Raw genomic sequence first — 57,671 nt, 5'->3', positions numbered from 1 at the left:
CCTCGTACTGGCCGAAACCGGCCTGCGCCAGCAGCGCCTGGCAGTGTTCCTGCATGTCCCAGGCGTTGTCTTCATCGGGAATGCCCTGCGGCGGCCGCGCGAAGAACACCGTGTTCGGTTCCAGGGTCAGCTGGTAGTGCGAGATGTGTGCCGGCTGCAGCGCGAACGCGCGTTCCAGATCAGCCTCGGCACCGGCCAGGGTCTGTTCCGGCAGCGCGTACATCAGGTCGATGTTGAAGTTGTCGTAACCCGCGTCCTGCGCCATCTTCACCGCGCGCTCGGCTTCGCCACTGTCGTGGATGCGGCCCAGGCGCTTGAGCATCGCATCGTCGAAACTCTGGATACCGAAGCTGAGGCGATTGACGCCGGCCGCGCGATAGCGGTCGAAGCGGCCATGCTCGGCGGTGCCCGGGTTGGTTTCCAGGGTGATCTCGGCATTGGGCGCGAAACGCAGGCGTGCACTGGCCTGTTGCAGGAAACGGTCGATTGCTTCCGGCGGGAACAGGCTGGGCGTGCCGCCACCGAAGAACACGCTGTGCACCACCCGGCCCCAGACCAGCGGCAGGTCCTGGTCGAGGTCGCGCAGCAGCGCATCGATGTAGGCATCGAACGGCAGCTCGCCCTTGGCCTGGTGCGAATTGAAATCGCAGTACGGGCATTTGCGCACGCACCACGGCAGGTGCACGTACAGCGACAGCGGGGGTGGCACCAGTCGTACCGAAGTGTCGTGGTCCGCCGAACAGGCTTCGCCGGGCAGGTGGTTGCAGTGGTCGTGGGCGTGCGGCATGGGCTTCTTCGGTAGTGCCGGCCGCTGGCCGGCTTCCCTGGTTCGATCGGGTGGCGTCAGTACAGCGTCGCCAACTGCTGCTTGAGCTGTTGCAGGGCGAGGGCACGGTGGCTGATGGCGTTCTTCAGTGCCGGCTCCATCTCCGCGGCGGTCAGGCCGTGGGTGGTATCCAGGAACACCGGGTTGTAGCCGAAACCATTCGTGCCGCGCAGTTCGCGGATGATCTGGCCCTCCCAGCGACCTTCGCAGATCAGCGGCTGCGGATCGGTGGCGTGACGCAGCAGCACGATCACCGCATAGAAGCGGGCGCCGCGCTGGCCATCGGGAACGTCGGCCATCGCCTCCAGCAGCTTGGCGTTGTTGGCCGCGGCATTGGTCGGGTGGCCGGCATAGCGCGCGCTGTAAAGGCCCGGCGCACCGCCGAGGGCATCGACGATCAGGCCGGAATCATCGGCCAGCGCCGGCAGGCCGGTCGCTTCGCAGGCCGCGCGCGCCTTCAGCAGCGCGTTCTCTACGAAGGTCAGGCCGGTTTCTTCCACGTCGCCCAGGCCCAGCTCGGCGGCCGAGGTGATCTGCAGCGGCAGGTCGGCGAGGATCTCCTGCATCTCCACCAGCTTGCCGGCGTTGTGGCTGGCCAGTACCAGTTTCTTCATTGACGGGGCTCCAGCAGGTCCCAGGTGTTGCCATACAAATCGCGGAACACCGCGACCGTTGCATAGGGTTCTTCGCGCGGCGCTTCCAGGAACTCGACCCCGGCGGCCAGCATCGCCGCGTGGTCGCGGTGGAAGTCATCGGTGTTGAGGAAGAAGGCGACGCGGCCACCGGTCTGGTTGCCGATGCGGCTGCGCTGTTCCTCGTCGCTGGCACGGGCCAGCAGCAGGGCGGCAGCGCTGCCGTCGGTCGGCCCCACCACCACCCAGCGCTTGTGGCCCTGGTCGATGTCCTCCAGCAGTGCGAAGCCGAGCTTGCCGGTGTACCAGGCAATGGCTTCGTCGTAGTCGGCCACCACCAGGGTGGTCAGGGCGATGCGCCGGTTCATGCCGACAGCGCCGCCTGCTGTGCGTCCAGCAGCTCGCGCACGCCCTTTTCGGCCAGGCCCAGCAGCGCGTCCAGTTCATCGCGGCGGAAGGCATGGCCTTCGGCGGTGCCCTGCAGCTCGATGAAGCCACCGCCGTCGTTCATCACCACGTTCATGTCGGTGTCGCAGTCGCTGTCTTCGGCGTAGTCCAGGTCCAGCACCGGGGTGCCGCGGTAGACGCCGACCGACACCGCTGCCACCGCGCCCAGGATCGGGTTGCGCTTGATGTCGCCGCGCTTCATCAGCACATTCACCGCATCGACCAGGGCCACGTAGGCGCCGGTGATGGCGGCGGTGCGGGTGCCGCCGTCGGCCTGCAGCACGTCGCAGTCGAGGGTGATGGTGCGCTCGCCCAGCGCGTTGCGGTCCACGCAGGCACGCAGGCTGCGGCCGATCAGGCGCTGGATCTCCAGCGTGCGGCCGCCCTGCTTGCCACGGGCCGCTTCGCGGTCGCTGCGGGTGTGGGTGGCGCGCGGCAGCATGCCGTACTCGGCGGTCACCCAGCCTTCGCCCTTGCCGCGCAGGAAGCCCGGCACGCGGTTCTCGACGCTGGCGGTGCACAGCACACGGGTTTCACCGAAGCACACCAGCACCGAACCTTCGGCGTGGCGGGTGAAGCCGCGTTGGATGACGACCGGGCGGAGCTGGTCGGGCTGGCGGCCGCTGGGGCGGGAATCGGACATGGTGCGGGTTCCGTAATGGCGAGGGAGTACGCCGCCACGCCCGCAGCCTTCACGGGGCGGGCAAGGGGGCTCTGGTGAGGGCGCTAGGGTACCATTCCCCCTTTGCACGCACCGGACACAATCCATGATTCGAAGCATGACCGCCTATGCCGGCGGCGAGCGGGTCACCCCGTGGGGCACGCTGGGCTGCGAGCTGCGCTCGGTCAACCACCGCTTCCTGGAGGTCGGCACCCGCCTGCCCGAGGAACTGCGGGCGCTCGAGCCGCAGTTGCGCGAGCGTATCGCCGCGCGCCTGAGCCGCGGCAAGCTGGATCTGGTGATGCGCCTGCGCGCGCCGGAAGCGGCCGCCAACCTGCAGGTGGACGAGGCCCTGCTGGGCCAGCTGGGCCGCCTGGCACACCGCCTGACCTCCGATTTCCCCAATCTGCAGGTCAGCTTCACCGATCTGCTGCAGCTGCCGGGCGTCACCCGTGGCGAGGCCACCGATGCCGCCGCCCTGCAGGTCGAGGCACTGGCCCTGCTGGACCAGGTGCTGGATGGCTTCGTCGAGGCCCGTGAGCGCGAAGGCGGCAAGTTGTCGGCCGCCATCAGCGAACGCGTGGACGGTATCGAACGCATCGCTACCGAAGTGCGCACCTTGATTCCGGCCATTCGCGACGGCCAGCGCGCCAAGCTTGCCGCACGCCTGGCTGACCTGCCGCACCCGGTCGACCCCGGTCGCGCCGAGCAGGAACTGGTGCTGTGGCTGCAGAAGCTGGACGTGGATGAAGAGCTGGACCGCCTCGGCAGCCACATCGTCGAGATCCGCCGCGTGCTCAAGCAGCGCGAGCCGGTCGGCCGCCGCCTGGACTTCCTGCTGCAGGAGTTCAACCGCGAAGCCAACACGCTGGGGTCGAAGTCGGTGGACAGCCGTACGTCCAATGCCGCGGTGGAGCTGAAGGTGCTGATCGACCAGATCCGCGAACAGGTGCAGAACATCGAGTGATAGGGCGTGCCCGGGCGTGCCGTCAGGTCATCGAAGATGCGTGCCCTGGCGGTTGGGACGAGCGTGTGATGGGTGATCATTGATCCGCCTGGGTACGCATTTGGGGGATATTCAACGTCTCCCCTTCGATGCGCGGGCTGCGCCTACCTCCCTAGCGCTGCAGCAGTTCGGTGTATTGCTTGTAGCTGAACTGCTGGTTCCGTTTCTGATTCCCGGTACCGACAAGGACGTCAACGCTTTGCAGGACTTTGACAGCCGCGCTGGCGGTGGGAAATGTCACCCCCAGCCTTTCAGCTGCAAATGTAATGGTGAAGCGCGGCATCGTAGGCAGCATTTCGAACAAGCGGATCGCCTGCACCGTGCCGTCTTTCGCAGCCATGACCTTTCTCCGGTCGGCTGCGATGAGTGAGGCGATGTCGATGATGTTTCTTTGGGCGTTCTCGGCGGCTTCGGTCGTGCAGTCGAGGAAGAAGCGGATCCAACTCTCCCAGTCGCCATCGGCGCGGATGGCCGACAGAAGCCGGTAGTACTCGTCTTGATGTTTCTTGAGTTCGCCAGAGACATAGAGCAGTGGCTCCGGCAGCAGCTTCCAGTCTTCCAGCAATGCTGCAATCAGCAAGCGGCCTATGCGCCCATTGCCATCAAGGAACGGGTGGATCGTTTCGAACTGTGCATGGATCAAGGCAATGCGGACCAGAGGAGGAAGGTCTGTCGTAGGCTCGTGGATATAGCGCTCCATCTCACCCAGCAACCGTCCGACTTCCATGTGAGGAGGGGGGACGTAAAGAGCATTGCCTGGCCGGGTACCTGCGATCCAGTTCTGGGAGCGGCGCACTTCACCAGGTAACTTCTGCTCGCCGCGCGCACTGTTCAAAAGGATGCTATGTGCTTCGCACAACAGGCGCGTTGAGATCGGCAGGCCCCAATCGTGTTTCAGCTGGTCTCGCACATACGCGAACGCTTGCAGGTAATTCGTCACGTCGCTGACGTCTGTGGTACTGGCCACGTCGATTCCGGATTCTTGATCCAGCAGATCCGTCAGTGTCGCCTGAGTTCCCTCCATCTGGGAGGTCAACAAGGCCTCCTTGCGGATGGAGCTGTAGATCAGCCATTCAGCAGAAGCGACCAAACCTGACATGGCGGAGAGCCGTCCCAGCGCCGCCTCGGCTGCCGCATTGGCCATGTAGCAAGCAGGATCAAGGGGCGGCAATGGATGGGGCACGAAGGCCTTGACAAGCTCGCCGCCCGAATCGGTGGTGGTGTAAGTGCCGGTGGTCCTGGGCATTTGCGCTCCTGGCGAGGCGTTGTTAAAGGGATCTTTAAGAATCCCGGCCGCTATTAAAGCATGCTTTAATAGTGCTGAGGTTGCTCCCAGTGGCACGTTATCCGAGCAAACCGATGAAGTGGTGCCGCCGCCATGGCTGCGGATCTCAACGACGGGGGATGCGCGCCCGAGGCAAGAACATCTCAAACCACCCTGACGCCCGCCGCTCCCTCGCTCAAGCGCCCCAGCACGGCCGCCTGGCCGAACCCCGCATCGTTGAAGCAGGCCAGCACCGCATCCACCGCTTCCGGGGCGCACGACACCAGCAGGCCGCCGCTGGTCTGCGGGTCGGTCAGCAGTGGCTGCCAGTGGGCGGCCAAGCCCTCGGCGAAGCGCACCTCGGCGCCATACGAGGCCCAGTTGCGGTTGGAGGCGCCGGTTACGCAGCCGCGTTGCAGCAGGTCCAGGGTCTGCGGCAGCAGCGGCACCTGTGCACTGTCCACCTCGGCGGCCACGCCACTGGCGCGGCACACTTCCAGCAGGTGGCCGAGCAGGCCGAAACCGGTGACGTCGGTCATCGCGTGCACGCCATCCAGCGCGGCAAGGGACATGCCCACGCTGTTCAGGCGGGTGGTCGACTCGATCATCTGACGGTAGCCCTCGGCATCCAGCACTTCTTTCTTCAGTGCCGACGAATACACGCCCACCCCCAATGGTTTGCCCAGCACCAGTACGTCACCGGCGCGGGCATCGGCATTGCGCTTGAGCCGTTGCGGGTCGAGCACACCGATCGCGGCCAGGCCGTAGATGGGTTCCACCGAATCGATGCTGTGGCCACCAGCCACCACGATGCCGGCATCAGCACAGGCGCGTTCGCCACCCTGCAGGATGCCGCGGATGGTGTCCTGCGGCAGGCTGTTGATTGGCATGCCGACGATGGCCAGTGCGAACAGCGGGCGCGCGCCCATCGCATACAGGTCCGACAGCGCATTGGTGGCGGCGATGCGGCCGAAGTCGAACGGGTCGTCGACGATCGGCATGAAGAAGTCGGTGGTGGCGACGATCGCCTGATGGTCATCGAGGCGGTACACCGCCGCGTCGTCGCTGGTCTCGCGGCCGACCAGCAGCTCGGCCGGTGCCGGAAGCGCCGGAACGCCACGCAGCAGTTCGGTCAGCACGCCGGGCGCGATCTTGCAGCCGCAGCCACCGCCATGCGCGAGAGACGTCAGTCGTTGCGGGGCATCGGCCGTTGAAGGAGCGGGGGACTGCGCGTGCGTGGCCATGCCGACATCTCCTGCGGAAACACGAATGGCGGAAGGCAGCAGGAGTCGAACCTACCAGGGAACGATCGACGCCCCCTACTGGGTTTGAAGCCCAGCCGCATGCCCGGATGCGCATGCCTTCCGAAAGTACGGCGGTACCGGTGGGCTCAGTCGCGGGCCGCGTTCCACTGCAGGTCGCCGCGCGGCCGATGCTGGTCACCGACGCGTCGAGTGTAGCCAACGCGATTGAAGAACTCCAAGATCTGGATGCTGCGTTTGCGGCCCAGGCCGATGGCATCGCGGAACGCTGCCGCATCCACCGTGCCGCTGGCCTGTGACAGCTGCGCGACGATAGCAGCGAGTTCCGCAATGCGCGCGGGTGAATAAAACAAGTCCGGTACCACCTGGAACAGTTCACCACGTGCGGCGGCGCGGCGCAGGACGGCGCGGACCTCGTCTTCGGCCAGTCCGGCGTCGGCTGCCAGGGTGCGCACCCACGGTGGATCGAAGCCACCGGCATGCAGTTGCGGCAGCACGCGTTCCAGCAGAAGGCGTTCGCGTTCCGGAGGCGCATGGTCATGGCCGGGCAGGCGCCACCATGCGCCCACGCGCTGCATCGTGCCATCGGCCAGCAGGTCCTGCAGCAGTGCATTCCAGAGGCTCGCTGCAAGCGAGGGCAGGGTACTGCGCTGCAGGCGCCCGCTGTCGACGCCGGGTTCGTCGGGGCGTCGCTCATGCCATCCACGCAGTGAGGTGATTACCTGCTCGCGCAGCGCCTGCCAGTGCGGTGCGAGGATGATCACCGTGTCATCGCGGGTAGCGATGCGTCGCGCGTCCTCGGGCAGGTCGATGCGGTCGGCGGCGCGTCGGCAATAGCGTTGCAACGCGGTGAGGGGAATGCCGGCAGGTGCCTGCTGCAGCAGCGGGCCGATTCCCGTGCCTGCGGCCAGTTGCTCCAGTGCTCCCAGCCACGCCAGACGCGCAGGGCTGCGCCGACGCCGCTGCGGAGGATCCGGATCGAGCACGACGCCACCGCCCAGTGTGTGGGTGGCTGCTGAATCACGGGCGATGAAACGATCGCCACACATCGCGCAGACTGGTGCATCGAACACCAGCTGCACCAACTGACCATCGCCGTGGTCGTGGTCTTCCAGCAGCACCACATGGGCCTGCCGGTGCATCGTGCCCCAGTGGATGTGCAGCGGTGACCAGTCGCGCAGTGGCGGCGCCAGTGCGGAAAGTCGCAGGCGCACGTCGACGCGGGTAGTGGCCAGCAGCGCGCGTGGATCGGCAATCCAGTCGCCACGGCGGATGTCGTCGCGGGCGATGGCGGCCAGGTTCAGCGCGCAGCGTTGCCCAGCCATCGCGTGCTCGCTGGCCTGGTTCTGCGCATGGATGCTGCGCACGCGCACGTCGGTGGCGGCTGGCATCAGCTGCAGATGCTCACCCACCGCGGCGATGCCGCCATGTACCGCGCCGGTCACCAGCGTGCCGTGGCCGGCCAGCGAGAACACGCGGTCCACCGGCATGCGGAACAGTTCGCTGCGCAGTTCGGCCTGGCGTGTGCTGGCATCGTCCGCCGCCCACGCGTGCAGCTGGGTACGCAGTGCGCTGATGCCGGCATCGTCGGGTGCGGTGCTGTTGCAGGCGAACAGAGGGGAATCCTGCAGCGGTGTCGCGGCCAGCAGCGCGGCAATCTCGATCTCGACCCGGGCGAGGCGCGCCGCATCCACACGGTCGATCTTGGTCAGCGCCACCGCACCACGATCCACGCCCAGCAGCTGCAGGATCGCCAGATGCTCGCGGGTCTGTGGCATCACGCCGTCGTCGGCAGCGATCACCAGCAGGGCGACATCGATACCCGTGGCGCCGGCCACCATCGTGTGCACGAAGCGCTCATGGCCTGGCACGTCGACGAAACCCAGCGTCGCAGCCGGGCCTTCGGCGTCCCTGCTTTCCACCGGGACATAGGCGTAGCCCAGTTCGATCGATATACCGCGCGTTCGCTCTTCCTGCAGGCGATCGGTTTCGATGCCGGTCAGTGCGCGTACCAGGCTGGTTTTGCCATGGTCGATATGCCCGGCGGTGCCGACGATCATGCCTGCAGCGTGCTCCACTGGGCGAGGAAGTCGGCTTCGTCGGCCGGTTCCAGGCAGCGCAGGTCCAGCCACAGCGCGTCATCGGCAATGCGGCCCAGCACGGGTCGCGGCAGCTGACGCAAGCGCTTGGCCAGGCGATCCAGTCCGCCACGGCGCGCGCTGGTAATGCGCAGTCCGGCGCTGGCCAGCTGCGCCTGTGGCTGGGCGCCGCTGCCGATCTGGCTCTGCATTGGTGACCGTTCAAGATCGTAGTCGGCCGCGAGCACGGAACGCATCGGCTGCAGCAGGCGCTGAGCCTGCACGTCGAGGTCCTCCTGCGTGCGTGACAGGGTGCGCAGGGTCGGCAGTCGCTGTGCCAGCAGCTCCGGCTCGCGGTACAGGGCCAGCACCGCTTCCAGTGCGGCCAGGCCCATCTTGTCCATGCGCAGTGCCCGCTTCAGCGGGTTGCGGTTGATCCGCGCGATCAGGTCGGCGCGGCCGGCGATGATGCCGGCCTGCGGACCACCCAGCAGCTTGTCGCCGCTGAACGAAACCAGATCTGCGCCGGCCGCCAGCGTTTCCTGCACGGTGGGCTCGTGCGGCAGGCCGAAGACCGCCAGATCGCACAGACTGCCGCTACCCAGGTCCACCACCAGCGGCAGGCCGTGCTCGTGCGCGATCGCGGCCATCGCCGCGGTGTCGACCTTGGCGGTGAAGCCGGTGATCGCGTAGTTGCTGGCGTGCACCTCCATCAGCAGCGCGGTGCGCGTGCCGATGGCATTGGCGAAGTCAGCCGGATGGGTACGGTTGGTGGTGCCGACTTCCAGAAGCCGCGCACCGGCACTGCGCATCACGTCGGGAATGCGGAAGGCGCCACCGATCTCCACCAGCTCGCCGCGTGACACCACCACGTCGCGGCGGTTGGCCAGGCTGTTGAGCAGCAGCAGGACCGCCGCCGCATTGTTGTTGACCACAGTGGCGGCTTCAGCGCCGGTCAGTTCGCAGATCAATGCCTGCACCCGTGCATCGCGGTCGCCGCGACGGCCGCGGCTGATGTCGAATTCAAGATCCACCGGCGCGGTCATCGCGCGGGTGACCGCGTGCACGGCGGCATCCGGCAGCAAGGCGCGGCCGAGATTGGTGTGCAGCACGGTGCCGGTCAGATTGAACATCGGCTGCAGATCCTGCCGTGCGTCAGCGGCCAGTGCGGCCTCGACTGCTGCCACCAGCGCCGGGCCGTCAACCGCTTCCTGCAGCTGCGTGGCCGAGAGCTGGCCGGCGCTGATACGGTCGCGCAGCGCCTTCAGGTGCGAACGCAGCAGCTGGGTGATACGGCTGCGGCCGTGGCCCTCGATCAGTGCTGCCAAGGCAGGCAGACGCAGCAACCGGTCCAGCGAGGGCAGGGCAGCGGCCGATGCCGGGGTGGGGGGCGTGGCAGTCATCGCCTCACTCGCCGTCGGATTGCCACAGCAGCGGATTCTGGCTGGCGCGCGCATACCCTTCCTCGCCCAGCAGCAGGTCCAGCGCCAGCGTGCCGAGGTCGTCGGCCACCGGCTCCAGCGACGGGTCTTTCTCCAGATACAGGATCTTGCGGTAGCTGTGGCAGTGGTCGCAGGTCTCGGCACGGACCGCGCTCTCGCGCACCGCCTCGCCGCTGTCGCCGTCCACATCGGCCAGGGCGCGATAGGCGATGTCCTTGCCGGCGGCACCACACTGGCTGCACTGCACGCGTACGTAGTGCCACTGGCAGGCACACAGCGAGCACGACAGGTAGCGGTAGGAGGCATAGGGCGGCCGCGCCTGCACCATGCTGACCACCGGCAGGGTGCCGCACAGCGGGCACAGCCCCGGTGCATCGGCCAGCGGCTTCAGCTCGGTGGGGCGGAAGCTGTCCGCAAGCACCGCCCAGTAGACCTGCAGCGCGTTCATCACCAGCAGCGCAGCCACCGCATCCACCGACGGCGCGTCATCACGCTCCAGTACCGCATGCGCCTGCGCATCCAGCCACCCGTCATCGGCAGCAGCAACGCGCTGCAGTTCCTGGCGGGTTTCCGCCGGCAGGCCGGCTTCTTCAGCGCAGTGCTGGCATAGCGTGCGCAGCCAGCCGCGCCAACAGCCATCCAGCTGAAGTGTGTTGGCCGGCCGCAACGGCATCCCGGCGCCGGCCGCCGCACTCGACTGCTGTGCACGCGCCTGTGCCTGAAGCTCCTCGCGTTGCGGCGGTGTCAGATCCTCCAGCAGCGCCTGCTGCGCATCGGCCAACGCCGCCAGCAGCTGCAGGTAACCACCGATGGCACTGTGTGCAGCCAGACTGCGCAGGCGGTCCGCACGTCCGGCAAACAGCGACGCGGTATCGGGCAGGATGATGCGCGGCACATCGCGCGAGGCCAGCGTCTCGATCTCACCGGGTTCAAGGATGCGTTGCGCCATGCAGGGCCAGCCAGAAGAACCAGGCTCCATCCTCGCCGTTGTCGTCGCTGGCGTCCAGCGTGTCGAGGCAAAGCAGTCGAGCATCGCTCGACTCTACAAAAGCCGGTTTCGATCATTGCCATGTTCATCGTGTCGACCAAGGTCGACACCCACCAAAAGCACCGCGGACCTGTCGAGGGCGACCGGACCCGCCCCGCCATTCCTCAGGAAACCCGCTCTTGACGTTGATGTTGACGTTGATCCAGCGGGTGCAGGGCCGCAGGCCCTGCCGCTACCCCTCTTCCCGCCGTCCGCGCAGGATGTCCCGGAACCACTGCCGGTGATGCTTGTACGCCCACCCGTAGGTCACCTTGCCCTGGGTCATCGCCCGCACCGAACCCTTGATCCAGATCGCCGCATAGATGTGCACCATGATCGCGCACACCAGCACCCAGCCGAACAACGCATGGGCGAGCACCGAGAAGCGGATCAGCCCGATCGGGAAGAAGTGGCTGAAGTACTGCCGCCAGATCACGAAGCCGGTCAGCAGCAGTGCCGACAGGCAACCAATGATCGCCCAGAACAGCAGTTTCTGGCCGGCATTGAAGCGGCCCACCGGCGGCAGCTTCTCATCCTCGTTGCGCAGTACATCGCGCATGCCGCGCATCCACTTGCCATCGTCGGCGGTCGGCAGATTGTCGCGCCACATGCGGAACGCCAGCAGCGCAAAGCCCACCACCATGGCCAGGCCGATGAACGGGTGCAGGATGCGCGTCCATGGCCCACCGCCAAACAACTGGGTCAGCGGGAACAGGGCAGGGTGGAACAATGCCAGCCCGGACAGCGCGGTCAATACGAAGCAGATCGCCACAATCCAGTGATTGATGCGGGTCGGCGCGCGGTAGCGGATGATCTGCCGCGGGTGCGGGGCGTACTTCATGGCCGCTGCTCCTCTTCGATCTTCTTCGCCTCGTGCTCGGCTTCCTCTTCTTCCTCGTCATTGACCGTGTTGCGGCCGATGCCGATGTAGTGCAGGAAGCCGGCGAAGGCGGTGGCGGCAATCGCAAGCACGCCCAGCGGCTTGGCGACGCCCTTCCAGACCTCCACCATCGGGCTGATACGCGGGTCCTTGGGCAGATCGGCGTAGAGCTCCGGCTTGTCCACGTGCTGCAGCACGTACATCACGTGGGTGCCGCCCACACCCTGCGGGTCGTACAGGCCGGCGTTCTCGTAGCCACGCGATTTCAGGTCCTCCACGCGGCCGGCGGCATGCTCGGTCATCGCCTGCTTGCTGCCGAAGGTGATCGCGCCGGTTGGGCAGGTCTTCACGCACGCCGGTTCCTGGCCCACCGCCACCCGGTCCGAACACAGCGTGCACTTGTAGGCCTTGTGGTCCTTCTTGGAAATGCGTGGCACATCGAACGGGCAGCCGGTCACGCAGTAGCCGCAGCCGATGCAGTTCTCTTCCTGGAAGTCGACGATGCCGTTGGCGTACTGGATGATCGCGCCCGGCGACGGGCAGGCCTTCAGGCAGCCCGGGTCGCTGCAGTGCATGCAGCCTTCCTTGCGGATCAGCCACTCCAGCTTGCCCTTCTCGTCCTCGTACTCGCGGAACTTCATCACCGTCCACGACTGTTCGCTCAGGTCGGGCGGGTTGTCATAGCTGCCGACGCAGCTGCCGACCTCGTCGCGCAGGTCGTTCCACTCCATGCAGGCGACCTGGCAGGCCTTGCAGCCGATGCACTTGCTCACATCGATCAGCTTGGCGACCTGGCCGGTGTGTGCGCCACGCGCCTCCGGCGAGGGTGTGGTGGTGGCCGAGCGGCGGATGATGTCCAGGGATTGCAGTGACATGGCGTGTCTCCTACACCTTCTCGACCTTGACCAGGATGCACTTCGATTCGGGCGTCTGCGAATTGCCGTCACCGATGGCGTTGGTCAGCGTATTGGCGATGTATCCGGGCTTGGCCGCACCCAGGAAGCCCCAGTGGATCGGCACGCCCACCTGGTGCACAGTTCTGCCATCAATCTGCAGGGCCTTGATGCGCTTGGTCACCATTGCCACCGCTTCGATGTGCCCGCGCTTGGAACTGACCCGCACGCGGCTGCCGTTGTTGATGCCCAGCTCGTCGGCCAACGCCGCGCCGATCTCAACGAACTGCTCGGGCTGGATGATGGCGTTGAGCTTGCCGTGCTTGGTCCAGAAGTGGAAATGCTCGGTCAGGCGATAGGTGGTGGCCACATGCGGGAACTCGTCCGGCGAACCGATCTGTGCGCGATCGCTGGCGAACACGCGTGCCGCCGGGTTGTTCAGCGTCAGTGCCTGCCCCGGGCTGAGCGGATTGCTGCGCAGCGGGGTATCGAACGGTTCGTAGTGCTCCGGGAACGGGCCCTCGGCCATGCCGGCCTTGGCGAAGAAGCGCGCGATGCCTTCCGGGTTCATGATGAACGGGCCCATGCCGCCGGCGGGATCTTCGTCCGCCTTGAAGTCCGGCACGTCCACGCTGCCCCAGTTCTTGCCGTTCCATGCCAGCAGCGTGCGGCGCGGATCGAACGGTTTGCCGGCCACGTCGCACGAGGCGCGGTTGTACATCACGCGGCGGTTGGCCGGCCACGCCCAGGCCCAGCCCAGCGTGTTGCCGATGCCGGTGGGGTCGCTGTTGTCACGCCGCGCCATCATGTTGCCGGTCGGGCCCCAGGCGCCGATGTAGATCCAGCAGCCGGAGGACGTGCTGCCGTCGTCGCGCAGGTCGCCGAATGCGGCCAGCTGCTCGCCGGCCTTGCGCACCAGCTTGGTCGGGTCCTTTGGATCGAACACATCGGCCAATGCCTTGCCGTTGTATTCCATCGCCAGTTCTTCCGGCGTCGGCAGTTCCGGGTTGGAGTACTTCCAGGCCAGGTCGCGCACCGGCTCCCACCACGCGCCACCGTCCTTCTCGTACATCGCCTTGATGCGATGGAACAGCTCGGACATGATCTCGATGTCGCTGCGCGCTTCGCCCGGCGGATTGGCCCCCTTCCAGTGCCACTGCAGCCAGCGCGAGGAGTTCACCACCGCGCCGTTCTCCTCGGCGAAGGAGGTGGTCGGCAGGCGGAATACTTCGGTCTGGATCGTGCTCGGGTCGACGTCGTTCAGTGCGCCATGGTTCTGCCAGAAGGCGATGGTCTCGGTTTCCAGCGGATCCATGCTGACCATGAATTTCAGCTTGGAGAACGCACTGATCAGCTTGCCCTTGTTCGGCGCCGAGGCCAGCGGGTTGAAGCCCTGGCAGATGTAGCCGTGGATCTTGCCCTCGTTCATCAGCTCGTACGCCTGCAGCATGTCGTACGGCTTGTCGAGCTTGGGCAGGTGGTCGAAGCACCAGTTGTTGTCGGCGGTGGCGGCGTCGCCCCACCACGACTTCATCAGGCTGACGTGGAACTTCGGGTAGTTCTGCCAGAACGACATCTGGTTGGCGCGCAGCGGCTTCTGCGTGCGCTTGGCGATGTAGGCGTCGTAGTCCTGCTCGTCCTGTTTCGGCAGCGTCAGGTAGCCGGGCAGCAGGTCGGACATCAGGCCGATGTCGGTCAGGCCCTGGATGTTGGAATGCCCGCGCAAGGCGTTCATGCCACCACCGGCCACGCCGATGTTGCCCAGCAGCAGCTGCACCATGGTGCCGGCGCGCACGTTCTGCGCACCCACCGAGTGCTGCGTCCAGCCCAGCGCGTACAGGATGGTCATCGCCTTGTCCTTGCCGGCGGTGGACGCGATCATCTCCCACACTTGGCGGATGCTGTCGGCGGGCGTGCCGCAGATGCGTTCGACCATCTCCACGGTGTAGCGCGCGTAGTGCTGCTTGAGCAGGGTGTAGACGCAGCGCGGGTCCTTCAGCGTCGGGTCGCTGCGCACGAAGCCATCGTCACCGTACGCGTAGTCCCAGCTGGAGCGGTCGTAGCCGCGCTTCTCTTCGTTGTAGCCCGAATACAGGCCGTCCTTGAAGGCGAATTCGTCCTTCACCAGGAACGACATGTCGGTGTAGTTCAGCACGTACTCGTGCTGGATGCGGTCCTCGGTCAACAGGTAGTTGATCAGGCCGCCCAGGAACACGATGTCGGTGCCGGTACGGATCGGCGCGTACACGTCGGCCACTGCGGCCGAGCGGTTGAAGCGCGGATCGACCACGATCAGCCGGGCCTTGTTGTGTGCCTTGGCCTCGGTCACCCATTTGAACCCGCACGGGTGTGCCTCGGCGGCATTGCCACCCATGATCAGGATCAGGTCGGCATTCTTGATGTCGACCCAGTGATTCGTCATCGCACCACGGCCTAGCGTCGGGGCAAGACCTGCCACCGTCGGGCCGTGTCAGACACGTGCCTGGTTGTCGAATGCCAACATGCCAAGGGAGCGCACGACCTTGTGGGTCAGCACCGCGGTTTCATTGCTGGTGGCCGAGGCGGCGAGCATGCCGGTGGTCAGCCAGCGGTTGACCGTCTGCCCGGCCTCGTTCTTCTGCACGAAGTTGGCATCGCGGTCTTCCTTCATCAGCCGCGCGATGCGGTCCAGCGCATCGTCCCAGCTCAGCCGCTTCCACTCGTTCGAGCCCGGCGCCCGGTACTCGGGGTAGAGCAGGCGCGACTTGCTGTGGATGATGTCGGCCAGGCCGGCACCCTTCGGGCACAGCGTGCCGCGGTTGACCGGGTGGTCCGGGTCGCCCTCGATATGGAAGATGCTCGGCTCGGCATTCTTGGCACCGTCGCCGAGGCTGTACATCAGGATGCCGCAGGCCACCGAACAGTACGTACAGGTGTTGCGGGTCTCGGTCGCGCGGGTCAGCTTGTACTGCCTGACCTCCGCGAGCGCGATGCCGGGCGCGAAGCCCATCAGTGCCAGACTGGAGCCGACCAGGGTTGTCCCGGTCACTTTCAGGAACTGGCGGCGGCTCATCGATGGCATGCCGTTCTCCTGGGATGGCGGGGAGGCGCAGGCCTCCGGGCTGTCGTTGGGTACGGCCCGGTTATAGCACAGGCCCCCGGATGCCCATGTGGCACAAGGCCCGGCGCCTGCCGGACGGGCGCGCAACCGGGCCGCTCTGGTAAAGTTGCGTGCCCGCCCCCCGGGGAAGCGTCTGCCGGGCCTGGTTCCAGGATGTTCCGCGCAGCCCCCGCCGTCCTGGCGCGATCCTCCGCGCCGGATCTGGAACATCGAGGAAAAATTTTGCGAAATCAACCCGTTGGATCCCGCGCATGAGCGCCCCGTCGAAGCCGTCGGACGCCGTTGCGCGCGGCACGCTGTACATCGTTGCCGCCCCGTCCGGTGCCGGCAAGAGCAGCATCGTCAATGCCACCCTGGCGCGTGACCCGCAGATCGCCCTGTCGATCTCCTTCACGTCGCGCGCGATGCGCCCCGGTGAAGTGAACGGCCAGCACTACCATTTCGTCTCTGCGGAAAAGTTCGAGGAAATGATCGCCGCCGGCGACTTCTTCGAGCATGCCTGGGTGCACGGCGACTGGAAGGGCACCGCCCGCCAGTCGGTGGAGCCGCAGCTCGCCGCCGGCCAGGACGTGCTGCTGGAAATCGACTGGCAGGGCGCGCAGCAGGTACGCCAGCTGGTGCCGGGCACGGTCACCGTGTTCATCCTGCCGCCGTCCAAGCAGGCCCTGCAGGACCGCATGCGCAAGCGCGGCCAGGACAGCGAGGCGGTCATCGCCCAGCGCCTGGGCGCAGCCCGTGACGAGATGCTGCACTTCAACGAGTTCGACTACGTCATCGTCAACGAGGTGTTCGACACCGCCGTGGACGAGCTGTGCGCCATCTTCACCGCCAGCCGCCTGCGCCGGGAGGCCCAGAAGGTCCGCCACGCAGGCCTGATCCAAGCCTTGTTGACCCCCGATCCGGGCGCAACTGACTGATTCCAAAAGAATCGGGTAGGGGTTGGCTTGATTTTGTCCAGCCCCTGCCAGTACACTCCGTCCCCTTTCCCTCATTCGACTGAGCGGCCGACCGGTCGCCGGGAGCCCGTATGGCCCGCATCACCGTAGAAGATTGCCTGGAAGTCGTTAACAACCGTTTCGAACTGGTCATGATGGCTTCCAAGCGTGCCCGCCAGCTCGCCAACGGCGTGCAGGCCACGCTGGACAACAGCGAGACCGAGGACAAGCCGACCGTGCTGGCGCTGCGCGAAATCGCCGCCCGCAAGATCGACAACGCGCTGATCGACGAAGTCGAGAAGGCCGAGCGTGAGCGCGCCGAGCGCGAAGCGCTGGAGTGGGCTGCCGCGGAAGTGGTCGCCGACGAAGACATGTCCAAGAACGACGATTGATCGCATCGATCAACGCAATCGTTGGATGTGCCGAACAGCCCGCCCCGTGCGGGCTGTTTCGCATTCAGGATTTGCCGTAAACGTCGCGCTGGAATAGGCTTCGGGCATGAACCCAGGCCCCACTGCCAAGGTCGCCGCAGCCCCCGCTGCCGCCGTACCCGACTACGTCCTCCAGCTTGAACGCGCCGCCCATTACCTGCCGCCGGAACAGCTGCCGCTGTTGCGCCGTGCCTGGGAAGTCGGAGCCGCCGCACACGCCGGGCAGACGCGCAAGTCGGGCGAGCCCTATATCACCCATCCGGTGGCCGTGGCCCAGGTGCTGGCCGAGCTGGGCCTGGACGTGGAAGCGCTGATCGCCGCGATCCTGCACGACACCATCGAAGACACCCCGCTGACCCGTGAGGCGCTGGCTGCCGAGTTCGGCGAAGCCGTGGCCGAACTGGTCGACGGCGTGACCAAGCTGGACAAGCTGAAGTTCCGCGACCGCCAGGAAGCGGCCGCCGAGAGCTTCCGCAAGATGCTGCTGGCGATGTCGCGCGACCTGCGCGTGATCATGATCAAGCTGGCCGACCGCCTGCACAACATGCGCACGCTGGGCGCGCAGAGCCGCGAAGCGCGCGGCCGCATCGCCCGCGAGACGCTGGAGATCTATGCGCCCATCGCCCAGCGCCTGGGCATGAGCCTGGTCAAGAGCGAGCTGCAGAACCTCGGCTTCAAGGCGCTGTATCCGTGGCGCCACGCGATCCTGGAAAAGCACATCCGCAGCCAGCCGGTGGTCCGCCGCGAAGCGCTGGCGCAGGTAGAAGTGCAGCTGTCGCAGCGGTTGGCGAAGGAAGGCATCGAGCACCGCCTGGTCAGCCGCATCAAGACCCCGTGGAGCATCTACAACAAGATGCGCGACGAGAACAAAACCTTCGACCAGGTGATGGACGTGTTCGGCTTCCGCCTGGTGGTGCGCAGCGTGCCCAGCTGCTACCACGCGCTGGGTTCGGTGCATGCCACGTTCAAGCCGCTGGATGGGCGTTTCCGCGATTTCATCGCCATTCCCAAGGCCAACGGTTACCAGTCGCTGCATACGGTGCTGTTCGGGCCGTATGGTTCGCCCATCGAAGTGCAGATCCGCACCGAAGAGATGGACCTGATCGCCGAACGTGGCGTGGCCGCGCACTGGACCTACAAGTTCGGCGGCGATTCACCGAACAGCGCGCAGAGCCGCGCACACGCCTGGATCGTTGAACTGATCGACTCGCAGCGTGCCGCCGGTTCCTCGCTGGAGTTCCTCGACAACGTCAAGGTCGACCTGTTCCCGGACGAGGTCTACCTGTTCACCCCGAAGGGCAAGATCCTGGCCCTGCCGCGCAATTCCACCGCGCTGGACTTCGCCTACGCCGTGCATACCGACGTCGGCAACATGGCCGTGGCCTCGCGCGTGGACAAGAAGCTGGTGCCGTTGCGCACCAAGCTGGTGTCGGGCCAGTCGGTGGAGATCATCACCGCGCGCTCGGCCACGCCGAAACCGCAGTGGCTGGAATTCGTGGTTACCAGCAAGGCGCGCACCGCCATCCGCCACCAGCTCAAGCAGCTGGAGCACGAAGACGCCGTACAGCTGGGGCATCGCATGCTCGACCGTGCGCTGGAGGCGATGGATTCCTCGTTGGAGCGGCTGCCGAAGGGGCGCCTGGATGCGTTCCTCGCCGAGCACCGCTTCCCGCGCCTGGAGGCGCTGCTGGCTGAGGTCGCACTGGGCAACTGGATGCCGACGCAGGCTGCACAGGCGCTGATGGCCTACGCCGAACTGCGTGGCGGCCCGCATTCGCGCCACCATTCGCAGGAAAAGATCCTGATCAACGGCAGCGAGCGCGGCGTGGTCACCTTCGCGGGCTGCTGCCAGCCGATTCCCGGCGACGAGATCATGGGCTACCACACCGCTGGCAAGGGCATCGTGGTGCACCGCATGGACTGCCCGAACCTGGCCGAGCTGCGCAAGTCGCCCGAGCGCTGGGTGCCGATCGGCTGGGACACCACTGTTTCCGGCGACTACGACACCTCGCTGGTGGTGGAAGTGGAGAACGGCACCGGCGTGCTGGCGCAGCTGGCCGCCGCTATCGCGCAAAGCCATTCCAACATCGAGCGTGTGGACTACCTGGACCGTGATTTCAACGCCGCCGTGCTGGCGTTCAGCATCCAGGTGCGCGACCGAAACCATCTGGCCGAAGTGATGCGCCGCCTGCGCCGCCTGTCGGTCGTGCAGTCGGTACGCCGCCAGTAACGAGAACCCGGTGGTGCCGGCCGCTGGCCGGCAACTTCGCGGTGCTTCCGACGTTCATGGGTTTGCCGGCCAGCGGCCGGCACTACCGAAGCGGCGCGGTAGATCCACGCCATGCGTGGATGCGCCCCCACCCGGTACAATCACCGCTCTGTTTTCCCCCAAGCACCGGAGCGACCCATGTCCCGCCAGATCATCAACACCGAAAAGGCTCCCGCCGCCATCGGCCCGTACTCGCAGGCCGTGCGCGCCGGCAACACCGTGTACTTCTCCGGCCAGATCCCGCTCGACCCGGCTACCGGCGACGTCGTCGGCGCCGGTGACGTCGAAGCGCAGGCCCGCCGCGCCTTCGACAACCTCAAGGCCGTGGCCGAAGCCGCTGGCGGCTCGCTGGACAAGGTCGTGCGCCTGGGCCTGTACCTGACCGACCTGGGCGAGTTCGCCAAGGTCAATGCGGTCATGCAGGACTACTTCCAGGCCCCGTACCCGGCCCGTTCCACCATCGAAGTTTCCGGCCTGCCGAAGGGCGCCAACTTCGAGGTCGACGCGGTGATGGTCATCGACTGACCGCCACGTGGCACGCAAGGCGGCGGTCACCCCGGTCCTGTCACCGTCCGGCGAAGCATCCCTGGCGATGCTCGCCGGCGTCGGTCCGGCCGTGGCCGCCAAACTGCAGGCGCGTGGCCTGGCCACCCTGCAGGATCTCTGGCTTCATCTGCCGCTGCGCTATGAAGACCGGACCCGGCTGACCCGCATCGAAGACCTGCGCAACGGCGTACCGGCGCAGGTGGAAGGGCGGGTGGTCGCGGTCGAGCGCGGCATGCGCTACCGGCCGATGCTGAAAGTGGCGGTGGAAGACGAAGGGCAGGGCACCCTGGTGCTGCGCTTCTTCCACTTCCGCCAGCAGCAGGTCGGCCAGTTCGCGGTCGGCAACCGGCTGCGCTGCTTCGGCACGCCCAAACCCGGCCACCTCGGCCTGGAAATCGTCCACCCCAGCTACCAGGTGCTGGGCCGCAATGACGATCCCGAACTCGGCGACCGCCTCGACCCGGTGTATCCCACCGTGGAAGGCGTTGGCCCGATGACCATGCGCAAGCTGATCGGCCAGGCGCTGGACCGCCTGCCCGAGGAAAGCACGCTGGAACTGCTGCCCAGCGGCTGGCTGGATGGCCTCGGCCTGCCGTCACTGCGCAGCGCGCTGCTGACCGTGCACCGGCCGCCGCCGGATGCCGATCTGGCCGCGCTGGCCGCAGGCACCCATCCGGCGCAGCGTCGTCTGGCAATGGAAGAGCTGCTGGCCCATCACCTCAGCCTGCGCCGCCAGCGTATTGCCTTGCAGGCGCACCATGCGCCGCCGCTGGCCGGTCCCGGCAAGCTGGCCAAGGCGCTGCTGAAGCAGCTGCCGTTCGCGCTGACCGGCGCCCAGGCGCGCGTGTTCAAGCAGATCCGCGAAGACCTCGCGCGGCCCAGCCCGATGCTGCGGCTTGTGCAGGGCGACGTCGGCTCCGGCAAGACCGTGGTCGCCGCGCTGGCGGCGATGCTGGCGGTGGAGCAGGGCAAGCAGGTTGCGTTGGCTGCGCCCACCGAGCTGCTGGCCGAACAACATCTCAACAACCTGCGCGGCTGGCTGGAACCGCTCGGTGTGCGCATCGCGTGGCTGGCCGGCAAGGTCACCGGCAAGGCGCGCGCCAAGGTGATGGAGCAGGTCGCCAGCGGCGAAGCGCAGGTGGTGGTTGGTACCCACGCGCTGATGCAGGAGGCGGTGGTGTTCCAGGATCTGGCGCTCGCCATCGTCGACGAGCAGCACCGCTTCGGCGTGCACCAGCGCTTGGCGCTGCGCGACAAGGGCGCGGGCGGCAACAGCGTGCCGCACCAGCTGGTGATGACCGCCACGCCGATTCCGCGCACGCTGGCGATGTCCGAATACGCGGACCTGGATGTGTCGGCCATCGACGAACTGCCGCCGGGCCGTACCGCGGTGCAGACCGTCGCGCTCAACAACGATCGTCGTCCCGAGCTGATCGAGCGCATCGCACTGGCCTGCCAGGAAGGGCGGCAGGTGTACTGGGTGTGCACCCTCATCGAGGAAAGCGAAGAACTGGATGCCACCCCGGCGCAGGCCACCTACGAATCGCTGCAGGCGCTGTTGCCGGGCGTGCGCGTGGGGCTGGTGCATGGCCGTCTGAAAGCCGCCGAAAAGCTGGCGACGATGGTGGCGTTCAAGGCCGGCGACATCGACCTGCTGGTGGCCACCACGGTGATTGAAGTGGGCGTGGATGTGCCGAACGCCTCGCTGATGGTGATCGAGAATGCCGAGCGCCTCGGCCTGGCCCAGCTGCATCAGCTGCGCGGCCGCGTCGGCCGTGGTTCTGCGGTATCGCGCTGCGTGCTGTTGTACCAGGCTCCGCTTTCGCAGATGGCGCGCGAGCGCCTGCAGACCATGCGCGAAACCAACGATGGTTTCGTCATTGCCGAAAAGGATCTGGAACTGCGCGGCCCCGGCGAACTGCTGGGTACGCGCCAGACCGGCCTGGCCGGATTCCGCATTGCCGATCTGGCCCGCGACGCCGGCCTGCTGCCCGGCGTGCATGACCTGGCCGAACGCCTGCTGGCCCAGCAACCCGCGCTGGCCGATCGCGTGGTGCAACGCTGGATCGGCACCGCCGTGCGTTACGCCTCGGCGTAAGTGGCGGGGTCAGACCCCTTTGCGCAGCAAAGGGCTCTGACCCAATCCCCGGGACGCTCATCCCCGCATGGCGTAGATCTACAGCGCCAAACGTTCCGACAGGCCGGGAAGCACGAGATACTCGGAGGCCTTCCCGACGCGCTCTTTGCTGACAAGCCCGGAAGCCACCAATCCGTTCAGATCCTTCAATGCGGTCGGATAGGTAATGGTGTGTGCCGCCTGGTGGCTGGCGACGGTGTAGGTCCGGTCAGGATCCTTCAGCGCGTTGGCCAGCAACGCGCGCTGACGATGATTGAGAGGCACACCGCCAAGCCGGGCGGTTCGCAGCACGCGTCGCGCTGCCTGATCCTCCGCATGCTTCCTGGCGATATAGGCATGCAAACCCTGGATCGATTGCTCAATCGCCTCCAGTTGTTGCGCCACGAAGTAGCCAAGATCCCGGTTGTCGCTTTCGGTGTAGAGGTAGGCCCGCATGTACTTGCCTGGGGACTTCTTCAAGACGCTGGAAATGGAGAAGTACTCGGTCATCCAATATCCGGCATTCATCATCGCCCAGTAGAACAGTGCGCGTGCCGTACGGCCATTGCCATCCACGAAAGGATGGTCATAGCCAATCTGGAAATGCAGTGCGATGGCTTTGGCGACAGGATGGATGAACGGTGTGCTTTCCTCATTGATGAACGTGCACAGCCGCTCCATCCGTGCGGGCACTTCCTCGGCCGGAGGAGGGATGTGCAGCAGCGTAGGTGGTGAGCCGCGATCGAAGATCGCAACGTTGTCTTCGGCGGTTCTGAAACGCCCGCTGTCGGTTGGAAGCTCCAGCGTGCCGTCGGTGAGGATGCTGTGCAGCTCCAGAATCTCGCCGGGAGTGATCGGGCGTATGCCGCGCTCGCGGATCACGTTCATTGCCACGTAGTTGTTGTAGATCATGCGCTCGGACTGGTCGCGCGGCGCACGGCCTGTGCTCAGCATTTCCTTTGCCACCGCCCGCGTGGTCGAGGCGCCCTCCAGCTGCGATGAGGTCATCGCTTCCTCGATCAGCGAGCGGATCAGGAACCGTCCTTGGCCGCTGGCAGCATCCACACCCTTCACCGAGCCTGCGGCCTCCCGATCAATGTAGTGCAGGTGCCGCTGCATTGAATCGGTAAGTGCCAGCTTGAAGGGTTGCTGCGTCTTGTCCAGCAACAGCGGTAGCGGCTTCAGCAATGCTGCGCGCGTCCACGTGATGCCCAGCCACCACTGCTCCGCGTTCAGGCCCGCCGGTGGCGCTCTGTGGCGGACTTTGTCCCAGTGCTCATAGGCGCCGTTCACCTCGGGCCCGATCCGGGCGTCCAGGATGGTACCGAGGGTCTCCATGTACTTCCGGGTGAGGGTTGCCAGATCGGGAGCTGGCGCGGGCAGCTTCATGGTTGTTTTCTATAAAATGTTCAACAGTTTTTATAGCAAATGATGTTGGGCGCTCCAAGCGAACCGAACTAAATCTGTTCATGTTCGTGAGTGCGTTGGGCGGGGGCGTTGGTGGGGGCAACGGATCCAACCCTCTCCACTACATCTTTGCCGCCGGGGCAGACCGGTATTGCAACGGTCATCATCCCGGTCCACACTTCGTTGCCGATCTGAAGACGGCAACGATGACCCACAAGATCCCCCTGTTGATCGACACCGACCCCGGTGTGGACGACGCCCTGGCCCTGCTGATGGCCTTTGCCGATGAACGGCATGACGTGGTCGCCCTGACCATCGCCGCCGGCAATGTCGGCCTGCAGTACACCGTCCGCAACGCCCTCAAGCTCTGCGACATCGTCGGCCGCACCGACGTACCGGTGTTTGCCGGCAGCCCGGATCCCCTGCTGCATCCCTCCGTTGACGCCGCCCACGTGCATGGCCGTGACGGCTACGGCGACGTGGACCTGCCGCCGCCGAGCCGCCAGGCTGAAGCCGAGCACGCCGCACTGGCCATCCTGCGCCTGTCGCACGAGCACGCCGGTGAACTGATGCTGGTGATGCTTGGCCCGCTGACCAACCTGGCCCTGGCACTGAAGCTGGACCCGACCCTGCCCGAGCGCATCAAGCGCATCGTGGTGATGGGCGGTGCGGTCACCTGCCACGGCAACATCACCCCGGCGGCCGAATTCAACATCGCGTTCGATCCGGAAGCGGCGCACGTGGTGTTCACTTCGTTCAAGCACCTGCTGGTGTCGGACTGGGAGGCCACCGTCGCCCATGGCCTGCCGCTGCAGGATGCTGAAAAGTGGCTGCAGGCTGATTCCGATCGCGCCCGTTTCTACGAGCTGATCTCGCGCAAGACCCGTGGCCTGTCCGAGGACAGCAAGGGTGGCCGCTGGTATACCGCCGATGCGGTCGCCATGGCCTGGGCGCTGAACCCGGAAGGGCAGCTGCAGGTCGAGTCGCGCCCGCTGAACGTGGAGCTGAACGGCACGTTCAGCCGCGGCGCCACCATCGTCGATTGGAACCGCCAGACCGGCCAGCCGGACAACTGCGATCTGCTGATGGCCTACGACCAGCAGCGTTTCGAGGCCCTGGTGCGCCAGGCCCTGGGTGCGGACTGACGTCGATTGACCGGCACCGGTTGCCCCGGGCGGCAACCGGTGCTTATAATGCCGCTCTTGACCACCAGCCCATTTACGGTGTGAGCCCATGAAGGCCGATATCCATCCGAACTACCGCGACGTCGTCTTCCATGACGTCACCTCCGATTTCAAGATCCTGACCCGCTCGACCATGGCGACGAAGGAAACCATCCAGTGGGAAGACGGCAACGAATACCCGCTGGTCAAGGTTGAAATTTCCTCGGCTTCGCACCCGTTCTACACGGGCAAGCACAAGGTCATCGACACCTCGGGCCGTATCGACAAGTTCCAGAAGCGCTACGCGCGCTGATCTGTCGATCCAGCTTCGAACCAACGGCCGCGCTCTGCGCGGCCGTTTGTTTTTCCCCAACGCCAACCCAACGGGCGTTTGGATGGGCGGAACACTGCGTTCGTGTAACAACGCTTTTGCCGATCCGGGCCGCTCAACGGCCGGTGTCTGGCTGCCTGTCGTATACGACTTCTGTCTAGCGCCGGGCAAATGCTGCTGTGCGATAATGACCTGATCCCCGGCACAGGCCGAGGACGTCATTCACGTGCCTGACCAATGCGCTTGGGCAGGCGCCTTCCCATGAAGGAGCGCACACAGTGTCCGATCTTGATCAGGTCACGCTCAACGCCGGCGACAAGTCGGTCGTTCTGCCCGTCATCAAACCCACCCTTGGCAACGACTGCGTCGACATCGCGAAGCTGACCAAGGAAACGGGGTTCTTCACCTACGATTCCGGCTTCACCGCGACGGCCAGCTGCAAGTCCGCCATCACCTACATCGACGGCGACAAGGGCGTGCTGCTGTACCGCGGCTACCCGATCGAACAGCTGTCGGAAAAGTCGAGCTACGTCGAAGTGGCCTACCTGCTGATCAACGGCGAGCGCCCGAGCGCCGAGCAGCTGAAGGCCTTCACCGATGAGCTGACCGCCGAAGCCAACGTCGATGAGTCGATCAACACCCTGATCGGCAGCTTCGCCAAGGATGCCCATCCGATGGCCATCCTGGCCGCTGCAATCGCGCAGCTGTCGGCCATCTACCACGACTCGCTGGACCTGTCCGACGCCGAACAGCGCCGCCAGGCTGCCGTGCGCCTGATCGCCAAGGTGCCGACCCTGTCGGCGCTGATCTACCGCCATGGCAAGGGCCTGCCGGCCAACAAGCCGGACACCTCGCTGGACTACGTCAGCCGCTTCCTGAAGCAGACCTTCGAGTCGGCTGACGGCCAGTACGACCTGAACCCGGACGTGGTGAAGGCGCTGGACCTGCTGTTCATCCTGCACGCCGACCACGAGCAGAACGCCTCGACCTCGACGGTGCGCTTGGTCGGTTCGACCGGTGCCAACCCGTACGCGTCGGTCGCTGCGGGTGTCACCGCGCTGTGGGGTCCGGCCCACGGTGGTGCCAACGAAGCCGTGCTGAAGATGCTGGAAGAAATCGGCAGCGCCGACAACGTCGAGTCCGCCGTGGTCAAGGCCAAGGACAAGACCTCCGGCTTCCGCCTGATGGGCTTCGGCCACCGCGTCTACAAGAACTTCGACCCGCGCGCCAAGGTCATCGGCGAGATGACCAGCAAGGTGCTCAAGCAGCTGGGCGTGCAGGATCCGCTGCTGGACGTGGCCGTGAAGCTGGAACAGGCCGCCCTGCAGGACGAGTACTTCGTCGCCCGCAAGCTGTACCCGAACGTCGATTTCTACAGCGGCATCATCTACAAGGCGCTGCAGATCCCGACCGAAATGTTCACCGTCATGTTCGCCCTGGGCCGTACCTCCGGCTGGGTGTCGCATTGGCTGGAACAGCAGGTTGACCCGGAAATGAAGATCGGCCGTCCGCGCCAGGTCTACACCGGCAGCGACGTGCGCGACTACCAGGGCTGATCGCTCGCGTAGGTTGTGCCGAGAACGCCCCGCATCCGCGGGGCGTTTTTTTTTGCTTCGGCTCTGGTAGCTGCCAACCTTGGTTGGCACGCTTTCGACACTCGTGAAAAATCATCCACGCATGGCGTGGATCTACTTTGTCCTCGCCCTTGGTTGGCACGCTTCCCCATCCACGCATGGCATGGATCTACCGCGTTCCCGCTTTTTGGTAGGTGCCAACCTTGGTTGGCACGCTCTTCACCGCGCCAAGACCGCGTGATTCAAGGGTCTCGCCAGCTTCACAAGCGCTCGCGCAGCCTCAGGACGCCAGCTGCACCCGCAGCATCTGATCCGGAGCGTCCGTCCCATGAGTACCCGATTCGACCCACCCGAGCGCGGCCCGCTCGGCCCTGACGTCGGCACTGTCGTCGCCGCCCCCATCGTCGCCCCGCCAAGCGAAAGCGCCGTGTCCTGGGGTGCAATCTTCGCCGGTGCCGCCGCCGCCGCCGCGTTGTCCCTCATCCTGCTGATTCTCGGCGTGGGCCTGGGGCTGTCCTCGGTGTCGCCGTGGTCGTTCGAAGGCGTCAGCAAGGAAACCTTCGGTTGGTCCAGCATCATCTGGCTCACCTTCACCGCGCTGGCGGCTTCCGGTCTGGGTGGCTATCTGGCAGGACGCCTGCGTACCAAGTGGACGCAGATCCACGGCGACGAAACCTACTTCCGCGATACCGCACATGGCTTCGTGTCGTGGGCGGTGGCCACGCTGCTCACCGCCGGTCTGCTCACCTCGGCCATCGGCGGCGTACTCGGCACGGGCGCGAAAGTGGCCGGTGCCACTGCAGGCGCCGCTGCCTCCACGGCAGGCGTTGCCGCCGCGAGTGCCGGTAGCGCCGCCGCGGCTGCGCCGGAAGGCGACCTCAACTACTGGGTGGACTCGCTGTTCCGCAGCGCCACCAGCGCAGGGCCGTCTGATCCTGCAACGCCGCCTCCGCCGGGTGCGCCGATGGATCCGAATGCGGCCCCGCCGCCGCCGGTCGCAAGCGTCGGCCCGCGCGACGCGCGCTTGGCCGCACCGCCGCGTCCGATGCCGGGCAATGGCCCGGTGGCTGACCGCCGTGAAGTGCGTGCCGAGGTGAATCGCATCATCGTCAACAGTCTGCAGGGAGATGGCCTGGATCCGGCCGACACCCAGTACCTGTCCCAGCTGATCGCGCGCGAGACCGGCATGAGTCAGGCCGAAGCGCAGGCGCGCGTGACCGATGTGCAGACGCGCATGCGTGCTGCGCTGGAGAAGGCCAAGAACACTGCCAAGCAGGCGGCCGACGATGCCCGCAAGGCAGCAGCGTATGCCGCGCTGTGGCTGTTCATCACGCTGCTGATCGGCGCGTTCTTCGCCAGCCTCAGCGCCACCTGGGGCGGCCGCCGTCGCGACCTGTAACCCCCGTTCCATGCAAGGAGACCTGCCATGAAAATGATTCTGCTCTGGTTGTTGGGCGTACCGATTCCGCTGCTGATCCTGTACGCGATCTTCTTCTGATCACGCGCCAACGCGAAGTCCACGCATGCGTGGATGGGTATTTGTAGAGTCGAGCCGTGCTCGACTCTACAAAACCTTGCTTCAGGATCTGAACGAATTCTGACACTGAATGTCGCTTTCACATCTTTTCGGATCTATTGCATAGGCATCACATCCGGGGCGATAGAACCTGAGGGCACTTACTCAGCCATGGAGAACGCCATGAATCGACTGCTTGCCATTGCCCTCATCGCCACGCCGCTGGCCCTGTTGAGCCCGCACGCATCCGCGCAGTACACCGGCCCGGGTGCGGGCACCGCTGCCAGCTCCGTGGCCGATGCGCGCGCCCAGCGCGACGACCACCCGGTGGTGCTGCGTGGCACCCTGGTCGCCAAGCTTGGCCACGAGCGTTACCAGTTCCGCGATGCCAGTGGCCAGATCGAAGTGGAGATCGATGACGAAGACCTGCCACCGCAGACCATTGGTGCGGACACCGTGGTGGAACTGCATGGCAAGGTCGACACGCATCGGTTCAAGCCGACCGACATCGATGTTGATCGCGTCACCGTGGTGCCCGCAGGCTGAGGCTCACGCGCACAGCGCGAACAGCAGTCGAGCATGGCTCGACTCTACAAAAGCAAGGCAATGAGATTTGTTGCATTCAACGCATGAGGGAAATTGCATAGCCAGGGCCGGTAGATCCACGCCATGCGTGGATGGCCCACTGTAGAGTCGAGGCAATGGGGTTTGTTGTATTCAACGCGTGAGGGAAGTTGCATAACCTTGTCTGTAGATCCACGCCATGCGTGGATGAACCACTGTAGAGTCGAGCCATGCTCGACTCGCACGCACAGCGCGAACAGCAGTCGAGCATGGCTCGACTCTACAAGGGCGAAGCAATGAGATTTTTTGCATTTACCGAATGAGGGAAATTGCATAAGCCTGGAACGTTGAACTAATTCAAAGATTCTTCTTAACGCTCAACGTTTTAGGAATGCTTGAATGGCTTGCAGGACAATGGGTTTCTAACATTCTATCCGTCGCCCGCAACCACCTCTGCGGGCGGCGCCTCCCTCCCTTTCTCCTTAGGGGAGGGGGGCTTTCTCATTCCCCCTTGTCCGAGAGAGACAACCCATGCACGCCATTATCAAGAAGGCCACGCTCGCTGCAGCGTTGGCCACGGCTTCGCTGTCCGCGCACGCCGTGGAAACCAAGATCTCCGTCTACGCCGACGTCGACCCGACCCTGGCCCTGCTGCGCGACGATGGCAGCGCGCTGCCGGATCTGGTCACCCTGACCCACGACCCGGTGCGCGGCCTGCTGCCGAACACCCAGCGCGTTCGTATCCACTCCAACGATCAGACTGCCGATATCGAGGCAAAGATCGGCGGCGCGTTCGTGTTGGTCAGCGGCGATGGCAAGGTCACTGAGGCGATGACGGTCAGCCTCAACAGCCGCACGCTGGCGGTGACCCCGATTGAGTTCAAGGCCGCCGATCTGTTCACCGGCGCAGGTGCCACCCCGGGTGCTTCGATCTCGATGCCGCTGACCATCGCCCAGGCCACCCCGAAGCCGATCGCCACCAAGGGCACGTACACCGGCGTCGTCAACATCGTGCTGAACCAGAAAGCCGCCGCGCCGTAATCCCCGCGCCGGCCCGCACGCCGGGCCGGCTGCCTTTCCAGCGGTACCCCCATGACCCCACACGCCCCCGCTATCACCCGGCTGGCGGTCGCGCTCGCCCTGGCGCTGGCAACGCCGCTGGCGGCGGCGCGCGGCGTCCCGCCCGGCTTCGAGGATCTGGTTGAAGGCCAGACCGAACAACTCGACATCCAGCTGTTCGGCCGCTCGGCCGGGCTGTCGCCGGTGAGTGTGACCCTGGAGCACGTACAGCTGGAAGATCCAGCAAGCGTGCTGCAGGCGCTCGACCTGCCCGCCGAGGCGCAGGCCGCGCTGCTGCCCGCGCTCTCGCAACCCATGCCGCGCAACAGCCATCTGGCCTGCCGCTTCGGTGGCGCCACTGCCGGCTGCGGCTATCTCGACCCACCGGAAGACCCCGCCGCCGTGCGCGCGCTGTACGACGAAGGCGAGGGCGCGGTGCGCCTGTTCGTTGCCCGCCAATGGATTCCCGGCAAGCCGGCTGCCGAGCGCTTCCACACCGTCAGCGCCAACGCCGAGAACGCTTTCCTGCACCAGCAGGTGATCAATGTGAGTGGCAGCCGCGACTACCAGACGCTGTCCGCGCGTGGCACCGGCGTGCTGGGCCTGTTCGATCGCGGGCATGTCTCCGCCGAATGGAACTTCAACCAGCAGCGCTACCGCAGCCGCGGCAGTGACAGCGCGTTCCAGTTCGACAACGTCTACTACCGCCATGACCTGGGGCAGGCGCATTACCTGCAGGCCGGGCGCATGGACCGCCGCAACCTGTCCAGCCCGCAGGGCGGCACTTTCAGCTTCAGCATGCTGCCGCTGGACCGCCTGCAGGGCCTGCGCGTGGGCACCACCCAGGCCTATGTGGATGCCGATGCCGCCGTGCAGGCCACGCCCCTGACCGTGCTGCTGGCGCGCGACGCACGCGTGGATGCTTACGACGGCACGCGCCTGCTGCAGACCTATTACCTGCAGGCCGGCATCAACCAGATCGACACCCGCAACTTCCCGTTCGGCAACTACAACGTCACCCTGCGCATCTACGAAGACGGCGTGCTGGTGCGCAGCGAAGACGCGCCGTTCGACAAGGGTGGCGACTGGACCAACAGCCAATGGCAGTGGTTCGTGCAAGGTGGCAAGCGCAACGAGCGCCGCAGTGACCGCTTCGATGGCGAACGCGTGGCGGTGGCCGGCATGCGCGTGCCGCTGGGCCGCGACGTGGCGGTGGTGGCCGGCGCCGCCGACCTGGGCGGCTTCCGCTACGGCGAGCTGCGCGTGGACCTTCGCCGCCTGTATGCCACCCAGGAACTGCGCGCCAGCTTCGGTGGCATGCGCGGCAACGATGGCAGCACCGGCCAGCAGCACCAGCTCTCGTACCGCCGCACCGCGTCCTGGAACATCTATCAGCAGCGCATGCGTGGCAAGGCCTGCCAGTTCGAGGCCGACGCCCGCGACCAGTTGGGCTGCACCAATTCGCTCAGCGCCTCGATGGCGCTGCCGCTGGCCGGTGGCAGTGCCTATGTGGGCTACACGCGGCGCCAGACCTGGCGCGCCGGGCGCGAGCTCCCCGGTGCGGAGGGCGACCCGCTGGCCGGGCTGGACCCGCTGCTGCCACCGCCGCCGCCGTGGCAACCACGCCGCGAGCCGCAACTCAGCCGCACCTGGCAGGCCAGCTTCAGCCGCAGCCATCGCTGGCAGGATTTCAGCGTCTCCACGCGCGTGGGCGTGTGGCAACAGCGCGCCAGCGACAGCCTGCGCGGCAGTGAGCAACGCGACCGCGGCATCTACTTCAACCTGAGCCTGACCCGCCTGCTGCGCGGTACCGCCGGCAGCGGCCAGCGCCGCTACAGCGTGGACGTGCGCCAGCCGCAGCATCAGCGCCCGGACATCAACTACAGCGTCGGCCACAGCCTGCGCCAGGAAGTCGATGCGCAGTACCGCGAGCTGTCAGCCGAACTGCGCGCCAACAACAGCGACCGCTACAGCGCCACGCTCAGCGGCCAGCTGCAGAACAGCCTGGGCCAGAGCGGCGCCACGCTGGCGCACTACCAGCAGCGCGGCCGCAGCGAGACCGCCTACAGCGGCATGCACAGCTCCGGTTTCGCGCTGGGCAAGCGCGGCTTCTACTGGAGCGGCAGCAACGGTGCCGACGCCGGCCTGGCCGTGCAGGTGGCCGACACCGACGACATCGACCTGCGTGGTGTGGCGGCCGAACTGCAGGTGGGCGGCCTGCGCAGGCAACGCCTGCAGATTGGTGAGCGCCGGTTGCTGCCTTTGTCGTCGTACCAGTCGCACCGCGCCGAAGTGCAGGACGCCAGCACGCTGGACAGCATCGCCGCCATCCGCGTGACCGGCGTGGGTGGCGCACGGCCGATGTTCCTCAGCCCCGGGCGGCTGATGCGCATGCCGGTGCCGATCGAGGTGACCTACACCTTCATCGGCAACGCCAAGGATCTTGCCGGAGCGCCGCTGGGCGGCGCCCGCATCCTCAACGCGCCGGTGCCCGGCACCAGCGCCAATGGCGGCTTCGTCGCCGATTTCCCGCGTCGCGAAACAACGCTGTACCTGCTGCAGGACGACCGCCTGCTGCACTGCCCGCTGCAGGTGCGCGAGCGCCGCCAGGTGGTGCTGCTGGTCGGCGCCGTGCACTGCGAGCCGCTGGCCGTGGCCCAGCTGCCGGCAGAGATCCGCCAGCAGGCCCGGGTGACCCGGCTGCTGCAGGAACGCGCGTTGATTGCCGCCACGCCCCAGACCGCTGCTGCAGGAGGAACGCCATGAACCGGCGTGTGTTGTTGGTGTTGATGCTGGTGTGCGCGCTGGTGGTGCTGGCGCCGAGGGCGTGGGCGCAGTGGCCGCCGGAAACGCATCCGACGGACCAGAGCCGGGACATCGTGATGACCTGGGATCGCTCAGCGGTGCCGGGCGATGTGGAGCTTTGGGCGCCGCGGACGGTGTTGGGGTTCAGTCACGACCTGGCGATGAAGTATGGGCAGATCCATGTTGTTTGTGAGTCTGCTTCTGATAGTGAGTTTGGGAAGTGCGCCATAGATGGTGAGCCAGAAGCGTCGGTTGGCATAAGTGACATTGATCTGCTGTTCGTAGAGCAGAGAACCGGCTTGCGTAGTGAGCTTCGAGTACAGGGATATCTGCGGAGGGTCATGTCGGATTGGTCCTGCTTCACTGATTACTGGGACCTATCCAGGAGGCGTTTGAATGCGTCGTACTGGTTCAAGTGCGATTCGAGTCAACCAGCTGGTACCGGTGCCAATCTTGAGCTCCCCTCTACCGAACTCTCCAGACTAGTCGCAGGCCACTGGAAGGCCACGATGCGCCTGAGCATCAAAGCCGACCCCGCCGCCGCACCGGTAGCCACCGCCGTCTTCAACTTTGACTTCACCGTCACCGACTACGACGCCATCTCGATCTACTTCCCCGGCTTCGACGGTGTCGCTCCCCTGGTCAACATGGACCTGCGCTACGACCCGATTCGCAAGGTCGTCGCCGGGCGCAAGGAAGTAGACATGTGCCTGTACGACGGCGTGGGCTCGCAGAGCGAATTCCTCGGCGTCACCGTGCGCGACAGCGGGCCTCGGCCACCGCCGGGGCGGGACTTCGCGGTCTGGCATCAGGACGGCGGCAGCGACGACACCCAGCGTCTCGACTACCAGGTCGGCCTGAACTACGGCGGCAACCTGCTGGCCATGAAGCACGGCGAGGAACAGCTGCTGCGCGGCATCGACAGCGCGCAACTACGCATGGTGCTGCTGCCGGGCATCAGCCAACCCGTGTACTGCGTGCCCACGCCGCTGACGCTGGAAACACCGCCCACGCCCATCGCCAGCAAACGCCCCGGTCTCTACGACGGCGAGCTGACGGTAGAGCTGCGCGTGCCGACCGGCAAACCCTGATCCCCACGGAGGCTCATCATGAAGAAGCTGCTGTTCTGCCTGTTGCCGTTGAGCGCACTGCTGGCCCCGCCGGCACAGGCCAACCTTTCCATTCATCCGATGCGCGCAGCGGTGGATGCCAAGCACGGCACGAAGATCCGCGTGTACTCGCAATCTACCCAGCCGCAGTACGTGCAGGCACGCCTGCTGCGCATCGCCAACCCGGCACAGGTGGGTGAGGAAGAGATCGAAGTGGAAGCCGCCGATGCGGCGATTGCCATCACGCCCGGCAAGTTCGCGCTCAGTGGCGGTGGCAATCGCCTGATCCGGGTGATTCCGCTGCAGACGGTGGAGAAGGAGGCGGCCTACCGCATCTACTTCGAGGGCGTGAAGGGCCCTGACGGCACCATTCTGGAAGGCGACGAGCAGGCGGCGCAGGCCAACGTCGGTGTCAGCCTGGTCTGGGGCGCGCTGGTGAACGTAGTGCCTGCCAAAGGCACTGTGGATCTGCAACTGCAGGGCAACACCCTGCGCAACACCGGCACGCTGCGCGTCGGCATCACCGGTGCTGCCGAGTGCAACACCGGTGGCGTGTGCACGCCGCTTGAGCTGTCCAGAAGTCTCTACCCCGATGCCGCGCTGACCTTGCCGTTCCAGCTCCAGCCGGGCAGCACCCTGCAGTTGCAGTATCGACTGTCGAACGACAGCTATCGCGATCACGTAACGACCCTGGCGCCGAGCGCCTGACCTTCATTGCCCCGCCCAAGTGCGGGGCTTCATTTCCCTTGTCCTGTTAAGGAGAGAGCATGAACCATATCTATCGTCGTATCTGGAGCACAGCGAAGCAGTGCTGGGTGGTTGGCAGTGAACTGGCACGCACGACGGGGAAGGGCACTTCGGGACGGCGTGCCACTGTACTGATGGGGTGCCTGATTTCACTGCCATTCGCGGCTGGTTCCGCTGAGTTGGATTCAGACGGGGAGCAGTTGGATCTGGTTGAAACCACACAGACTCTCGCTTTCGCAGAACCTGCCCAAGAGGTGCCAACTGTGGGCATGGCTCCAATGTCGGCGCGTGCGGGCCAAAACGCAATTGAGCTTGGCTATCTGGCAGGCGCAAGTGGTAATGGCGGTATTGCTATTGGACTTAGAGCGAAGAGCAATGAAGCCTGGAGTGTAGCCGTGGGCGCGGACAGTAACGCGGCGGCCACGAACTCTGTGGCGGTGGGGGACTCGGCCAAGGCGACTGCGCGTGCTGCGATTGCTTCGGGCAAGAGCGCCCGGTCACTCGGTGAGGGCGATATTGCCATTGGTGGATCAGCGCAGACAGTGGGTGTTGATGCTGGTATTTCACGAATTGCGATCGGTGCAGGGGCTAAGGCTGGAACTCAAGGCCGCACTGGGGCAGTCGCTTTGGGAGGCGCGTCCACGGCCGAGTTCGATGGTGTTTCCATTGGCTACAACTCCAAAGCGTCAAAGGCAGGGGCAGTGGCGTTAGGAGTGCATTCCATAGCCGATGAGCTGAACACAGTATCGGTGGGCAACAAGACCATGAAGCGCCGTATCGTCAACCTTGATGACGCCCGCCTGACCAGTTCCAGTACCGATGCAGTGACCGGCAAGCAGCTCTACGCCACCGAGCAGAAGATCGGATCATTGAATGGTATGTTGAAGGCGGGTTCGCACACAGATGCTTTCGTAATTGGGACAGGCTCTGTGTCCGCCTCAGCCAACACGGTGTCTGTTGGCAGCGCAAGCAAGAAGCGCCGCATCCAGTATCTTGCCGACGGCGTGATTGGTGCTGGCAGCACGGATGCCATGACGGGTAACCAGCTGCATGCCACCAACACGAAGGTTGCAGCGGTCGAGAAAACTGCCAATACCGCGAAGACGGATCTTGTAGCGGTGCGCGAGATCGCGCAGAAGGCCACCCAGCGTATTGACGCGGCCGCACCCGCGCTGGGCAGAGGCGCGCTTGCGGAAACGGGAACCTACGGCGCCAGCACTGCGCTTGGCGATGCCGCCAAGGCCTACAACAGTGGCAGCGTGGCCTTGGGGGCCAACGCGTTGGCGGGTGTGGACGTGGACGGAAAGAAGATTGTCGGATCGAACTCAGGTGTCTCCCTGGGTGTCAACAGTCGAAGTGGCAATGGAGGCGTCGCTGCGGGCTTCAGGGCTGACTCCACCGGAACCTGGAGCGTGGCGATGGGGACCGATGCCAAGGCGCAGGCCGATCAGAGTACCGCTGTCGGCTATCTGAGCAAGGCGACTGCCAGCCAGAGCACCGCTTTGGGCCGTGGCAGCGAGGCAACTGCGCAGTACGCGAGTGCACTCGGAAATCTGTCGAAAGCAACCACGGTCAGTGCGGTCGCGCTGGGTGATCGTGCCCAGGCCAAGCATGAGAACGCCGTGGCACTGGGAGCCGGGTCCGTCACCTATTCCGCCAACTCGGTCTCGGTGGGCAACGCCTCGGTCAAGCGAAAGATCCAGTACGTTGCAGATGGCAGTATCAGCAAGAGCAGCACGGATGCTGTTACTGGGAGCCAGCTGTTCGATGCCCAGCAGTCGGTAGCCAAGGCTCAGACGGCAGCTGACAGTGCACTGGCGAAGGCTGCCGCTCTCTCTGGGCTTCTGAACGAGAGCGGCGCCTCGGGCAATGTTCGGCTGGGTGGAACTAACAGCGGCACCCTGCTGGACGTGCGGAACAGCGCCAATGCGAGCCGCAAGATCACCGGTGTTGCCGATGCAGCATTGTCCACCACCAGCACAGAGGCGGTGACCGGCCGGCAGCTCGCTGCCACCAATACCCATGTCAGCACTGCGCAGAGTGACGCCAACAAGGCCAAGACCGCCGCGAACACCGCCCTGACACAGGTGGGAACGCTCAACGGGCTGCTGAGCCAGGCCAGTGCGAGCGGCGACGTCCGTGTGGGCGGGAAGAACAGCGGCACCGTGCTGGATGTGCGCAACAGCGCGAACGCGAACCGGAAGTTGGCCGGTGTGACTGATGGTGAGGTCGGCGCCAGCAGCTATGAGGCCGTCAACGGCAGGCAGCTCAACGCGACCAATGACAAGGTGGCGACGGTGGAGGGCATTGCCAGGTCTGCGGGCACTGAAGCTGCCGCGGCAAAGACAGATGCAGCCAGGGCGCTGACCGAGACCGCAGCGCTGGGTGGACTGGTGGCGCAGGTATCTGCTTCTGGCAATGTGCGATTGGGCGAGAAGAACAGCGGAACGACCTTGGACGTGCGCAATAGCGCCAATGCCAATCGGAAGATCAGTGGTGTGGCGGATGGCTTGTTGAGCGTCAGCAGTGCTGAGGCTGTGTCCGGGAAACAACTGTATTCATCCAATTCACGGATCTCAGTTCTGGAAGACGCAAGTCAGTTTCTGAGCATCGGCGTGGCGCCCACTATCGAACGCGCCGAGGCTGGGCTGGCCGGGGTCGCTTTAGGTAACTCAGCCAAGACCGGCAGCGATGGAGGGACGGCAGTGGGGACCCTGGCAAAGGCACTCGGTAGAAACTCCGTCGCCATTGGCCGCGCCTCAGTCGTGCACGAGGATTCCGATAGTGGATTTGCACTAGGTGCTGGAGCGGAGGTTGGCATTGCGGGAGGTGGCGCACGGGGAGGCGTTGCTATCGGTGCCGGGGCAAAGGTGGGCAAAGGAGCGAATGGTTCGCTGGCGATTGGCGAAGGCTCTCAAGCGAATGAGGCCGGAGTGGCTTCATTTGGAAGTGCAACTGCTTTTCGTCGCCTGGTGAACGTCGCGCGCGGTACGGCCGACCACAACGCCACCACTGTCTCCCAGCTCAATGATTCCCTCGCCACCCTCGGGGGCGGCGCAGGCATGGACGGCAGCGGCAACATCATCGCCCCGACCTACACGGTGCAGGGCGGTACGCAGAACACCGTCGAGGATGCGTTGATGGCACTCGATGGTGCCGTCACTACCGCCGGCCGTCGCGCGGACAAGGTGGAAGGTCAGCTCAGTTCGATTTTCCAGGATTCACCTTCGGCCCGTGCCGACGGCACAAGCCAGATCGCGCTGAGTGGCGTGAATGGCATGGTGTTGACCAATCTTGCCGACGGCCGAGTGGCGCAAGGAAGCCGTGATGCCGTAACAGGCAGCCAGCTGTACGCCGCAGAGCAGAAGATCTCGCAGAATCGGGATGATCTGGACGCGATGCGCAAGGAGCGGGAGATGGGTCAGCAGGCAATGCGTGGGTTGGATGCGAGCGTCATCGACTACGGTGGTGCGCGTTTGACTGGCGTGGCCGAGGCGAAGCTTTCGGCTGATAGCTCGGACGTTGTGCGCGGCAGTCAGCTCTATGAGACCAATAGCCGTGTGTCGGCCTTGGAAGGCATCAGTCAATACGTCAGCGTGGGCACGGCTCCAGAATATGGTCAGGCTCAGGCTGGTCCGGCTGGTCTCGCCATTGGAAACTTGGCAAAGACGGGCATTGAGGGTGGCACGGCGATTGGAACATTCGCCGAAGCAATGGGTAGAAATTCAATTGCCCTCGGACGAGCATCTACTGTCTACGAAGGCTCAGATTCCAGCTTTGCCATCGGGACCGGAGCTGAGGTTGGTAGGGCTGGTGAGCCGGGTGCAATCGGAGCCATTGCGTTCGGCGTTGGATCAAGGGTCGAACCCGGAGCCCGCGATTCTATCGCGTTCGGAACCAGCTCTCATGCGACCGAGGCAGGAGTTGTATCGTTTGGTAATGTTGGAACGAAGCGCCGCCTCGTAAACATCGCCAACGGCACCGCCAACCACAACGCCGCCACCGTCGGCCAGCTGCGCGGTGCGCTTTCCGCTCTCGGCGGCGAAGTCGATGCCAACGGCAACATCGTCGGCCCGCGCTTCAACGTCCAGGGCCAGACACAGTCCACCTTGAATGGCGCACTTGAAGCGCTGGATGGTGCGGTCGTCACCAACGCCTCGCGCGTGGACAAGGTCGAAACCCAGCTCCGCTCTGTCTTCCAGGATGCCCCCTCGGTTCGCGCCGACGGCGTCAACCAGCTCACCCTCGCCGGTGCCAACGGCATGGTCATCTCCAACGTGGCCAACGGCCTGATCGCGGCCGGCAGTCGCGATGCGGTCAACGGTGGCCAGCTGCATTCGATGCAGCAGCAGCTCAACGGCCGCATGGATGGGCTGGAGCAGCGCATCGACGATGCCCCGGCACCGCGTGCACTGGCGTCGTCCTCGGTGCCGAAGCCGCAGGCCGAGGAAACTCCTGTGGTGCCGGAAGGCAAGGACTCCCAACAGGTCGCCTCGGTAGGCGAGGGCGACAAGCCCACACCACAGCCGAAGGCCAACAAGGACGACTCGCCGAAGCCGCAGGTCGACACCGCCGAGCTGGAGAAGATGCTGGCCCGTGCCAACGAGTACACCGATGGTGCGATCAGCAACGTCGAGCGACGCCTGGACAAGATGGACAAGCGCTTCAACCGCATGGCGGCGATGAGCAGCGCGCAGACGGCGATGGCGATGAACACCGCCGGCCTGGCCACCTACAACCGCCTCGGTGCGGGTGTGGGCTACAGCGAGGGTGAGTCGGCGATGGCGGTGGGCTACCAGCGCGTGCTCAACGAGAAGGGCTCGGCCACCTTCAGCCTCAATGGTGCGTTCACCAACAGTGGTGAGCGCAGCATGGGCGTGGGTGTGGGCATCGGCTGGTAAGCCATGGAGCCCCGGCGTGACGCGCGTAATCCACCCCGTCGCGCCGGGGTCCTTGCCCAGGAGATGGCAATGTACAGATGGGTAAAGGGAATCATCAGCTATCGCACGTTCTACATCTGGCGGGCGCGCTATCGCTACTACACACGGAACCTGGATCTGTGGACGCTGATGAGCGGGCTGTGCATCGCCGGTCTGTTGCTGGTGCTGTGGTACATGTGGCGGATGCTGAGCGTGCCGACGCCGCGCGTGCACCCGGAGACAGCGGCGCTGCGCATCGAGGGTGTCACCAGGGAGGCGATCCATCGCATCGTGCTGGTGCGCCACTCGGGCAGCACGCCGGGTGCTCCGTTCACTACGCCGGAGGAGGTGCGGGCGAGCACGCTGCGCACGATGCGGGTACGGCAGGTGATGGACAGCGAAGTGGTGTGGCGGCTGAAAGCCGACATGCTGGCGGACATCGCTGACTACATCATGGCCACAGGTGGGTGCTTTCCCTACGATTGCCGGCGGGTGCTGGATCGGTTGGACTACGTGCGCCAGGCCGGTGTGGAGAATGCGCAGATCAACGCGGCGCTGGCGACGATCCTGGAGGTGCCGCTGGACCAGATGCCGCCGTTGGAGGCAGACGAGCATGAGCGGGTGAAGAGTGGTTGGTCGGATGGGTTCAACGACATCTACTACCAGTCCTGGGTGTTGCGGGACCTGCAGGCCATGCACGCACAGATGATGCGGGAGTATCCGCAGCGTGCCCCCGCACCGTGGTTGCCGCGGCTGCTCAGCGACCCGCTGCGCGATACCCGTTTTGTCTGGTAGCGGGAGCAAGATGGGCATCATCTGCCAGAGCAGGTAACACCGCTTTTGTAGAGTCGAGCTTGCTCGACTGCTCTCCGCTCAGCCATCGAAATGCACGAAGCACAGTGCGGACCAGCGGTCCGCACCTACCAAACACGGGTGCAGCGCCCCTGTAGAGTCGAGCCATGCTCGACTGCTCTCCGGTCAGCCATCGAAATGCCCGAAGCACAGTGCGGACCAACGGTCCGCACCCACCCAAGGCAGGCACCGCTGCGCTCGCCGGCCATGGACCGGCGCTACCGTCACCCGCCGATATACGCGGTGATCTCCGCCTCGGCCAGCACCTGCCGCAACTGCGCCACCGACGCGCGCCGCATCGGCTTCTCATCCACCGGTGATAGCGGCGCCTGGCGCAGGGCGTCGTACGGCAACACCGCCAGGTCGAAGGTCAGCTCCTCGGCACTGAACACCCACACCGGCACATCCAGGCAGCGTTCGCGGTCCATGCGCAGGCGGCGCGTCCGCGATTCGGCGGGAATGCCGTGTTCGTCCAGGAAGCGATGCACGGCTTCCGGGTCGTCACTGTGCAGGTGCAGCTGCACGGGGCTGTTGGCGTCGGCGGTGCCGTCCAGTACGGGGCCGGCCAGGCGCGGGGCGAAGTCGTGCAGGAACTCCAGCGCACGCATCGCGGCTTCACGGCGGCGCTGCAGTTCGTTGCCGTGCTGGGGCCCGGAGAACAGCCGCTGGTACTCGCGCAGGGCGTCTTCGATCTCGGTATTGCGGGGCAGGGAGGCATCGTCGTGGATGCCGAGCCGGCTGGCGGCCTTCAACTTGGCCTGGTGGTAGTCGCGGATGCCGCCTTCGGCCATCAGGCGGGCGGCTTCGTGGGCGAGGCGGTGGCGCCGCTCGCGGGTCTGGCTGGCAGCATGCTGACGGGCGCGATGCATGCGATGACTCCCTGTTGCGACCTGGCTACAGACTAGCGCACGGATGTGACATCTGCGTGGGTATGGCGGATGCAACTGCTTTGGTGGGTGCCGACCTTGGTCGGCACGGGGCGCCAACCAAGGTTGGCAACTACCGGGGCGGCATCGGCGCCAACCAAGGTTGGCGGCTGCCAGAGGCGCATCGGTGCCGACCAAGGTTGGCCCCACCCACGCTTTGGTAGATGCCGACCTTGGTCGGCACAGGGCGCCAACCAAGGTTGGCAACTACCGGGCCGGCATCGGCGCCAACCAAGGTTGGCATCTACCAGAGCAGCATCGGTGCCAACCAAGGTTGGCAGCTACCAGAGCCGCATCGGTGCCAACCAAGGTTGGCATCTACCAGAGCGGCATCGGCGCCAACCAAGGTTGGCATCTACCAGAGCGGCACCTACCGAACCCTTCCTCAGAAGATATCGAACGCGGCGGCGTCGGCCTGCGGCGTATTGAGGTTCAGGTCGTAGTCGGTCAGGCGGTCCATGTCTTCCACCTTCACCCACTCGGTCGCGCCGTTGAGGGTGGCCTGGACCATGCCGCTGGGCGGGTCGTTCTGCGCGATCGGGGTGTCCTTCAGCGCGGTGCGCATGTAGTCGATCCAGATCGGCAGGGCGGCCTTGCCACCGTATTCGCGGTAACCCAGCGAGCGGAAGTCGTCGCGGCCCACCCACACGGTGGTCACGTACGGCCCGCCGAAGCCGGAGAACCAGGCGTCGCGGTGGTCGTTGGTGGAGCCGGTCTTGCCGCCCACGTCCTCGCGGCCGAGCACCTTGGCCTGCACGCCGGTACCGCGCTGGACCACGTCGCGCATCATCGACACCAGCTGGTAGGCGGTGCGGGCATCGATCGCGCGCGGGGCGGTGCGGGCATCCGGGTTGGCCGGTGCCGCCGGGGTTTCGACCTTGGCTTCGGCCTTGGCCGCCGCAGCCGGGTCCACCTTCGGGGCCGGGGCGCCAAAGTTGAAACCGTCGACCACCTGGTTGACCGGCTGGTCACTGCTGCCGGCGCAGTCGCGGCAGGCCAGTGCCGGGTTTTCCTTGAACACCAGGTTGCCGTCGCGGTCGTTGACCTGGTCGATCAGCCAGGTGTCCACGCGCGAGCCGCCGTTGGCGAACACGGCGTAGCCGCGCGCCACCGACAGCGGCGTCAGCGAGGCGGTACCCAGCGACATCGACAGGTTCGGCGGCAGCTCCGATTCGGCGAAGCCAAACTCGCTGATGTACTTGCGCGCGTAGTCCACGCCCATGCCATCGAGCAGGCGCACCGAGACCAGGTTGCGCGACTGCACCAGCGCTTCACGCAGGCGCATCGGGCCGCGGAAGCCGCCACCGTCGTTCTGCGGGGCCCAGGTCTTGCCGCGGCGGTCGCGGAACACGACCGGGGCGTCGAGCACGATCGAGGCCGGGTTGTAACCCTTGTCGAAGGCGGCGGCGTAGACGAACGGCTTGAAGCTCGAACCCGGCTGGCGACGGGCCTGGGTAGCGCGGTTGAACTTGTTGCCGGAGAAGCTGAAGCCACCCACCAGCGCCTTCAACGCGCCGTTGTGGGCATCCAGCGAGACCAGTGCGGACTGGCCGCGCGGGATCTGGTCCAGCAGCCACTCACCTTCCTTGGCACCGGCGCGCACGCGCACGATGTCGCCGCGCTGCACCAGCTTGCCCGGGGTCTTGTTGGTCCACTTGGCGGCGCCGGCCGGCAGCACGATCTCGCTGCGGTTTGCCAGCACCACTGTTGCGCTGCCATCGGCGCCGGTGCTGGCGACGATGGCCGGCAGCAGGCCGGCCTGGCCGTACATGCCACGCAGGTGCTCGGCCAGGGCAGCGGCGTCTTCGCCGGCACCCACCTGCACCTGCTTCTCCACGCCGTGCCAGCCGTGGCGGTGGTCGTACAGCAGCAGGCCGTCGCGCACCGACTGGTTGGCGGCGGTCTGCAGGGTGGCATCGATGGTGGTGGTGACGTGGTAACCCTTGTTGACCACATCGCCGCCGAAGCGGGCGATCATTTCCTGGCGCACCAGCTCGGCCACGTAGGGGGCATCGACCTGCACCGGCGGTTCATGCGCGGTGGCGTGCATCGGCACGGCCTTGGCCGCATCGGCCTCGGCCTGGCTGACGAACTTCAGGTCGGCCATGCGCTGCAGCACGTAGTTGTCGCGGCGCTGGCGGGCACGTTCCGGGTTGGAGATCGGGTTGCCCGAAGACGGGAACTTGGGGATGCCGGCCAGCGAGGCCATTTCATCCAGATCCAGCTCGTTCAGCTTCTTGCCGTAGTAGAACTCGGCGGCGGCGGCCACGCCGTAGGCGCGGTTGCCGAAGAAACTCTTGTTCAGGTACAGCTCGAAGATCTCGTCCTTGCTCAGCTCGGACTCGATCTTCCGCGCCAGCAGGATCTCTGCCAGCTTGCGGGTGTAGCTGTACTCGGAGCTGAGGAAGAACTGGCGGGCCACCTGCTGGGTGATGGTGGAGCCACCCGGCACGCGCTTGTCGTTGGTGGTGGCCAGCAGCCACACCGCACGGCCGATGCCCATGTAGTCCACACCGCCATGCTCGTAGAAGCGGGCATCCTCGGTGGCCAGGAACGCCTGCTTCAGGCGCTCGGGCACGTCCTTCATGGTGATGGGGGTACGGCGGGTCTCGCCGAACACCGCCATCAGCTTGCCGTCGGCGGCATAGACGTACATGGGCTCCTGCATTTCCACGTCGCGCAGGGTCTGCACGTCGGGAAGCTTGGAGGACACGGCGTAGTACAGACCGCCCACGGCGGCCGCGCCGATCAGCGCCAGGACCAGGACAATCAGGAAGATCCAGCGCAGCCAGCGGCGGAGTCGAGTCATCGGGTTCAGATTCCGATTGCGAATTTCGTGGTCGCAGAGTATAGATTACGCAAGGTGGCGGCTGGGGTCGGCACCGGGGAGCGCAAGGGGAACAGTCAGGGGCTGCATGGTGAATCCGTGAGGGACTTCACAGCAGGGCCGTTGCCATTTGCTAAGAATACGTTATTAATGCTCGGGCGCAGGTCTTGCGTCCAAGTGCCCGTCGGCAGGGGAGAAACCGTGGGGCTCATCCCAAAAAGTCAGTCGCCGCTTGTAGGCGTCGACATCAGTTCGACTGCGGTAAAGCTTTTGCAGCTGTCCCGCAGTGGCAATCGTTTTCGTGTGGAACATTACGCTGTGGAACCTCTTCCGCCGAATGCGGTGGTGGAGAAGAACATCGTGGAAGTGGAGGCCGTGGGTGAGGCCATCCGCCGCGCGATGAACCGCTCGGGGAGCAAGGCCAAGCTGGCCGCTGCCGCCGTCGCCGGTTCGGCGGTGATCACCAAGGTGATCCCGATGCCGGCCGAGCTCGACGAGAACGACATGGAAGCCCAGATCGAGCTGGAAGCGGTCAACTACATTCCGTATCCGATCGAGGAAGTGAACCTGGACTTCGAGGTGATCGGGGCGATCCCGAACAACCCGGAGATGGTCCAGGTGCTGCTGGCCGCGTCGCGCTCGGAGAACGTGGAACTGCGCCAGTCGGCGCTGGAGCTGGGTGGCCTGCAGGCCAAGGTGATGGACGTGGAGGCCTTCGCGGTCGAGAACGCCTATGCCCTGGTTGCCAGCGAGCTGCCGGTATCCATCGAGGGTGTGGTCGCGCTGGTCGACATCGGTGCCACCATGACCACCCTCAATGTCCTGCGTGGCGGCCGCAGCCTGTACAGCCGCGAACAGGTGTTCGGTGGCAAGCAGCTGACCGACGAGATCATGCGCCGCTACGGCCTGAGCTACGAGGAAGCCGGCCTGGCCAAGCGCCAGGGCGGGCTGCCGGAAAGCTACGAGATGGAAGTGCTGGAGCCGTTCAAGGAAGCCACGGTCCAGCAGATCAGCCGCCTGCTGCAGTTCTTCTACGCAGGCAGCGAGTTCAACCGCGTTGATCACATCGTGCTGGCCGGTGGCTGCGCCGTGCTGGGCGGTCTGCCGGAAATGGTCGAGGAGCAGCTGGGCGTGCCGACCGTGGTCGCCAACCCGCTGGCGCAGATGACCCTGGGGCCGAAGGTGAACGCGCATGCGCTGGCCCAGGATGCCCCCGCGCTGATGATCGCAACCGGTCTGGCGCTGAGGAGCTTCGACTGATGGCACGCATCAATCTATTGCCCTGGCGCGCCGAGCGGCGCAAGCAACGCCAGCGCGAGTTCTACGCAATGCTGGGCATGGCCGCGATCGGTGGCCTGCTGCTGTCGCTGGTGATCTGGTTCTACTACGACCGCCAGGTGAGCGGCCAGATGGACCGCAACGCCTATCTGGAAGCCGAGATCGAGAAGGTCAAGGAACAGAACAAGGAGATCGACCGCCTCGACGCGCAGAAGGAACGCCTGCTGGCCCGCAAGAAGGTGATCGAGGAACTGCAGGCCAAGCGCTCGCAGATGGTGCACCTGTTCGATGCGCTGGTGCGCACGATTCCCGATGGCCTGGTGCTGACCGCGCTGAAGCAGGAAGGCGACGTGCTGACCCTGGAAGGCCGTACCCAGTCCAATGCCCGTGTTTCGGCGTACATGCGCAATCTGGAGACCTCCGGTTGGATGACCAACCCGGAACTGTCGATCATCGAAGCACGTGATCCCGAGAAGGACAAGGACGGCAAGGTGGGCCCGCTGGCCGACATCAAGGCGCTGCCCTATGTGTTCGTGGTCAAGGTGAAGCTGCCGGCACAGAGTGAGGAAGTGGCCGGTACGCCAGGCCTCAACGCCGATGGTTCGGTGGCAACGCCGGCTCCGCCCGCAGTGGCACCGCTTGCAGCCGGCCCGGATGCAGCGGCACCTGCTGCACCGGCCGCAGGCCAGCCCGCTGCTGCACCGGCTGCACCCGCACCCGCCGCCGCGCCGGTCAACGCACCTGCTGTCACCCCGGCCCCGGCTACGCCGAACCAGCCGGCAGCCCCGGCTGCAAAGCCTGCGCCGAAGCCCGAGGGCAGCCGCCTGGCGCAGCCGCCGCAGGCCTTCAACGCCCCGCTGCAGGGGGATCGCGCATGAGCCAGAAAATCGATCTGAAGAACCTGGATTTCAACGACATCGGCAACTGGCCGCAGAAGGCCAAGATCGTCTTCTGCTCGCTGTTGGCGCTGGTGATCATGTTCGTGGCGTGGATGCTGCTGATCAGTGGCAAGCGCGAGGAACTGGCCGGCCTGGAATCGAAGGAAGTCGAGCTGCGTTCGGAGTTCACCAAGCAGCAGGAGCGTGCGGTGAACCTGGCGCCGCTGAAGCAGCAGCTGGCACAGATGGAACAGGTGCTGCAGCAGATGCTGCGGCAGCTGCCCAGCAAGACCGAAATGCCGGACCTGATCATCGACATCTCGCAGACTGCGCTGTCCAGCGGCCTGACCAACGAGCTGTTCGAGCCGGAGCAGGAGCAGGTCAAGGAGTTCTACGCCGAGAAGCCGATCAAGCTGCGCATGGTGGGCAGTTACCACCAGTTCGGTGCCTTCGTCAGTGGCGTGGCGTCGCTGCCGCGCGTGGTCATCCTGACCATGCACGACATCAACCTCAAGCCCAAGGACAAGACCAGCGGCAACGCCCGCAGTGGTGCGCTGGAGCTGTCCGGCACGGTCAAGACCTACCGCTATCTGGATGAGACCGAGGTGCAGGCACAGCAGGCGGCTGACGCCGGCAAGGAGGAGAAGAAGTGATCCGTTCCCTCTTTGCGCGTTGTGGGATGGCTGCCGTCGTGCTGATGCTGGCCGCGTGCGGCCGCGATGTGACCAGCACGCCGGGTGATGCGCCGAATCTTGAAAAGTGGGTGGAAGGCGAGCGTGCGCGACCGGCACAGCCGCTGGAGCCGCTGCCGGTGATGCAGCAGTTCGAAACCTTCGAATACTCCGCACAGGGTCTGCGCGACCCGTTCACCGATGCCTGGACCAATCCGCAGCAGGGGAATGGCGGATTGCGTCCGGATCCGAACCGGCGCAAGGAGCCGCTGGAAGGCTTCCCGCTGGACGCACTGGACATGGTCGGCACCATCGGCACCGGCGCCGCCACCGTGGCGCTGGTGATGGGGCCGGACAAGGTGACCTACCGGGTACGCCCGGGCGGCTACCTGGGGCAGAGCGACGGGCGGGTCACGGCGGTCTTCGAAGACCACGTGGAGCTGATCGAACTGGTGCCGGATGGCGCGGGCGGCTGGCTGGAACGGCCGGCAACGCTCTCGCTTGAAGATCAATGATCGTTTACTGGGGATAGCACGATGACCTTTCACCAAGCCAAGGGGCTGCGTCCCATCCGGCGCTTTACCTTGAACCGTGTCAGCGCGTTGGGAGTCGCGCTGATGCTGGCCTGCGCTCCGGCGCTGGCCGCCGCACCGGCGGAAAAGCCGGTGGGCGCCACCGTGGCACCGGCGGCAGCGCCGGCCGGCCTGTCGGTGGCCAAGATCGATTTCAAGCGCGGCGATGATGGCGCCGGGCGCCTGATCGTCCAGTTCGACGGCCAGGGCGCGGTTCCGGACCTGCGTACGCAGGGCAACAGCGTGGTGGTCGATGTCGGTAACGCCCGACTGCCGGCCAACCTGCAGAAGCCGATGAACGTCATCGACTTCGCTACGCCGGTGCAGCGCATCGACGCCAAGCCGTCCGGTGCCGGTACCCAGCTGGTGCTGAGCACCGGTGGCGCGGTGGAGTCGCTGGCCTACCAGAGTGGCAACGAGTACGTGGTGGAGATCAGCCCGCGGCAGGCGCCGGCCGCTGTCGGTGCAGTCACCGCCGGCAGCGTCACCCAGGCTGCCAAGGCTGTTGGTCAGCGCGGTTTCACCGGCAAGCCGGTGACCTTCAACTTCCAGGACGTGCCGGTGCGCACCGTGCTGCAGTTGATCGCCGAGGAATCCAATCTCAACGTGGTGGCTTCCGATTCGGTACAGGGCAATGTGACCCTGCGCCTGGTCAACGTGCCGTGGGACCAGGCGCTGGACATCGTGCTGCGTGCCAAGGGCCTGGACAAGCGTCGCGATGGCAGCGTGATCTGGGTCGCTCCGCAGGCTGAGCTGGCCAAGTTCGAGCAGGAGAAAGAAGACGCGCGCATCGCCATCGAGAACCGCGAAGACCTGGTCACCGATTACGTCCAGATCAACTACCACAGCGCCACGCAGATCTTCAAAGCGCTGACCGAGGCCAAGGGCATCGGTGGCGGCAGTGGTGGCGGCAATGGCGGTGGTGGCGGCTCGTCGCAGGAGGAGAGTGGCTTCCTGTCCGGGCGGGGCCGCATCGTCGCCGACGAGCGCACCAACACGCTGATGATCAGCGACATTCCGAAGAAGATCGCGCGCATGCGCGAGCTGATCAGCGTGATCGACCGCCCGGTCGACCAGGTGCTGATCGAAAGCCGCATCGTCATCGCGACCGACACCTTCGCCCGCGAGCTGGGTGCGAAGTTCGGCATCAGCGGCAGCCGCGACAACGTGTACTTCAGCGGCAGCCTCGCTGCCAACGAGGAAACCCGCAAGTCGCAGGTCGATACCGCACTGGCCAACGCCAAGGCGGTCCGTGAGTGGCAGGCCGGTGGCAGCGTCGGCCCGGCGCCGGTTCCCAGCGGCCCGACCATCAAGCGTGGCCTGAACTGGAACCTGCCGGTGGCTACGGCCAGCAATCCGGGTTCGCTGGCGCTGTCGATCCTCAACGCAGGCTACCTGCTGGACGTGGAGCTGTCGGCCATGCAGGAAGAGTCGCGGGGTGAGGTGATCTCCAACCCGCGCGTGGTCACCACCAACCAGCGCGAGGCGATGATCAAGCAGGGCAAGGAAATCGGCTACGTCACCATCAGTGGCACCGGTGCTGCCGGTGGCGCCGGTTCCACCCCGAACGTGCAGTTCAAGGAAGTGGTGCTGGAACTGCGGGTGACCCCGACCATCACCAACGACAACCGCGTGTTCCTCAACATGCAGGTGAAGAAGGACGAAGTTGACCGCCTGATCGAACTGCAGGGCTACGGCACGGTACCGTCGATCAACCGCCGTGAGGTCAACACCGCGGTGCTGGTTGAGGATGGGCAGACCGTGGTCATCGGTGGTGTGTACGAGTTCACCGACCGCAGCAGCATCAGCAAGGTGCCGTTCCTGGGCGACGTGCCGTTCCTGGGCAACCTGTTCAAGAAGCGCGGCCGCAACAAGGACAAGGCCGAGCTGCTGGTGTTCGTGACCCCGAAGGTGCTGCGCGTGGCCAAGCAGAACTGAGCCCGCGCCTCCGCGAAACGCAGAAGGGCCGCCCTGCGCGGCCCTTCTGCGTTTCCGCCCGTAGATCCACGCCGCCCATGTCCAGTAGATCCACGCCATGCGTGGATGGGCCGTTCAGCCGTTCTTGATGCCATTCGCAGGGCACCCTGCGATGATGTCGGGAACCCGTGCCGTCCCGCGCCGGTCAAAGGCCCCCATGAACCTGCCACCGCCGATGCCCGAAACCGTCTCGCCGCCGTCCGCGCCGGCCACCTCCCGCCTGCATGCCGCTTTCAGCCAGCTGCGCGACGCATTGTCGGCCGAGATCGTCGGCCAGGCCGCGCTGGTCGAACGCCTGCTGATCGCGCTGCTGGCCGATGGCCACCTGCTGGTGGAAGGCGCTCCGGGCCTGGCCAAGACCACGGCGATCCGCGCGCTGGCCTCGCGCCTGGAGGCCGACTTCGCCCGCGTGCAGTTCACCCCGGACCTGTTGCCGGCCGACCTGACCGGCACCGAGATCTGGCGCCCGCAGGAAGGCCGCTTCGAATTCGTACCCGGCCCGATCTTCCATCCGATCCTGCTGGCCGATGAAATCAACCGCGCGCCAGCCAAGGTGCAGTCGGCACTGCTGGAAGCGATGGGCGAGCGCCAGGTCACCGTGGGCCGCCACACCTACGCGCTGCCGCCGCTGTTCCTGGTGATGGCCACGCAGAACCCGATCGAGCAGGAAGGCACCTTCCCGCTGCCGGAAGCGCAGTTGGACCGTTTCCTGATGCATGTGCGCATCGGCTACCCGGACCAGGCCGCCGAATCGGAGATCCTGCGCCTGGCTCGCGAGCGCGCCCGTGGTGCGTTGGGCGAAGCCGCACAAGCGCCGGAAAAGCTGCCGATGCAGGATGTGTTCGATGCCCGCCGCGAAGTGCTGGACCTGCACATGGCGCCGGCGCTGGAACGCTACCTGATCGAGCTGGTGCTGGCCTCGCGTGATCCGTCGCGCTATGACGCTGGCCTTGGCCGCCGCATTGCATGGGGCGCCAGCCCGCGCGGTTCCATCGCGCTGGAACGCTGTGCGCGCGCGCGCGCCTGGCTGGCCGGCCGCGATTTCGTCACCCCCGATGACGTGCGTGCGGTTGCTGCCGACGTGCTGCGCCATCGCGTGCTGCCCAGCTACGAAGCCACCGCTGAAGGCTGGGATGGCGAACGCCTGGTGCAGGAGCTGCTGGCCCGGGTGCCGGCACCCTGAGCCTGCGCATGACCGATCCATCCCTGCACCACGCCTCCTCCGTCAGTGACGGTGACGGGCTGCGCCCGCAGCTGTCCGAACTGGTGGCGCTGCGCCGCCTTGCACAGCGACCGCCGCCGCCACGCCGTGGCCGCGCCGGCAATGCCGGGCAGGCGCCGTCGCCGCTGCGCGGGCGTGGCATGGAATATGCCGAGTCACGCGAGTACGTGGCCGGTGATGATGCACGGCATATCGACTGGCGGGTGACCGCGCGTACCGGACGTGCCCACACCAAGCTGTTCCAGGCCGAACGCGAGCGGGTCAGCCTGATCGTGGCCGATACCTCGCCGGCCCTGTACTTCGGCACCCGCGTGCGCTTCAAATCGGTGCAGGCTGCACGCGCGGGCGCCGTCGCCGCGTGGTCGGCGCAGCGTCGTGGCGATCGCATCGGCGCCCTGCGTGGCAGCGACCGTGAACCACCGATTGCACCGGCAGGCGGCCCGCGCGGCGTATTGCGCGTGCTGGACGCGCTCACCCGCTGGTATGCGCAGCCCCCGGCCGATGACCTTGGCCTGGAACGTGCGCTGGACCATGCCGGTCGCGTCCTGCGCCCGGGTGCACGTGTGCTGGTGCTGGCCGATCCGCAGCAGGCCATCCGTATTCCGCCGGCGCGCTGGAGTGCGCTGGCCCAGCACCACGACCTCAGTCTGGTGCTGCTGGTGGATCCATTGGAACTGCAGCCTCCGTCAGCCGCGCTGCAGTTCCAGACCCTGCAGCAGCGCATCGGCCTCGACCTGCGACGCAGCGAGGTCCAGGCCCATTGGCAGGCGCATTTCGTTGAACCGCTGCAGGAGCTGCGGCGCCAGCTGGGAGCGCGCCGCGTCGATGTGCAGGTGCTGTCCACCGACGCGCCCAGTGATGCCTGGCTGGCGCCCTCACCGACCGAGGTGCCGGCATGAGCGCGAACCTGCCGCTGCGCGATGTGCAGGTGCCACCCGCTCCATCATGGTGGCCGCCGGCACCGGGCTATCTGATGATCGGCGGCGTGATGCTGCTGTTGCTGGCGGTGGCTGCATTCTTCTGGTGGCAGCGTCGCCGTCGCCGCCAACGCTGGTTGCAGCTGTTCGATCAGGAGCTGGCATCCACCGCCGATGCTGCTGCGGAACTGGCAGCGATCGCCGGACTGCTGCGTCGCGCCGCACGCCAGGCGCAGCCCGGCAGTGAATCCCTGCGCGATGACGCCTGGTGGCAGCGCGTGGATCCGCAGGGCACATTGCCGGAAGCACGCCGAAGCCTGTTGGCCGAAGGTGCTTATCGCCCACGCGTGGACGTCAACGAGGTGGCCGCAGTACGCCGCTGGGCGCGCGAGCGCTATCTGGCCATGCTGCTGGAGCGGCGCCGATGAATCTGCTGGCAAGTTACTGGCCATGGCCGGACCTGCAGCTGGCGTGGCCGTTGGCCCTGCTGGCGCTGCCGTTGCCGTTGCTGATGCGCTGGTGGAAGCGTCGTGCCGATCCCGGCGCTGCGCTGCGGGTGCCCTATGCGGCGACGGAACTGCAAGCGCTGTCCGGTGGCGGCCGCGTTGACGTGTCGTGGCTGCGCACGCTGCTGTTGTGGCTGGGTTGGTGCGCGCTGTGCGTCGCACTGGCTCGCCCGCAACAGCTGGGTGAAGCGATCACGCCTCCGCAGGAGGGCCGGCAAATGATGCTGGCGATGGACGTGTCCGGCAGCATGGGCGAGGGCGACATGGTGCTGGGCGGGCAGGCGGTGGATCGCCTGACCGCGGCCAAGGCCGTGCTGGCTGATTTCCTTGATCGTCGTGCCGGTGATCGCATCGGCCTGCTGATCTTCGGCGACCGCGCCTACACGCTGACGCCGCTTACGGCCGATCTGGCCAGCGTGCGCGACCAGCTGCGCGACAGCGTGGTCGGCCTGGCCGGGCGCGAGACCGCCATCGGTGATGCCATCGGCCTGGCGGTGAAGCGCCTGCGCAGCCAGCCTGAAGGCCAGCGCGTGCTGATTCTGCTGACCGACGGCGTCAGCAATGCCGGCGTGCTGGAACCGCTGCGTGCCGCCGAAGTCGCGCGTGCCGAGGGCGTGCGTATCCACACCGTCGCCTTTGGCGGTGATGGCAGCATGCGCCTGTTCGGTATTCCCATTTCCGCCGACCAGGATCCGGTCGACGAGGCTACCTTGAAGAAGATCGCGAGCATGACCGGCGGCCAGTTCTTCCGCGCCCGCGACACTGCACAGCTGGCCGGCATCTACGCCGAACTGGACCGGCTGGAGCCGATCGCCGCGAAGGGACCAAGCCTGCGACCGCGCGAGGAACGCTATGCATGGGCGCTGGGCCTGGCCTTGCTGCTGGGCGCATTGGCCTGGCTGTGGCCGGAGCGTCGCCGATGATCGCGTTGGCTTCGAATCTTCCTGACTGGAACGCGCTGCACTTCCTGCGTCCGGAATGGCTGTGGGCGTTGCTGGCGCTGCCGTTGATCATCGCTGTGGCGTTGTATCGGCAGCGGCGCAGCGACGTGTGGCGAACAGCGGTGGATGCCCACCTGTTGCCGCATCTGCTGGCTGCGGGCACGCGCCGCCGTGCACGCCTGCCCTGGGCCGTGCTGCTGGGCTGGACCCTGGCAGCGCTGGCCATGGCCGGGCCGAGTTGGCGGCAGCAGGCACAACCGATGTTCCAGGCCAGCGCACCGCTGCTGGTCGTGCTGGATCTGTCCAGCCGGATCAATGCCACCGATCTGCCGCCGTCGCGCCTGCTGCAGGCTCGGGCGAAAGTGGGCGAGCTGCTGCGTGCCCGCCAGGGTGGCCAGGTGGGCCTGGTGGTCTATGCCGAGGATGCCTACACCGTGGCACCGCTGACCGATGACGGCAGCAACGTCGCGCTGTATCTGGACGCGCTGTCGCCGGATGTGATGCCGCGCGACGGACAACGCGCCGACCGTGGCATCGACTGGGCGACGCGGTTGATGCGCCAGATCGGGGCATTGCGGGGGCAGATCCTGCTGGTCAGCGATCAGGCGGATGATGAAGCGGCACTGGCCGCAGCGCAGGCGCGCAGCCTCGGCATGCAGGTGTCGGTACTGGGGCTGGGCACATCTGCCGGTGCGGCGTACCGGGATGGCACTGGGCAGATCCGCCAGGCCGCGCTGGATGAAGGCAGCCTGCGTGCGGTGGCGACCGCAGGCGGAGGCCGCTATGCCCGCATCGCCACCGATGACAGTGATCTGCGTGCGCTGGGCGTACTTGATGCACGCGAGGGTACTGCGGCGCAGCGGCCCGGCGAGGGCAAGCAATGGCGTGATGAAGGGTTCTGGCTGCTGCCACCGGTGATGCTGCTGGCGCTGCTCGCTTTCCGTCGCCGCGCGCTGCTGGCGGCGGTGCTGGCGGTGGGCCTGCTGCCATGGATGAGTGATGTGCAGGCGCAGGCGCCCGCGGTGCCTGCCGCACCGCCGGCGCAGGGCACGCTGTGGAAGCGCGCCGACCAGGTGCAGCACCAGCGTCTGGCCGAAGGTGCGCAGGCTTACCGCAACGGTGATTTCGCCAGTGCCCGCAAGCAGTTCGAGGGCATCGACAGCGATGCGGGCTGGTACAACCTGGCCAACACGCTGGCCCGCCAGGGCAACTACGACGAAGCCATTGCCGCCTACGACCGCGCGCTGGCACTGCATCCCGGCATGGCCGATGCGGTCGCCAACCGTGCCGTGGTCGATGCCGCGCGCAAGCGCAAGCAGTCGGGTGGCAAAGGCCAGGATCAGCAGAAGCCACCGCAGAACGGGCAGCAGAAGCAGCAGAACGATTCACAGGGCCAGCAGAATCCGCAGGGCCAGCAGCCGCAGCAGGGCCAGCAGAATCCCGGTCAGGGACAGCCACAGTCGGGTCAGCAGGGCCAGCCCAATCCCGGTGACGACAAGAACCAGTCGAGCCCGCAGCCCGGCGAGCGAGGCCGCGATGGACAGCAGGCGCCACCACAGGTGGAGGATGCCAAAGCGCAGGCCCAGGCTGATGAGCAGCAGCGCCAGCGCATGCAGCAGGCCATGCAGCAGGCACGTGAGGGCAAAGGCGATCAGGATGGCAAGCCCGTGCCAGGCAGCGACGGCACCACCCCACGCCAACGCGAGGAGCAGCAGGCGGTGGAGGCGTGGATGCGACGCGTGCCGGATGATCCGGGCGCATTGCTGCGGGCCAAGTTCCAGCTGGAAAACGAACGCAGGAAGAGGGAAGGGCGATGACGCGGGCGATCAACATGCACGGGCACTGGCCCCGACAGGTACTGGCGGCACTGCTGCTGTGGCTGCCGCTGCTGGCCTGGGCGCAGCCGCGTGCGTGGCTGGACCGCGACCGCATCGCGATGGGCGACACGGTCACGCTCAATGTCGAGAGCGACCAGGGCGCCCCTGACTTCACACCGTTGCGCACCGACTTCGACCTCAGCGGGCAGACCAGCAGCCGCCAGGTAGCGTGGAGCAATGGCAGCATGCAGCAGCGCAATCTGTATGGCGTGGCACTCACGCCACGGCGTAGCGGTGCACTGGTGGTGCCGGGCCTGCAGGTGGGCAACGTACGTACCGCTCCGTTGACCCTGCAGGTGGATGCCGCTGCCGTGGCAGGTCCCGACAGCAATGCGGTGGCGTTCATCGAAACCGCTGTCGATGACGAGACACCGTATGTGCAGCAGAGCGTAGGCGTGGTGGTGCGGTTGTATTTCGCTTCGCAGCTGGCCTCCGGCGAACTGGTGCTGGATACACCGGCCGGCGCGTCGTTGCAGCGGGTGGGCGATGACCGCACCGATGTGCGACAGGTCAGCGGCCGCCGCTACAACGTGGTCGAGCGGCGCTTCCTGCTGATCCCCGAGCGCAGCGGTGCACTTCGGCTGGCCGGTGCGCGCTTCAGCGGGCGCAGTGCCGGTGGCTTCTTTGACGACTTCTTCGGCGGCGGCGACGGGCGCATGAATGCCACCGGCGCCGATCGCACGTTGCAGGTGCAGGCGCAACCGGCACAGGCGCCGCAGCCATGGCTGCCGCTGCAGGGCCTGCAGCTGCGCTACACCAGTGCACCGACCAGCGCCCGTACCGGCGAGGCGGCCAACGTGGTGGTGGAGGCGATTGCCGAAGGCGCCACCCGCGCGCAGTTCACCGATCTGCCGGTGCCCGACGTCGGCAACGCCGCGCAGGTGTTCGCAGAACCTGCGCAGTACGAAGAGACCTTCAATGGCAGTACCCCGCGGCTGAAGATCACCCGCCGCTATTCGATCGTGCCGCGCCAGCCGGGTTCGCTGGTGGTGCCGGGGCCGCGCCTGCCGTGGTGGGACGTGCGCAATAGCAAGGCACAGGAAGCGAAGCTGCCGGACCTGACGCTGGCCGTGGTGGCCGGTAACGGGGCTGGCAGTGCGTCACCTGCACCGCTGCCGCCGATCGACACCGATGCGGCGCTGCCGGATGGCGATGGCCAGGACAGCCGTATCGCGGCGACCGATCCGCGCGCCAGTGGTTTGTCCGAGCGTCCGTGGCCGTGGATGGGCGCCGCCATCGGCCTGGCGTTGCTGTGGCTGCTGACGCTGTTGTGGGGCTGGCAGCGAGGCCGTCGCCCGCGCGTGGCGGCGCCCGTGGCGGCCAAGGGCGCTGTGCCGGCTGTGGCGACTGGACGTGCAGGCGTGGCCGAACTGCGCCGCGCGCTGGATGGTGAAGGGTTTGATCAGGTGGAAGCGCAGCTGTGTGCGATGGCCGGTGTCGAACGTATCGAGCAGGTCATCACGCGGCTCGATGACCCGGCCCAGCGGCAGGTGCTGCAGGAACTGCAGCAGGCCCGATGGGGCGGGCAGGGTGATCTTGCGCCGCTGCGCACGCGCCTGCGCGAGGTCTTCCGTGACGGACCGCACTGGTCGGCGGCTGCAGGCACCGCTGACACTGGCCTGGCGCCGCTGTATCCGCCGCGGCGAACCTGAACCGGCGCCGCTTGCGCGCTTTGTTAGAGTGCATTCATTTTTCGAGGAAACCCGCGCATGACAGCAGCTGCTGCCGACAAGAAGAAGTTGCCCCTGCATTGGAAGATGGGCATCGGCTTTGCGATCGGCCTGATCCTGGGACTGATCGTGCACGCCCTGGGCGGCAGCGTCGATGGTCTGCAGGCCGGTGCCAAGTGGGTAATGGACTACATCACCACCCCGGCTTCGGGCCTGTTCCTCAACCTGATCTTCATGCTGATCGTGCCGCTGATCTTCTCGGCGCTGATCATGGGTGTGTCGGAGATGGGCGACATCCGCGCCCTCGGCCGCATCGGCTGGAAGACCCTGGCCTATACCGTGCTGCTGTCCGGCATTGCCGTGGGCATCGGGCTGGTGCTGGTGAACCTGCTCAAGCCGGGTGTGGGCGTCGACCCGCAGGTCGCTGCGATGATGCTGTCGGAGAACGCCGAGCGCAGCAAGGAGATTGTCGCGGGCATCCACGGTACGCCGAAGGGCATGGACATGCTGCTGTCGATCGTGCCGAGCAACGTGCTGCAGGCCGCGTCTGACAACGGCGCGATCCTGTCGCTGATGTTCTTCGCGCTGATGTTCGGCATCGGCATGGTGCTGACCGACAACGAGAAGGTCGCGCCGCTGCGCCGCGCCATCGAAGGCGTGTTCGAAATTTCGATGACCCTGATCAACCTGGTCATCCGCCTGGCCCCGTATGCGGTGGCCTGCTTCATGTTCAACCTGGCCGCGCTGTTCGGCTTCGAGCTGATCATCCGCCTCGGTGCCTACGTGGGCGTGGTGGTGCTGGCACTCGGCCTGCACATGGTGGTGAGCTACGGTACGGCCGTATGGCTGTCCGGTCGTTCGCCGCTGTCGTTCTTCCGCGATACCCAGGAAGCGACGGTGATGGCGTTCTCCACCGCCTCCAGCAACGCCACCCTGCCGACCGCGCTGCGCGTGGCCGACCAGATGGGCCTGCCGCAGCGCGTGTCGCGCTTCGTGCTGACCGTGGGCGCCACCGCCAACCAGAACGGCACCGCGCTGTTCGAGGGCGTGACGGTGATCTTCCTGGCCCAGTTCTTCGGCGTGGACCTGAGCATCGGCCAGCAGATCATGGTGATGGCGGTCTGCATCCTCGGTGGCATCGGCACGGCCGGCGTGCCGTCAGGCTCGCTGCCGGTGGTGGCGATGATCTGCGCGATGGTGGGCGTGAACCCGTTGGGCATCGGCCTGATCCTGGGCGTGAACCACTTCCTGGACATGTGCCGTACCGCGCTGAACGTGACCGGCGACCTGGCCCTGACCACCCTGGTGGCCAAGGGCGAGTCCCACGATGGCCCGGCGCTGGGCCCGCAGCAGGACTGAGTCCGGATTCCCGTCTCCGGACTCCGGGGACGGGTAGTGCCGGCCGCTGGCCGGGTACGCGTCATCGCATGCGCGCTGCCGCTCCCACGTTTCGCGATGCGAATCGCGGGCCCCCTTACCGGCCTCCACACCCCGGCGCCTATGGCGCAGCCCCCGAACTCCGGGGGCGGGTAGTGCCGGCCGCTGGCC

44 protein-coding genes and 1 tRNA gene (1 of these 45 cut by a window edge) are annotated in these 57,671 nt (G+C 66.1%); 29 read left to right on the top strand and 16 right to left on the bottom strand.

The annotated features are described in order from the left end of the window. The 4 genes in view from hemW to rph are tightly spaced (at most 56 nt apart) and all read right to left on the bottom strand, a layout consistent with a single transcriptional unit that may run on beyond the window. Positions 1-787, bottom strand: partial view of a radical SAM family heme chaperone HemW gene (hemW, locus tag ACX9OT_RS00295; protein WP_049461727.1) — the 5' portion only. Its footprint begins 440 nt before the window's first position; 787 of the gene's 1,227 nt are visible here — the first part of the coding sequence; its start codon is at positions 785-787; its stop codon lies beyond the left edge, outside the window. A gap of 56 nt (positions 788-843) precedes the next feature. Next, positions 844-1,440, bottom strand: coding sequence for an RdgB/HAM1 family non-canonical purine NTP pyrophosphatase (gene rdgB, locus ACX9OT_RS00290; RefSeq protein ID WP_049461728.1), 597 nt, complete (start codon positions 1,438-1,440; stop codon positions 844-846). Beyond that, positions 1,437-1,826, bottom strand: a complete 390-nt coding sequence (locus tag ACX9OT_RS00285; RefSeq protein ID WP_032956062.1) for a VOC family protein — start codon at positions 1,824-1,826, stop codon at positions 1,437-1,439. Before ACX9OT_RS00285 ends, rdgB begins: the two co-directional genes overlap by 4 nt. Beyond that, the gene (gene rph / locus ACX9OT_RS00280) at positions 1,823-2,548 is read right to left on the bottom strand and encodes a ribonuclease PH (RefSeq protein WP_012512000.1); all 726 of its coding nucleotides are present in this window, start codon (positions 2,546-2,548) and stop codon (positions 1,823-1,825) included. The genes ACX9OT_RS00285 and rph overlap by 4 nt, the downstream gene beginning before the upstream one ends. Before the next feature lie 124 nt (positions 2,549-2,672). On the opposite strand from rph, the gene ACX9OT_RS00275 reads away from it, so the two are divergent. Continuing rightward, positions 2,673-3,533 (top strand): YicC/YloC family endoribonuclease, encoded by an 861-nt coding sequence (locus ACX9OT_RS00275; RefSeq protein ID WP_019661992.1) that lies wholly within the window; start codon positions 2,673-2,675, stop codon positions 3,531-3,533. A gap of 151 nt (positions 3,534-3,684) precedes the next feature. On the opposite strand, the gene ACX9OT_RS00270 is transcribed toward ACX9OT_RS00275, so the two are convergent. From ACX9OT_RS00270 to fdnG, 9 genes are all read right to left on the bottom strand, one after another. Next, a complete protein-coding gene (locus ACX9OT_RS00270; RefSeq protein WP_049461729.1) occupies positions 3,685-4,818 on the bottom strand; it encodes a Fic family protein in 1,134 nt (377 codons plus the stop codon). Between the two features lie 182 nt (positions 4,819-5,000). After that, positions 5,001-6,080: a selenide, water dikinase SelD gene (gene selD, locus ACX9OT_RS00265; protein WP_049461730.1), complete on the bottom strand. Its 1,080-nt coding sequence runs from the start codon at positions 6,078-6,080 to the stop codon at positions 5,001-5,003. A gap of 26 nt (positions 6,081-6,106) precedes the next feature. Beyond that, positions 6,107-6,202, bottom strand: a tRNA-Sec gene (locus ACX9OT_RS00260). A 24-nt stretch (positions 6,203-6,226) separates the two neighbouring features. Beyond that, positions 6,227-8,158: a selenocysteine-specific translation elongation factor gene (gene selB, locus ACX9OT_RS00255; protein WP_049461753.1), complete on the bottom strand. Its 1,932-nt coding sequence runs from the start codon at positions 8,156-8,158 to the stop codon at positions 6,227-6,229. After that, positions 8,155-9,579 carry an L-seryl-tRNA(Sec) selenium transferase gene (gene selA, locus ACX9OT_RS00250; protein ID WP_049461731.1) on the bottom strand — a complete coding sequence of 475 codons (1,425 nt, stop codon included), beginning with the start codon at positions 9,577-9,579 and terminating at the stop codon, positions 8,155-8,157. Before selA ends, selB begins: the two co-directional genes overlap by 4 nt. 4 nt (positions 9,580-9,583) lie before the next feature. Beyond that, positions 9,584-10,567 (bottom strand): formate dehydrogenase accessory protein FdhE, encoded by a 984-nt coding sequence (gene fdhE, locus ACX9OT_RS00245; RefSeq protein ID WP_049461732.1) that lies wholly within the window; start codon positions 10,565-10,567, stop codon positions 9,584-9,586. Positions 10,568-10,838: 271 nt separating this feature from the next. After that, the gene (locus ACX9OT_RS00240; protein WP_459000511.1) at positions 10,839-11,486 is read right to left on the bottom strand and encodes a formate dehydrogenase subunit gamma; all 648 of its coding nucleotides are present in this window, start codon (positions 11,484-11,486) and stop codon (positions 10,839-10,841) included. Then, positions 11,483-12,400, bottom strand: a complete 918-nt coding sequence (gene fdxH / locus ACX9OT_RS00235) for a formate dehydrogenase subunit beta (RefSeq protein WP_012481154.1) — start codon at positions 12,398-12,400, stop codon at positions 11,483-11,485. Before fdxH ends, ACX9OT_RS00240 begins: the two co-directional genes overlap by 4 nt. A gap of 10 nt (positions 12,401-12,410) precedes the next feature. Further along, complete coding sequence (fdnG, locus tag ACX9OT_RS00230; protein WP_149908740.1) at positions 12,411-15,479, bottom strand: formate dehydrogenase-N subunit alpha; 3,069 nt, start codon at positions 15,477-15,479, stop codon at positions 12,411-12,413. 290 nt (positions 15,480-15,769) lie between these two features. Here fdnG and gmk point away from each other — a divergent pair, with 290 nt between their 5' ends. The 5 genes from gmk to recG all read left to right on the top strand — a co-directional run bounded on the left by gmk (position 15,770) and on the right by recG (position 21,797). Then, the gene (gene gmk / locus ACX9OT_RS00225) at positions 15,770-16,435 is read left to right on the top strand and encodes a guanylate kinase (RefSeq protein WP_014038334.1); all 666 of its coding nucleotides are present in this window, start codon (positions 15,770-15,772) and stop codon (positions 16,433-16,435) included. Positions 16,436-16,545: 110 nt separating this feature from the next. Then, positions 16,546-16,845 (top strand): DNA-directed RNA polymerase subunit omega, encoded by a 300-nt coding sequence (gene rpoZ, locus ACX9OT_RS00220; RefSeq protein WP_005410877.1) that lies wholly within the window; start codon positions 16,546-16,548, stop codon positions 16,843-16,845. Positions 16,846-16,951: 106 nt separating this feature from the next. Continuing rightward, entirely contained in the window at positions 16,952-19,114 is a 2,163-nt protein-coding gene (locus tag ACX9OT_RS00215; protein ID WP_049461735.1) for a RelA/SpoT family protein, read from the top strand. Between the two features lie 177 nt (positions 19,115-19,291). Next, the gene (locus ACX9OT_RS00210) at positions 19,292-19,678 is read left to right on the top strand and encodes a RidA family protein (protein WP_049461736.1); all 387 of its coding nucleotides are present in this window, start codon (positions 19,292-19,294) and stop codon (positions 19,676-19,678) included. Positions 19,679-19,685: 7 nt separating this feature from the next. Next, positions 19,686-21,797: an ATP-dependent DNA helicase RecG gene (gene recG, locus ACX9OT_RS00205; protein ID WP_459000507.1), complete on the top strand. Its 2,112-nt coding sequence runs from the start codon at positions 19,686-19,688 to the stop codon at positions 21,795-21,797. Between the two features lie 78 nt (positions 21,798-21,875). Here recG and ACX9OT_RS00200 read toward each other — a convergent pair whose 3' ends face one another. Next, the gene (locus ACX9OT_RS00200; protein WP_065428848.1) at positions 21,876-23,204 is read right to left on the bottom strand and encodes a Fic family protein; all 1,329 of its coding nucleotides are present in this window, start codon (positions 23,202-23,204) and stop codon (positions 21,876-21,878) included. A gap of 224 nt (positions 23,205-23,428) precedes the next feature. On the opposite strand from ACX9OT_RS00200, the gene ACX9OT_RS00195 reads away from it, so the two are divergent. From ACX9OT_RS00195 to ACX9OT_RS00145, 11 genes are all read left to right on the top strand, one after another. After that, positions 23,429-24,367, top strand: a complete 939-nt coding sequence (locus ACX9OT_RS00195) for a nucleoside hydrolase (protein WP_049461738.1) — start codon at positions 23,429-23,431, stop codon at positions 24,365-24,367. 88 nt (positions 24,368-24,455) lie between these two features. Then, a complete protein-coding gene (locus tag ACX9OT_RS00190) occupies positions 24,456-24,698 on the top strand; it encodes a type B 50S ribosomal protein L31 (RefSeq protein ID WP_005410871.1) in 243 nt (80 codons plus the stop codon). A gap of 296 nt (positions 24,699-24,994) precedes the next feature. Next, complete coding sequence (locus ACX9OT_RS00185) at positions 24,995-26,272, top strand: citrate synthase (RefSeq protein ID WP_005410870.1); 1,278 nt, start codon at positions 24,995-24,997, stop codon at positions 26,270-26,272. A gap of 346 nt (positions 26,273-26,618) precedes the next feature. Then, complete coding sequence (locus ACX9OT_RS00180; protein ID WP_049461739.1) at positions 26,619-27,689, top strand: hypothetical protein; 1,071 nt, start codon at positions 26,619-26,621, stop codon at positions 27,687-27,689. Positions 27,690-27,989: 300 nt separating this feature from the next. Then, positions 27,990-28,352 (top strand): NirD/YgiW/YdeI family stress tolerance protein, encoded by a 363-nt coding sequence (locus ACX9OT_RS00175; RefSeq protein WP_049461740.1) that lies wholly within the window; start codon positions 27,990-27,992, stop codon positions 28,350-28,352. 549 nt (positions 28,353-28,901) lie between these two features. Then, positions 28,902-29,411, top strand: coding sequence for a CS1 type fimbrial major subunit (locus tag ACX9OT_RS00170; RefSeq protein WP_049461741.1), 510 nt, complete (start codon positions 28,902-28,904; stop codon positions 29,409-29,411). Between the two features lie 51 nt (positions 29,412-29,462). Beyond that, complete coding sequence (locus ACX9OT_RS00165; RefSeq protein ID WP_049461742.1) at positions 29,463-32,195, top strand: TcfC E-set like domain-containing protein; 2,733 nt, start codon at positions 29,463-29,465, stop codon at positions 32,193-32,195. Beyond that, on the top strand, positions 32,192-33,325 hold the full coding sequence (locus tag ACX9OT_RS00160; protein WP_049461743.1) for a CblD like pilus biogenesis initiator family protein: 1,134 nt from the start codon (positions 32,192-32,194) through the stop codon (positions 33,323-33,325). Before ACX9OT_RS00165 ends, ACX9OT_RS00160 begins: the two co-directional genes overlap by 4 nt. Before the next feature lie 18 nt (positions 33,326-33,343). Beyond that, on the top strand, positions 33,344-34,051 hold the full coding sequence (locus tag ACX9OT_RS00155) for a pilus assembly protein (protein WP_049461744.1): 708 nt from the start codon (positions 33,344-33,346) through the stop codon (positions 34,049-34,051). 59 nt (positions 34,052-34,110) lie between these two features. Then, positions 34,111-38,991 carry an ESPR-type extended signal peptide-containing protein gene (locus tag ACX9OT_RS00150; RefSeq protein ID WP_459000495.1) on the top strand — a complete coding sequence of 1,627 codons (4,881 nt, stop codon included), beginning with the start codon at positions 34,111-34,113 and terminating at the stop codon, positions 38,989-38,991. A 69-nt stretch (positions 38,992-39,060) separates the two neighbouring features. Further along, complete coding sequence (locus tag ACX9OT_RS00145; protein ID WP_049461746.1) at positions 39,061-39,804, top strand: hypothetical protein; 744 nt, start codon at positions 39,061-39,063, stop codon at positions 39,802-39,804. A 281-nt stretch (positions 39,805-40,085) separates the two neighbouring features. Here the strand turns inward: ACX9OT_RS00145 and ACX9OT_RS00140 are convergent, their stop codons facing one another. Beyond that, on the bottom strand, positions 40,086-40,730 hold the full coding sequence (locus tag ACX9OT_RS00140) for a hypothetical protein (RefSeq protein ID WP_049461747.1): 645 nt from the start codon (positions 40,728-40,730) through the stop codon (positions 40,086-40,088). Positions 40,731-41,172: 442 nt separating this feature from the next. Then, positions 41,173-43,596 (bottom strand): penicillin-binding protein 1A, encoded by a 2,424-nt coding sequence (locus ACX9OT_RS00135; protein WP_049461748.1) that lies wholly within the window; start codon positions 43,594-43,596, stop codon positions 41,173-41,175. 219 nt (positions 43,597-43,815) lie between these two features. On the opposite strand from ACX9OT_RS00135, the gene ACX9OT_RS00130 reads away from it, so the two are divergent. The 12 genes from ACX9OT_RS00130 to ACX9OT_RS00075 all read left to right on the top strand — a co-directional run bounded on the left by ACX9OT_RS00130 (position 43,816) and on the right by ACX9OT_RS00075 (position 57,482). Continuing rightward, entirely contained in the window at positions 43,816-44,874 is a 1,059-nt protein-coding gene (locus tag ACX9OT_RS00130) for a pilus assembly protein PilM (RefSeq protein WP_010484061.1), read from the top strand. Continuing rightward, positions 44,874-45,770, top strand: coding sequence for a PilN domain-containing protein (locus tag ACX9OT_RS00125; protein ID WP_049461749.1), 897 nt, complete (start codon positions 44,874-44,876; stop codon positions 45,768-45,770). The genes ACX9OT_RS00130 and ACX9OT_RS00125 overlap by 1 nt, the downstream gene beginning before the upstream one ends. Further along, a complete protein-coding gene (locus ACX9OT_RS00120) occupies positions 45,767-46,423 on the top strand; it encodes a type IV pilus inner membrane component PilO (RefSeq protein WP_049400744.1) in 657 nt (218 codons plus the stop codon). The genes ACX9OT_RS00125 and ACX9OT_RS00120 overlap by 4 nt, the downstream gene beginning before the upstream one ends. 26 nt (positions 46,424-46,449) lie before the next feature. Continuing rightward, the gene (locus ACX9OT_RS00115) at positions 46,450-46,956 is read left to right on the top strand and encodes a pilus assembly protein PilP (protein WP_010484064.1); all 507 of its coding nucleotides are present in this window, start codon (positions 46,450-46,452) and stop codon (positions 46,954-46,956) included. A gap of 21 nt (positions 46,957-46,977) precedes the next feature. Further along, positions 46,978-48,951 carry a type IV pilus secretin PilQ gene (locus tag ACX9OT_RS00110; RefSeq protein WP_049400745.1) on the top strand — a complete coding sequence of 658 codons (1,974 nt, stop codon included), beginning with the start codon at positions 46,978-46,980 and terminating at the stop codon, positions 48,949-48,951. 196 nt (positions 48,952-49,147) lie between these two features. Further along, a complete protein-coding gene (locus ACX9OT_RS00105) occupies positions 49,148-50,173 on the top strand; it encodes an AAA family ATPase (protein ID WP_032127852.1) in 1,026 nt (341 codons plus the stop codon). 8 nt (positions 50,174-50,181) lie between these two features. Beyond that, positions 50,182-51,111, top strand: coding sequence for a DUF58 domain-containing protein (locus tag ACX9OT_RS00100; protein ID WP_049461750.1), 930 nt, complete (start codon positions 50,182-50,184; stop codon positions 51,109-51,111). Then, complete coding sequence (locus ACX9OT_RS00095) at positions 51,108-51,557, top strand: DUF4381 family protein (RefSeq protein WP_049461751.1); 450 nt, start codon at positions 51,108-51,110, stop codon at positions 51,555-51,557. Before ACX9OT_RS00100 ends, ACX9OT_RS00095 begins: the two co-directional genes overlap by 4 nt. Further along, a complete protein-coding gene (locus tag ACX9OT_RS00090) occupies positions 51,554-52,558 on the top strand; it encodes a vWA domain-containing protein (RefSeq protein WP_032127855.1) in 1,005 nt (334 codons plus the stop codon). The genes ACX9OT_RS00095 and ACX9OT_RS00090 overlap by 4 nt, the downstream gene beginning before the upstream one ends. Further along, positions 52,555-54,393 carry a tetratricopeptide repeat protein gene (locus ACX9OT_RS00085; protein ID WP_049400750.1) on the top strand — a complete coding sequence of 613 codons (1,839 nt, stop codon included), beginning with the start codon at positions 52,555-52,557 and terminating at the stop codon, positions 54,391-54,393. Before ACX9OT_RS00090 ends, ACX9OT_RS00085 begins: the two co-directional genes overlap by 4 nt. Then, positions 54,390-56,105 (top strand): BatD family protein, encoded by a 1,716-nt coding sequence (locus tag ACX9OT_RS00080; RefSeq protein WP_049461752.1) that lies wholly within the window; start codon positions 54,390-54,392, stop codon positions 56,103-56,105. Before ACX9OT_RS00085 ends, ACX9OT_RS00080 begins: the two co-directional genes overlap by 4 nt. A 57-nt stretch (positions 56,106-56,162) precedes the next feature. Further along, a complete protein-coding gene (locus ACX9OT_RS00075; protein WP_032127858.1) occupies positions 56,163-57,482 on the top strand; it encodes a dicarboxylate/amino acid:cation symporter in 1,320 nt (439 codons plus the stop codon). Positions 57,483-57,671: the final 189 nt, after the last annotated feature.

It is taken from the genome of Stenotrophomonas genospecies 3, from assembly GCF_054473855.1.
This window is presented reverse-complemented; position numbering and strand designations above follow the sequence as displayed.

What these genes read in the sequence shown, in the direction of transcription:
- ACX9OT_RS00115 (WP_010484064.1), top strand. Translation starts at nt 46,450, where the DNA reads ATGGCTGCCGTCGTGCTGATGCTGGCCGCGTGCGGCCGCGATGTGACC.
- selB (WP_049461753.1), bottom strand. Translation starts at nt 8,158, where the DNA reads ATGATCGTCGGCACCGCCGGGCATATCGACCATGGCAAAACCAGCCTG.
- ACX9OT_RS00165 (WP_049461742.1), top strand. Translation starts at nt 29,463, where the DNA reads ATGACCCCACACGCCCCCGCTATCACCCGGCTGGCGGTCGCGCTCGCC.
- ACX9OT_RS00110 (WP_049400745.1), top strand. Translation starts at nt 46,978, where the DNA reads ATGACCTTTCACCAAGCCAAGGGGCTGCGTCCCATCCGGCGCTTTACC.
- ACX9OT_RS00160 (WP_049461743.1), top strand. Translation starts at nt 32,192, where the DNA reads ATGAACCGGCGTGTGTTGTTGGTGTTGATGCTGGTGTGCGCGCTGGTG.
- ACX9OT_RS00190 (WP_005410871.1), top strand. Translation starts at nt 24,456, where the DNA reads ATGAAGGCCGATATCCATCCGAACTACCGCGACGTCGTCTTCCATGAC.
- ACX9OT_RS00275 (WP_019661992.1), top strand. Translation starts at nt 2,673, where the DNA reads ATGATTCGAAGCATGACCGCCTATGCCGGCGGCGAGCGGGTCACCCCG.
- fdxH (WP_012481154.1), bottom strand. Translation starts at nt 12,400, where the DNA reads ATGTCACTGCAATCCCTGGACATCATCCGCCGCTCGGCCACCACCACA.
- ACX9OT_RS00210 (WP_049461736.1), top strand. Translation starts at nt 19,292, where the DNA reads ATGTCCCGCCAGATCATCAACACCGAAAAGGCTCCCGCCGCCATCGGC.
- ACX9OT_RS00135 (WP_049461748.1), bottom strand. Translation starts at nt 43,596, where the DNA reads ATGACTCGACTCCGCCGCTGGCTGCGCTGGATCTTCCTGATTGTCCTG.
- ACX9OT_RS00105 (WP_032127852.1), top strand. Translation starts at nt 49,148, where the DNA reads ATGAACCTGCCACCGCCGATGCCCGAAACCGTCTCGCCGCCGTCCGCG.
- ACX9OT_RS00180 (WP_049461739.1), top strand. Translation starts at nt 26,619, where the DNA reads ATGAGTACCCGATTCGACCCACCCGAGCGCGGCCCGCTCGGCCCTGAC.
- ACX9OT_RS00150 (WP_459000495.1), top strand. Translation starts at nt 34,111, where the DNA reads ATGAACCATATCTATCGTCGTATCTGGAGCACAGCGAAGCAGTGCTGG.
- fdhE (WP_049461732.1), bottom strand. Translation starts at nt 10,567, where the DNA reads ATGGCGCAACGCATCCTTGAACCCGGTGAGATCGAGACGCTGGCCTCG.
- ACX9OT_RS00195 (WP_049461738.1), top strand. Translation starts at nt 23,429, where the DNA reads ATGACCCACAAGATCCCCCTGTTGATCGACACCGACCCCGGTGTGGAC.
- ACX9OT_RS00215 (WP_049461735.1), top strand. Translation starts at nt 16,952, where the DNA reads ATGAACCCAGGCCCCACTGCCAAGGTCGCCGCAGCCCCCGCTGCCGCC.
- ACX9OT_RS00120 (WP_049400744.1), top strand. Translation starts at nt 45,767, where the DNA reads ATGAGCCAGAAAATCGATCTGAAGAACCTGGATTTCAACGACATCGGC.
- ACX9OT_RS00175 (WP_049461740.1), top strand. Translation starts at nt 27,990, where the DNA reads ATGAATCGACTGCTTGCCATTGCCCTCATCGCCACGCCGCTGGCCCTG.
- ACX9OT_RS00240 (WP_459000511.1), bottom strand. Translation starts at nt 11,486, where the DNA reads ATGAAGTACGCCCCGCACCCGCGGCAGATCATCCGCTACCGCGCGCCG.
- selA (WP_049461731.1), bottom strand. Translation starts at nt 9,579, where the DNA reads ATGACTGCCACGCCCCCCACCCCGGCATCGGCCGCTGCCCTGCCCTCG.
- ACX9OT_RS00145 (WP_049461746.1), top strand. Translation starts at nt 39,061, where the DNA reads ATGTACAGATGGGTAAAGGGAATCATCAGCTATCGCACGTTCTACATC.
- rph (WP_012512000.1), bottom strand. Translation starts at nt 2,548, where the DNA reads ATGTCCGATTCCCGCCCCAGCGGCCGCCAGCCCGACCAGCTCCGCCCG.
- ACX9OT_RS00085 (WP_049400750.1), top strand. Translation starts at nt 52,555, where the DNA reads ATGATCGCGTTGGCTTCGAATCTTCCTGACTGGAACGCGCTGCACTTC.
- ACX9OT_RS00095 (WP_049461751.1), top strand. Translation starts at nt 51,108, where the DNA reads ATGAGCGCGAACCTGCCGCTGCGCGATGTGCAGGTGCCACCCGCTCCA.
- rdgB (WP_049461728.1), bottom strand. Translation starts at nt 1,440, where the DNA reads ATGAAGAAACTGGTACTGGCCAGCCACAACGCCGGCAAGCTGGTGGAG.
- ACX9OT_RS00080 (WP_049461752.1), top strand. Translation starts at nt 54,390, where the DNA reads ATGACGCGGGCGATCAACATGCACGGGCACTGGCCCCGACAGGTACTG.
- ACX9OT_RS00155 (WP_049461744.1), top strand. Translation starts at nt 33,344, where the DNA reads ATGAAGAAGCTGCTGTTCTGCCTGTTGCCGTTGAGCGCACTGCTGGCC.
- ACX9OT_RS00200 (WP_065428848.1), bottom strand. Translation starts at nt 23,204, where the DNA reads ATGAAGCTGCCCGCGCCAGCTCCCGATCTGGCAACCCTCACCCGGAAG.
- ACX9OT_RS00125 (WP_049461749.1), top strand. Translation starts at nt 44,874, where the DNA reads ATGGCACGCATCAATCTATTGCCCTGGCGCGCCGAGCGGCGCAAGCAA.
- selD (WP_049461730.1), bottom strand. Translation starts at nt 6,080, where the DNA reads ATGGCCACGCACGCGCAGTCCCCCGCTCCTTCAACGGCCGATGCCCCG.
- ACX9OT_RS00140 (WP_049461747.1), bottom strand. Translation starts at nt 40,730, where the DNA reads ATGCATCGCGCCCGTCAGCATGCTGCCAGCCAGACCCGCGAGCGGCGC.
- ACX9OT_RS00285 (WP_032956062.1), bottom strand. Translation starts at nt 1,826, where the DNA reads ATGAACCGGCGCATCGCCCTGACCACCCTGGTGGTGGCCGACTACGAC.
- ACX9OT_RS00170 (WP_049461741.1), top strand. Translation starts at nt 28,902, where the DNA reads ATGCACGCCATTATCAAGAAGGCCACGCTCGCTGCAGCGTTGGCCACG.
- ACX9OT_RS00075 (WP_032127858.1), top strand. Translation starts at nt 56,163, where the DNA reads ATGACAGCAGCTGCTGCCGACAAGAAGAAGTTGCCCCTGCATTGGAAG.
- ACX9OT_RS00270 (WP_049461729.1), bottom strand. Translation starts at nt 4,818, where the DNA reads ATGCCCAGGACCACCGGCACTTACACCACCACCGATTCGGGCGGCGAG.
- ACX9OT_RS00090 (WP_032127855.1), top strand. Translation starts at nt 51,554, where the DNA reads ATGAATCTGCTGGCAAGTTACTGGCCATGGCCGGACCTGCAGCTGGCG.
- gmk (WP_014038334.1), top strand. Translation starts at nt 15,770, where the DNA reads ATGAGCGCCCCGTCGAAGCCGTCGGACGCCGTTGCGCGCGGCACGCTG.
- rpoZ (WP_005410877.1), top strand. Translation starts at nt 16,546, where the DNA reads ATGGCCCGCATCACCGTAGAAGATTGCCTGGAAGTCGTTAACAACCGT.
- ACX9OT_RS00100 (WP_049461750.1), top strand. Translation starts at nt 50,182, where the DNA reads ATGACCGATCCATCCCTGCACCACGCCTCCTCCGTCAGTGACGGTGAC.